This is a genomic window from Flavobacterium cellulosilyticum (assembly GCF_004349355.1).
Lineage (GTDB): Bacteria > Bacteroidota > Bacteroidia > Flavobacteriales > Flavobacteriaceae > Flavobacterium > Flavobacterium cellulosilyticum.
Genome location: NZ_SMFK01000003.1, coordinates 1 through 57,671, shown reverse-complemented (window position 1 = coordinate 57,671; position 57,671 = coordinate 1). Strand labels below are relative to the sequence as shown.

The following is a 57,671-nucleotide window of genomic DNA, read 5'->3' as shown; positions in this document are numbered from 1 at the left end:
ATTGGATAAAGGAGTTGAAAATGGATGATTTTGGTGGTGAAACCGGTTGGATTGGTTGGAAAAGTAAAGATTGGGATATTCGTTGGAATCGAGTAGTAACTAAAGTGAACGGAAATGAAGTGACTTTAAACGCACCTCTAACAATGGCTTTAGATGCCGTTTACGGTGAAACAAAAGTGACCGCTTATACTTGGTCAGGAAGAATCGAACAAATTGGAATCGAAAATTTGTTGATGAAATCGACTTATAATGTTTCTAATCTAAAAGACGAAGAACACAGATGGCTTGGAATCAGTATCGAAAATGCGAAAGATGTTTGGGTACGACAAGTTAATTTCAAGCATTTTGCAGGTGGTGCAATCTCAGTATTAAAGTCGGCTCAACAAATCACTGTTGAAGATTGTATGGCTACGGAACCTATTTCGGAAATAGCTTCTTTTAGAAGACATACTTTTTATACTGAAGGACAACAAACTTTATTTCAACGTTGTTATTCGGAATACGGATACCACGATTTTGCTGTTGGCGGATACGGAACTACAGGACCCAATGCTTTTGTACAATGTGAATCTTTTATGCCATACAGTAATAATGGTGCTATTGGAAGTTGGGCAACAGGTGTTTTATTTGATATTGCTTATGTTGACGGACAAGCGTTAAGTTATAACAACAGAGAACAAACAGGAAGAGGAGCAGGCTGGACGGCTGCAAATAGTGTGATTTGGGAAACATCGGCATCAAAAATAGAATGTTACAATCCGCCAACAGCTCAAAACTGGGCGTTTGGTACTTGGGGAGGAATTATGGCTGGAGATGGTCATTGGAAAGACGTAAACAATCACATTACACCTAGAAGTTTGTTCTACGCACAGTTGGGAAATCGATTCGAAAAATTGCCTTTAAATCCTTATATCTATGATTTGGGATCAGAACCTTCTTCGAGTCCTACGGTTGATGTAGCACAAGAATTAACAAAAAATGCAGTTGCTCCAAAAGAAAGTTTAGTAGAATGGATTACTGAGGTTTCAAAATTAAATCCAATAGATACAGATTCTAAAGGAATTAAAAGTGCGAATGATTTAAAAATCTTTGCAACTGAAAGCATTAATAATAAATCTAAAGTAACGACTAGGAACGGTTGGCTTACTTTTGATGGAAAATTAATTGCAGGAAAACAAACCAATGTAATGTGGTGGAGAGGAAGTCTTAGAGATAGTGATGTTTCTAAATCGTCGCCTCATCTGACACGATTTGTTCCTGGACAAAGAGGGACAGGCTTAACGGATAATATCAATGAAGTGGTTGATTATTTGAGTGCCAATAATACCATTGCATTAGAACATAATTATGGCTTATGGTACGAACGTCGCATGGACGATCACGAACGTGTACGCCGAATTGATGCCGATGTTTGGCCACCGTTTTACGAGCAACCTTTTGCGAGAAGCGGAAAAGAATTGGCTTGGGATCAATTGAGTAAATATGATTTGACCAAATTCAACGATTGGTACTGGGATCGTTTGGCTCGTTTTGCAACTTTGGCTGAGCCAAAGGGACAATTACTAATCAACCAGCAATATTTTCAACACAATATCATCGAAGCTGGAGCGCATTGGTCAAGTTCACCTTGGCGTTCAGCCAATAATATCAATACAACAGGTTTTCCTGAGCCGCCACCTTATGCTGGCGACAAACGTATTTTTATGGCAGAACAGTTTTATGACATTACGAATCCCGTTCGACGAAAATTACACCAAGGATTTATCCGTAAATCATTCGAAAATTTCCAAGACAACAGCAATGTCATTCAATTAACCAGTGCCGAATATACAGGTCCACTACATTTTACACAGTTTTGGTTAGACGAAGCGCAAAAATGGAAAGACGAAACTGGTAAAAAAAGTATTATCGGTTTGAGTGCGACCAAAGACGTTCAAGATGCAATTTTGAATGATGCAAAAAGGGCGAAAACAGTTGATGCTATTGATATTCGTTATTGGTATTACAAAGAGGATGGAACGGTTTATGCTCCTGAAGGCGGAAAAAATCTAGCACCCCGTCAGCATGCGCGTCAAATGAAAACGGGTAAAGAAACAGATGATCAAGTGTATCGTGCTGTTAGCGAATACCGGGAAAAATATCCAAACAAAGTAATCTTGTATTCTACCGATGGTTCCTCACGATTTGGATGGGCAGCTTTAATGGGTGGTGCTTCTTTACCAACTTTACCAAAAATCGAATTACCAACTTTCTACTCATCAATTCCGATGATGAAAACAGTTTCAGGGGCTAGCTTTTCTGATCCTGTTTGGAAGCTAGAAAATAAGGGAGAAAGCTATCTTTTTTATGTAAAAAACGCGCAAGAGATTTCAATTGACTTAACGAATTACAAAGGGAATTTTGAAATGTACTCCATTAATCCATCAACAGGGAATATAACGAAAAACACAAACATTAGTGGCGGCAAAAAAGTGGTAATTCCAGTTTCTGATGTAAAAGAAAAAGTACTATTGGTAGTAAAGAAAAATTAGCCACAGATTATACGGATTACACAGATTGAATTAAAGATTATAAAATCCGTTTAATCCGTTTAATCCGTGGCATAAAAAAACATAATTCAAATCAAACTAAAAATGAATCTGAAAATTAAATATCTATACGTTTTTTGTATCTGCTTTTTGATTGCAGCTCAAAACGGCTATTCTCAAACTTCTAAAAAAGACTTGCTAAAACTAGAAGTATCAAAGAACCATCATTATTTTGTTACCGAAAATGGGAAACCATTTTTTTGGTTAGGGGATACAGCTTGGTTAACTTTTGGGAGATTAGACCGTGAAGGTGTCGTTAAATATTTTCAAAATAGAAAAGAAAAAGGATTCAATGTTGTTCAGGTGATGGTCCTTCATACTTTAAATGTGACCAATGTGTATGGCGATATGGCTTTGGTTAATGAGGATGTGTCGCAACCGTTGACAACACCTGGGAATGATTTTAATAATCCAGAAGAATATGATTATTGGGATCATGTGGATTATATTTTGGATGTAGCACAACAAAACGGAATCTATGTAGGCATGGTACCCGTTTGGGGAACCAATGTAGCAAAAGGAGACAAAGTAAGTAAAGAACAAGCTCAAAAATATGCGCAGTTTTTAGCGAATCGATATAAAAACAGAACCAATATTATTTGGTTGAATGGTGGTGATACGCACGGAAATGAGTTTATGGATATTTGGAACACGATTGGAAGTACATTAAAAACTACTAACCCAAATCAATTGGTGACTTTTCATCCTTTTGGTAGAACGGACTCATCAGAAGATTATCATAAAGCGTCTTGGTTAGATTTTAATATGTTCCAATCGGGACATCGCAGATACGATCAAGACACATTGCCAAATTCATTTAAAGAGGACAATTACAAATTTGTACATCGGGATTTTGATTTAAAACCGACTAAACCAACACTGGACGGAGAACCATCTTACGAAGGAATACCACAAGGTTTGCACGACACTTTACAACCATTATGGAAAGATAATGATGTGAGACGTTACGGATATTGGTCTGTTTTTGCAGGTGCGGCAGGTTATACTTACGGTCATAATGCCGTAATGCAAATGTTTAGAAAAGGGGATAATCCAGCTTACGGAAACAAAGTGTTTTGGTATGATGCAATCGATGCGCCAGGTGCAGGACAAATGGTCTATATCAAGAAGTTGATGTTAGAATTCCCTTATTTTGATCGTGTTCCTGATCAATCTTTGGTAGCCAACTCTGGCGAGAAATACAATTACTTAGCAGCGACAAGAGGAAAAGATTACGCTTTGATTTACACGTATAATGGTAAAAAAATTGAAGTGAATATGGGTAAAATTAATGGTAAAAAAGTAAAAGCTTGTTGGTATAATCCACGTAACGGTAAAAAAACTAAAATTGGAACTTTTGATAATAAAGGAGTTCATGAATTTCTACCTATAGGACAAAATGTTGATGGAAATGATTGGGTTTTAATTTTAACTTCAAAATAATCACTTTTTTGTCATTTCGACTAAGGAGAAATCACATCCTTGCAATCCACAATTTTTGTAGATTTTAAGTTTGATCTATCCTTCGTTAATAAAGACAATAATAACATAAATAAATCTGCGTGAATCTGCTAGATCTACGTTTATAAAAATAATAAAGGAATAAAAAAAATCGGTGCTTATCTGTTTTATCTGTTAAATCTGTGGGCCAAAAAAAAGTTCAATATGAAAATTAAAAATATTATAATACTTCTCTGCTTTGTTACAGGATTTAACACAGCTTTCGCAAATGATGGCTGGTTGAATATCCTAAAGGAAGGTGGAAATAACAAAGGCGTTATTTGTACGCAAGCCATTCAAGGTGCCATCGAAAAAGCATCTAAAAACGGAGGAGGAACAATTTTTTTCCCTGCTGGCGAATATCTAACGGGAGCTTTGAAATTAAAAAGTAACATCACAATTTACTTGGATTCGGGAGCATTGTTGAAATTTTCAGAGAATTTTGATGATTATTTGCCTTTTGTTGAAATGCGTTACGAAGGAATTGTGATGCAAACTTTTTCACCATTATTCTATGCTAAAGATGCGGAAAATATTACCATCAAAGGTCGTGGTGTAATCGACGGACAAGGAAAAGCATGGTGGAATGAAGTTTACCGAATTGAAACGGCTAAGGGTCCAATTCCGGAAACGAAATATCAAAAAATGTGGGTGGAACAAAATAAAGGAATCGTTTACTCGGCTTATTATCAAAGAACAATTGATAAGCATTTTTTTAGACCTGCTTTCTTTCAAAGTTATAATTGCAAGAATATTTTAATCGAAGGTGTAACCTTTCAGAACTCTCCTTTTTGGACGATAAACCCCGTTTTTTGCGATAATGTAACGATTACTGGAATCACGATTTTTAATCCACATTCGCCAAATACGGACGGAATCAATCCTTCTTCCTGCAGGAACGTGCATATTTCTAATTGTCATATTAGTGTGGGAGATGATTGTATTACCATCAAATCAGGAAGAGATGAAGACGGTCGTAAATACGGAAGGCCAACGGAGAATGTTACGATTACCAATTGTACGATGTTGAGTGGTCACGGAGGCGTGGTTATTGGAAGTGAAATGTCGGGCGGGATTAAAAAAATCACGATTTCAAATTGTGTTTTTGACGGAACCGATAGAGGAATCCGAATCAAATCGGCTCGTGGCAGAGGTGGTGTGGTCGAAGAAATTCGGGTTGATAATATTGTAATGAAAGACATCAAAGAAGAAGCTATTGTACTGAATCTTTTTTATGATAAGGATACTAAAGCAGAACCTGTAACCGAGAAAACTCCGATTTTCAGAAACATTCACATGAGTAATATTACAGGTTCGAATGTCAACAAAGCGGGAATGATTTTGGGTATTAGTGAAATGCCTGTTCAAAATATTTCTTTTTCGAATATAAATATGGATGCCAAAGAAGGTTTTACTGTAAGTACCGCAACTGATGTCGAATTTCACGATGTAAAAGTAAATGCTTCAATGGGTTCTTCGTTTAAAATATCGGATGCTAAAAACATTATTTTGGATAATGTAGGTTCTTCAACTCCGATTAAAGGAATTCCAGTAATCAAATTAGATAATGTGTCGAACATGATGATTACTAATAATTTTCCATTTTATGCGACTGATGTTTTTATCGAAGCAGATGGAGCAGCAACAAAAGGAATCTATTTAAAAAATAATGTATTTAATAACGTTTCAACCGTAATTAAAAAAGGAAAAGACTTAGATAAAAATGCGATTGTAGAATAGTATTAGATTTTACATTCCTGCAAGGTTTCAAAAACCATGTAGGTATTAATTTTAAAATTAAATACCTACAAGGTCAAAAAAGACCTTGCAGGAATGAGAATAAAGTTTTTGAACAATGAAAAAAATAATCTTCCTTATCATACTTGCCTTTTGCGCTTTGAGTTGTTCCACTTCAAAGCCAATTTATTTGTTTACTTCATTTCGTGAACCCGCGACAGATGGTTTGCATTTGGCGTATAGCAAAGATGGCTATCATTGGGAAGGACTGGAAGGCTCGTTTTTGAAACCTGAAATTGGCGCCAGCAAAATCATGCGTGATCCGTCAATTGTAAAAGGAAAAGACGATGTGTATCACATGGTTTGGACAACTGATTGGAAAGGTGGAAATGGGTTTGGTTATGCCAATTCCAAAGATTTGATTCATTGGTCAACCCAAGAATACATTCCGGTGATGAAAAACGAGCCCGAAGTAGTGAACGTTTGGGCACCTGAAATTTTCTTTGATGACGAGCAAGACCAATATATTATCATTTGGGCTTCTACGATTCCGTTTCGATTTGAAAAAGGTATTGAAGAAGAGAAAAATAACCATCGGATGTATTATGTAACGACCAAAGATTTCAAAACTTTTTCGGATACCAAATTATTCTATGATCCTGGATTTAGTGTAATTGATTGCGTGATTGTAAAACGTGCCAAGGATGATTATATTTTGGTTTTAAAAGACAACACCCGACCGATGCGTAATATTAAAGTCGCTTTTGGAAAATCGCCTTTAGGGCCATTTGGAAAAAGTTCAGAACCTTTTACCGCTTATTTATCAGAAGGACCAACTGTTGAAAAAATCGATAACAACTGGTTGATTTATTATGATAATTATGGTGCCAAGAACTATAAAGCGGCAAAAACATCCGATTTTATACATTTTGAAGATGTCAGCTCAGCAATAAAATTGCCAGAAGGACACAAACACGGAACGATAACCACGATTTCAAAAAAAGTTTTGAAAGGATTAATGGAGAGAAAATAATTGATTACTAGCCCTGTCAGGGTTCAAAACCCTGACAGGGTTGATAAATCTAAAAATAAAGAATAATGATGATGGAATTAAAAAAAATAAAACACAACATCGCAACAGCAACAACGATTCTATTGACTTGTGGCGCTGTAAATTCTGCGGTAGCCCAACAAGATACCATCCGTTATGTAGGTAAAACACTTTCAAACGTGGATTACCATCACGGGCAATTGAGTCCTGCGGTAGGAGTACACGCCACACAGATTATGCGTGCCAGCAGAGAACATCCTGAAACAGCTGATGGTTTTGGTTGGACGTACAACCACCAACCCATGATGGCGTATTGGAACAATACTTTTTATTTGCATTATTTGAGCGATCCATCAGGGGAACATATTCCACCAGGTCAAACTTTTTATATGACTTCAAAAGATGGAGTTACGTGGACAAAACCCAAAGTTATTTTTCCTATCTATCATATTCCGGATGGATTTAAAAAGGAAGGTGTCGAAGGAGTATCTAAAAATTTAGATGCTGTAATGCACCAACGCATGGGATTTTATGTTTCATCAGATAACAGATTACTTTCTTTAGGGTATTACGGAGTGGCTTTGGATAAAAAAGACGATCCTAATGATGGTAAAGGTTTAGGTCGAGTGGTCAGAGAAATTTATAAAGACGGAAGCTTTGGTCCAATTTATTTTATTCGATATAATAAAAATGCGAATTCATTGGCAACAGTATTTCCTTTTTATAAAAAAAGCAAAGACAAGAAATTCATCAAAGCTTGCGACGAACTGCTTTCAAAACCTTTGATGATGCAACAATGGGTGGAAGAATCGGATAGAGACGACCCATTAATTCCGCTAAAAAAAGAATATAAAGCATTTTCTTATTACCATTTACCAAACGGAAATGTGATTGGTTTATGGAAACATGCCTTAACATCTATGAGTAAAGACGATGGAAAAACTTGGGAATATAATCCTATGAGAGCTCCAGGTTTTGTGAATAGCAATGCTAAGATTTGGGGGCAAAAAACTTCCGATAATCGCTATGCAACCGTTTATAATCCCTCGGAATACCGTTGGCCACTAGCCATTTCTACCAGTGATGATGGTTTGAATTATACGGACTTATTATTGGTTCATGGTGAGATATCACCAATGCGTTACGGAGGAAACTACAAATCGGCAGGACCACAATACGTTCGCGGAATTTTAGAAGGCAACGGAACGCCACCAGACGGTAAATTATGGGTAAGTTATAGTGTGAACAAAGAAGATATTTGGGTGGCCTCAGTTCCTGTTCCTGTTACAAGTGAAGTCAAAGAAGATGCCAATGATGTGTTTAATGACTTGCCAAATGGAGAAGAATTAAAACTATGGAATACCTATGATTTGTCTTGGGCTTCCGCCAAAATTGAGAAGAAAACAGATGGCAAAAAATGGTTGACATTACGTGATAAAGACGCCTTTGATTATGCGCGAGTCGAACGTGTACTTCCTTTTGCTCAAAAAATGGAAGCCACTTTTACCGTTATGCCAGAGCAAAATGACAAAGGGCTACTACAAGTAGAATTTTTAAATAAACAAGGATTGCCTTCGATTCGATTGGTATTCGATTCAGATGGGGTTTTGAAAGCTAAAAATGGCGCTCGTTACGGTGGAGTAACCAAATATGAAGCTGGAAATGAATATACAATCACGGTAAAATTAGATGTAACTTCTCGCTCGTACACTGTTCAAGTAAACGGCAGCAGGGAATCGAACAAAATATTTTACGCACCAGTTGATGGTATTTCACGCATTATGTTCCGTACGGGTGAACAACGTTATACGCCAAATGCAGATACTGAACCAGACACCCCTGATTTTGTAGATTTACCAGATACTGGAGTTTTAATCCCAGAAGCAGTATTTAATATTAAATCATTGGTTACGAGAAGATTATAAAAAAAAATATAACCGCAAATTTCACAAATTTCTAATTGAAAGAAAAAGAATAATTTGTGAAAATTTGTGCAATTTGTGGTAAAAAAAATAAAGCGTGAAGATTTTCAAAAACATAGTATTCCTTTTTTGTCTTCTAATTTCATTTATTTCTAATGGACAAGTTACGGTCGAGCATTTAACTTGCGAAATGGCCGAAAATCCTTTGGCAATTGTACAGACAAAACCTAGATTAAGTTGGCAATTGGTTTCCAATGAATCAAATGTTTCTCAAAAAGGATATCAAATTTTAGTAGCTTCTTCTGAGGCAAAACTTCAAACAAACGAAGCTGATATATGGGATTCTGGAAAAATAATGTCTAGCCAAAGTCAGTTGATTTCTTTTAATGGAAAAGAATTAAAAAACGAATCCAAATATTTCTGGAAAGTAAAGATTTGGAACCAAAAAAATAAAGTATCGAATTGGAGTCCAATCGCTTCTTTTAGAATTGCCGCTGCAAATTCTGACTTGAATCCAACATGGATTGGTGCTATTACCAAAGCCAACAGTCATTTGCCGGAAGGTAGAAATTACCATACAGCGACTTTTAACAGAGAAAAAAAAGAGGCATTGATTAATGCATCGGATTCGTTGTCAAGACGCAGTATTCAGCTCCGAAAATCATTTGAAGTTAAAAAAGAAATCAAAGCAGCGGTTGTTTCTATTTCCGGTTTAGGACATTATGAATTAACGATTAACGGAAAGAAAGTAGGCAATAGTGAGTTTGCCCCTTTGTGGACCGATTATGATAAATCAGTTAATTACAACACTTACGAATTAACGGCTGCCGCATTACAAAAAGGAGAAAATGTAATTGGCGTTTTGTTAGGTAACGGAATGTACAATACACTTGCGGAAAGATATTCAAAATTTTATGTAAGTTTTGGCCCGCCAACTTTGTTTTTCAAAATGAGAGTGGTTTATAAAGATGGTTCTGAGGAAATTATTAAATCAGATAAAAGTTGGAAATACAGCAAAAGCCCAATTACTTACAACAGTATTTTTGGAGGAGAAGATTACAATGCCAATCTAGAACAAAAAGGTTGGGATAGCAAAGGATTTGATGATTCTAATTGGTCAAAAGTTGTGGTTCAAGAAGCTCCAAAAGGAGTATTAAGGGCACAAACAGCACCACCAATTACGATTCAAAAACAATACGATATAAAGGATGCGAATGAAATTAAACCTAATTTCTATGTCTTTAATATGGGACAAAATCTTTCGGGTTTTCCAACGATTAAAGTACAAGGAAAAAAAGGACAAATGCTTCGGTTTTGGGTGGGCGAAGGGTTGAATGACGATGGAACTATTGGTCAAGGAAGATCAGGCAAACCTTATTATTTTCAATATACTTTAAAAGGAGATGGTGTTGAAGAATGGCAACCGAAATTCAGTTTTTATGGCTACCAATACATTCAAGTTGAAAATGTAAATTATATGGAAACAAAAAATAATCAGTTTCCGACAATTATAGATTTAAAATCGAATTTTATTTATAATTCAGCTGGTGAAGCAGGAACTTTTGAGTGTTCGAATGACATTTTCAATAAAGCACATGAATTGATAAATAATTCCATCAAAAGTAATTTTCAAAGTGTGATGACCGATTGTCCGCATCGTGAAAAATTAGGTTGGTTAGAAGAAATTCATTTGAATGGACCAGGATTGTTTTTCAATTATAACATGCAAAGTTATTTTCCTGCTATCATGCAAAATATTGCTGATGCGCAAAGGGATAATGGTTTAATTCCGACAATTGCTCCTGAATATGTGGTTTTTGGAGGTGATTTTACCGATTCTCCCGAATGGGGTGTAACGGGAATTATTTTACCTTGGATGTATTATGAACAATATGGCGATATTTCCTTATTGAAAAAATATTATCCGGTGATGAAAAGGTACGTCGATTATTTGACTTCTAGGTCTAAAAATAATATCGTATCTTATGGATTAGGGGATTGGTACGATTATGGAACACATGCTGCGGGTTATTCAAAAAATAGTCCAATTGCACTTTCGGCCACTTCTCATTATTATTATGGAACGCTTTTGTTTGTAAAAGCAGCCAGATTATTGAACAAAGGAGAGGATATTGCAAAATACGAAGCTTTGACTGAAGAGATAAAAAAAGCTTTCAATACCGAGTTTTTTAATGAAAAAACAAAACAATATGGAACGAACAGTCAATTCAGCAATGCAGTGCCCATTTTTATGGATATAGTGGAACCGCAATACAAATCGGCGGTGATGCAAAATTTATTGGACGACATAAAAGCAAAAGGCAATAGACTTTCAACAGGAGATGTCGGCAATCGTTATTTGTTCCAGGCTTTGGCTCGAAATGGCGAAAACGAAATGATGTATAAAATGAACAATCATTATGATGCACCTGGTTATGGTTTCCAAATAAAATTTGGATTGACCACCTTAACCGAGCAATGGGATCCAAGAAAGGGGAATTCATGGAATCATTTTATGATGGGACAAATTGAAGAATGGTTTTACCAAAGTTTGGCTGGAATTGTCCCTGATGAAGCTCATCCAGGATTCAAACATTTCTTTATTCAGCCAGAGATTGTAGGAGATATGACTTTTGTCAAAGCGACCTACGAATCGATTTATGGGAAAATTGCTTCGGCATGGGAGAAAAAAGACGGAAAGTTATTCCTGAAAATTGAAATACCAGCCAATACATCGGCAACGATAAAATTACCAGTTCCGGAAAATTCGGAAATAAAGGTAAATGGAAAAACGGTAGAGAAATTGAAATTAGAGGTGAGTTATGATGCCAATCAAAAAATATCTACTTTGGAATTGGGCTCTGGAATTTATGTTATTGAATGCAAATTATAAAGAATTAAAAAAATGATTAAAATTAAAAAAACACGATTTGCTTTATTGGTTTCAATTTTTGCATTGACACTTACAAATGGGCAAACGCAAACATCGGACGATAATTATAGAAAGCCAATTACGGAAACCTTACAAAAAATGGAATCGCTATTTCATATCAAAATTTCCGATGATAGAGGTTTGTTGAAGGACAAAGAATTGGATTACGCCGATTGGCGAATTCAACAGGATAATCTAGAAGTTTCTTTGGCAAATGTTCTAGCGCCTTTTGAGTTAATGTATTTCAAACAGCCAGACGGCAGTTATCAAATTCGAAAATACGAACATTACAAAACATCAATAGATAAAGCCACGGATAAGTTGCATTATTTGACCAATTTGTATCCAACTTTAACTGCTTGGCAAACAAGAAAAAAACTATTGCAAGACTGCATGCGAACTTCATTAGGTTTAGATAAAGCACTGCCAATGCCAAAGTCAAAACCTATTTTAACTCCAATTCGCAACTATAAAAATTATAGTGTAGAAAATATTGGATTAGAAATTCTTCCCGGTGTATATACAACAGGATCTATTTATAAACCATATCCTTTAAATAAAAAAGCCCCTATTATTATCACGCCAAATGGTCATTTTGGGGATGGTCGTTACCGTGCAGATGAGCAGAAAAGATGTGCTATTTTGGCCCAAATGGGAGCAATTGTTGTGAGTTATGATTTGTTTGCTTGGGGAGAATCATTGCTTCAATTTCCTTCTGAAACACACAGAAATAGTATTGCGGCTACGATTCAAGCTTTAAGTGGAATACGATTATTGGATTATATAGCTACAATTAAATATGCAGACGTTACTAGAGTGGGAGTCACTGGAGGTTCAGGAGGAGGTTCGCATACTATGTTTTTGGCCGCTTTAGATGATAGAATCACAGTATCAGTTCCTGTGGTAATGGTTTCGTCTCACTTTTCGGGTGGTTGTCCTTGCGAAAGTGGACGTGGTATTCATTTATGTGGCAACGGAACTAATAATGCTGAAATAGCAGCTATGGCTGCTCCAAAACCTCAGTTAGTAATTTCTGATGGAGGAGATTGGACTGCTTTTGTTCCTGAATTAGAGTTTCCTTTTATTCAAAAAACATATGATTTATATGGTAAAAAGAATTTAGTTGAAAACGCGCATTTCCCAAAAGAAGGACATGATTACGGTGTTTCTAAACGTTTGGCAATGTATCCTTTTATGGCAAAGTATTTAGGTTTGGATTTGAATAAAGTTAAAAATAAAAAAGGCGAAATCGATGAGTCAACTTGTGTGATTGAACCATATGAAAAAATGTTTGTTTTTGGTGATAAAGGGGAGAAATTGCCAGCCAATGCGTTAAAAGACATAGATAAATTATATGAAATGTTTGGAGAAAAAAATAATAAAGTATATGATGTTAAAAAATAAATTCAAGACGGTTTTTGTAGGTATTTCATTACTTGTTGCTAGCCATAATCTGCTGGCACAAAGTACAAGTGAATTAAAACTTTGGTACAATAAACCGGCAAGTATTTGGAACGAAGCTTTACCTTTAGGGAATGGCCGTTTAGGTGCAATGGTTTTTGGAGACCCTTCAGTTGAACGTTTGCAATTGAATGAAGAAACGATTTGGGCAGGTTCTCCTAATAGTAATGCACACAATAAATCATTAGAAGCACTTCCAAAAGTTCGTCAGTTAATTTTTGATGGAAAGTTTAAGAAAGCACAAGATTTAGCCACAAAAGACATTATGTCTCAGACCAATAATGGTATGCCGTATCAAACATTTGGTAGTGTGTTTATTTCGTTTTCCGGACATGCTAATTATACCAATTACTACCGAGATTTAAATATTGAAAACGCCACTGCAACTGTAAAATATGTAGTTGATGGTGTGGAATATAAAAGAGAAATTTTAACCTCATTTGACGACCAAGTAGTTGCTGTGAAATTGACAGCTAGTAAACCTGGAATGATTACTTGCAATCTGATGATGAATAGTCCTTTTGATAAAACATTTACGTATTCAGAAGGGAGTGATATCGTACTTTCTGGAGTTGGGGGGACTTATGAAGAGCAAAAAGGTAAAATAAAATTTCAAGGGAGAACGACCGTAAAAAATACGGGGGGAATGTTGAGTTCTAAAAACGGTATTATCAGTATTACTGGGGCAGATGAAGCGACGGTGTATATTTCAATCGCAACAAATTTTATTGATTACAAAACATTAGGTGAAGATCAGGAGCTAAAATGTAAAGATTATTTACAATCAGCTTTGAAGAAAAATTTTGACGATATAAAAAGAGCACATATTTCTTATTATCAAAAATTCTTCAATCGGGTGTCATTGGATTTGGGGACAACTCCTGCAATGAAAGAAACAACGGATGAGAGAATAAAAAATTTTTCGAAACAATTTGATCCACAATTGGCTGCTTTGTATTTTCAATTTGGACGTTATTTGTTAATTTCTTGTTCGCAACCTGGAGGGCAGCCCGCTAATTTACAAGGAATCTGGAACGATATGCTTTCACCTCCTTGGGAAAGTAAATACACCATGAACATTAATGGGGAAATGAATTATTGGCCAGCTGAGTTGACGAATCTTACTGAAATGCACGAACCGTTTATTCAGATGGCAAAAGATTTAAGCATTAGTGGTCAAGAAACTGCCAAAATGATGTATGGGGCAAAGGGATGGGTACTGCATCATAATACGGATATTTGGCGTATTACGGGTCCAGTAGATTATGCTGCTTCAGGAATGTGGCCTACTGGTGGAGCTTGGGTTTCACAAGATTTATGGGAACGCTATTTGTATACTGGAGATAAAAAGTATCTCTCTGAAATCTATCCTATAATGAAAGGAGCTGCGGAGTTCTTTTTAGATTTTATGATTACCGATCCAAATTCTGGTTATTTGGTAGTTGTTCCTTCCTGTTCTCCTGAAAACACACATGCAGGTGAAGATGGCAAATCAACTATAGCTTCTGGTACTACTATGGACAATCAATTGGTTTTTGATTTGTTTACACACGTAATTGAAGCCTCACTTTTGGTTTCTCCTGATAAAGATTTTACTAATAAATTAAGTGTAGCTTTAGCTAAAATGTCTCCTATGAGAATTGGAAAGCACAGTCAATTGCAGGAATGGCAAAATGATTGGGATGATCCAGAAGATCATCATAGACACGTTTCACATTTGTATGGATTGTTTCCAAGTAATCAAATTTCGCCAATCAAAACCCCTGAATTATTTGAAGCGGCTAAGAATTCTTTAAATTACAGAGGGGATGAATCAACAGGATGGTCTATGGGTTGGAAGGTAAATTTATGGGCACGATTGTTAGACGGAAATCACGCGTATAAATTATTAGAAGACCAATTGCATTTGGTAACTCCAGAACAAAGAAAAGGGGGCGGAACTTATCCGAATATGTTCGATGCGCACCAACCGTTTCAAATTGATGGGAATTTTGGTTGTACCGCAGGAATTGCTGAAATGCTAATGCAAAGTCAAGAAGGAGCGATTCATTTATTGCCTGCTTTACCGGGTGTTTGGAAAAACGGAAGCATCCAAGGTTTAGTGGCAAGAGGTGGCTTTGTTATTGATATGACATGGAAAAACAATAAAGTTTCAAACTTAAAAATTTATTCAAAAATAGGAGGAAACTGTCGATTAAAATTAGAAAACAGCTTAAAAGCAGCCAAAGGAATTACTCTTAAAAAAGCAAAAGGTAAAAACAGCAATCCTTTATTTTATGATGTTGAAGTGAAGAAACCGATTATTGCTAAAGAAGCAAACTTACCAAAGGTAAAATTGCCTAAATACAATGAATATGATGTCGAGATGAAAGCGGGACAGACTTATAGTTTTTCGGCGAAGTAATTATAAACCATATAAGTGATATAAGGAAATATAAGTTTAGCTTCAATGACCTTTTAAAGCTTACATGGTGAATTAAAAAATAAATCAAAATGTTTACAAATTTTAACTATAAAATAATAGCCTTTGCAATTGTATTTGCAGTAATAAGTAGTGGTTGTAAATCAACAGCGAATCAATCCAAAAAGGAAAATGCTGTGGTTTTACAAAAAGAAAACTTCAAACATTATGTGGATTATTTCAACACGATGGAAGAGGAAAATTTGAAATTTGCAATTCCAAATGACAGTGCTTGGACGTGGATGAAAAACAATATTCCATTGTTTGAATGTCCGCAACAAAATGTGGAAGAAATCTATTATTTCCGATGGTGGACAGCAAGAAAACATATAGTGAATACACCACAAGGATATGCCATTACCGAGTTTTTGGTGGATCGTTCGTATGCGGATCAATTCAACTTGATTAGTTGTGCATTGGGACATCACATCAATGAATTCCGCTGGTTACACGACCCAAAATATATTGAGCAAAATGTGCATGTTTGGTTTAGAGGCAATGAAGGCAAACCAATGAAAAAGTTACGAACCTTCAGCAGTTGGACAGCGGATGCTTTGTATAATCGTTACTTGGTTAACAAAGACGATAAATTCTTGTTGGATATATATCCTGATTTGGTTTCAGAATTTGCTGCTTGGGAAGGCGATAGAAAGCGAAAAGACGGTTTGTTCTGGCAATTTGACGTAAAAGATGGAATGGAAGAATCCTTGAGTGGAGCTAGAAAATTTAGAAATGCTAGACCAACAATAAATAGTTATATGTACGGAAACGCCAAAGCATTGGCAACTATTTCCAAAATGAAAGGCGCCACTAAACAAGCGGAATATTTTTCTGCCAAAGCAGATACGTTGAGAAATTTGGTGGAAACTAAATTATGGAATGCTAAAGACGAATTCTTCGAAACCTATACTGAGAAAGATACGTTAGCACAAGTTCGAGAAGCGATTGGATTTATTCCTTGGTATTTTAATTTACCCCAAAAAAATAAAGGTTTTGAAAAAGCTTGGGAACAAATTAAGGATGAAAAAGGGTTTTCGGCGCCTTTTGGTTTAACCACAGCGGAACGCAGAAGTCCTCGTTTTAGAAGTCATGGAAGTGGAACTTGCGAATGGGATGGTGCTATTTGGCCTTTTGCAACAGCACAAACCTTAACTGCAATGGCCAATGTGTTGAATAATTACGACCAAAAAGTAGTTGATAAAACTGATTATTTCAAGCAAATGGAATTGTATGTACAATCGCAATACTATCGTGGTCTACCGTATGTCGGCGAATATTTAGACGAAACCACGGGATATTGGTTAATGGGTGACAGAGAGCGTAGTCGTTATTACAATCACTCGACTTTCAATGATTTATTGATTACCGGTTTAGTAGGTTTACGTCCAAGAGCGGATGAAAAAATTGAAGTCAATCCTTTGATTCCACAAGAAAAATGGGATTGGTTTTGTTTGGATAATGTGTTGTATCACGGGAATATAATTACCATTCTTTGGGACAAAACAGGAGAGAAATACCATAAAGGAAAAGGATTTCGAATTTTCAAAAACGGAAAGGAAATTGCGGTTTCAGATAAATTGGAGAAATTAATATCGGAATAAAATTGGGACGCAGATGATGCGAATTAAAAAGGGTGAACGCAGATTTTTTTGTAATGAAATGGCACACTTGATGGAAATTGTTAATCAAAAAGAATCTGATCGATCTGCCAAATCTGCGTCAAAAAAATATAGCAAATCAGCTTAAAAACAAAACTATGAAAAAATCTTTTGTATACACATTTATCCTAATTGCATCGCTTTGTTTTTCTTTGGCGAATGCCCAAAACAAAATCAGCGTTACACATTTGCAATGCGAAATGCTCAATAATCCCGAAGGAATTGATGTGTTGCAACCGAGATTGAGTTGGCAAATACAATCTGATGTAAATGATGTACAACAAACGGCCTATCAAATTTTGGTGGCTTCCAGTTTAGAAAAATTGAATACCAACACAGCGGATTTATGGGATAGTGGTACAGTTGCAACGGATGTATCGGTTAATGTTTTTTATAATGGAAAACCATTAGAAAACAGAAAAGAAGCTTATTGGAAAGTTAAGGTTTGGACTAATAAAGGGGAAGCCAAAGCAGACGAAATAGCGCATTTCAGTATGGGAATTTTGACTTATGCTGATTGGAAATCGACCCGATGGATTGGGTATGATAAACCTTCAGAAAGAGATAGTATTTCGCAGTTTTCGAGATTGTCAGCTAGATATTTGCGAAAAGAAATCGATTTAAAAAAACAAATCAAGTCGGCTAAAGTGTATATCATGGGATTGGGCTTGTATGAATTGTACATCAATGGAAACAAAATTGGAGATCAAGTGTTAGCTCCCGTTCCAACAGACTATACCAAAAACGTAAAATACAATGTCTTCGATGTGAGTTCGCAATTGAAAGAAGGTAAAAATACTTTGGGAACGATTTTAGGAAACGGTCGTTTTTTTACGATGCGTCAAGATTACAAACCTTATAAGATAAAAACATTTGGGATGCCAAAAATGGCAATGATACTAGATGTAAAATACACTGATGGAACCACTGAAACCATTAAAACAGATGATACTTGGAAATTAACAACTGATGGTCCCATTTTGTCGAACAACGAATACGACGGCGAAGAATACGATGCCCGCAAGGAAATGAAAGGTTGGAGTAGCAATGGATTTAATGATGCTTCTTGGTTAAATGCTAGTTTGGTCCAAGAACCGGGTGGTTTTTTTGAAGCACAAATGACACCCAACATGAAAATAATGGGCGAGGTTAAACCGATTTCGATAAAAGCAACTTCAAGTGGAACTTATATTTTGGATATGGGTCAGAATATGGTAGGTTGGTTGCAACTTAAAGTAAAAGGAAATCGTGGTGATACAATCACAATGAAATTTGCTGAATCTTTACAAGAAGACGGTTCTTTATATATTGCCAATTTACGTGATGCCCAAACAACTGATCGATATACTTTAAATGGAGAAGGGGAAGAAGTTTGGGAACCTCGATTTGTTTTTCATGGTTTTCGATTTGTAGAAATTTCAGGTTTTAAACAAAAGCCTAACTTAGATAATTTCTTGGGGAAAGTTGTCTATGATGAGATGAAAACTACGGGAACTTTCGATTCGTCTAACGAAACGATGAACCAAATATTTAAGAATGCCTATTGGGGAATTCGTGGTAATTACAAAGGAATGCCAATAGACTGTCCGCAGCGTAACGAGCGCCAACCTTGGTTAGGTGATAGAACAACTGGTGCCTATGGGGAAAGCTTTATTTTTAACAATCAGACCTTGTATGCCAAATGGTTGGATGATATTAAAAATGCACAAACTCAAGATGGCGGAATTCCAGATGTAGCGCCTGCTTTTTGGCGCTACTATGGAGATGGCGTAACTTGGCCTGGAACTTACATTACTGTGGCCGATATGTTATACCAACAATTTGCAGATACCGAAGTGATAAAAAAACAGTATCCATCGATGAAAAAATGGATGACCTATATGGAAGCCAATTATTTGGTTGACGATTTAATGACGAAAGACAAATACGGAGATTGGTGTGTACCACCAGAATCTTTAGAATTAATTCGTTCCAAAGATCCTGCTCGTCTAACCGATGGAGAAGTATTATCTAGCGCTTTTTATTATAATTTATTGGGAATAATGAAAAAATTCGCAACTGTAATTGAGGCTGATAAAACAGATATCGCTCATTATGATGACGTAGCTAAACGAGTTAAAAAAGCATTCAATGATAAATATCTGAATGTTGCAACCAATAGCTATGCTAATAATACGGTAACTGCAAATGTATTGCCATTAGCATTTGACATGGTTCCTGAAAACTATAAAGAGAAAGTATTCCAGAATATGGTTCATGAAGTCGAGGTGACTAAAGAAGGACATATTAGCACAGGAGTTATTGGAACTCAATTTTTGATGCGAACTTTGACTGATTTTGGAAGAGGGGATTTAGCTTTTAAATTGGCATCCAATAAAACCTATCCAAGTTGGGGATATATGGTGGAAAATGGCGCGACTACTATTTGGGAATTATGGAATGGAAATACTGCAGACCCAACTATGAACTCGCAAAATCACGTGATGCTTTTAGGGGATTTGTTGATTTGGTATTACGAAAATATGGCGGGAATCAAGAGCAATCCTGAAACTCCAGGATTCAAACAAATAATTATGAAACCTGATTTTAATGCAGGTCTAACTTATGTGAATGCATCATATGAGTCCATACATGGAGTGATAAAAAGCAACTGGAAGAAAAACAAAAATGATTTGCAATGGGATATAACTATTCCAAGTAATACGTCTGCTCAAGTTTACTTACCAACTAAACAAATTTCTGAGGTACAAGTAAATAAGCAAAAATTAGTTAAATCTTCAAATATTTACAATAAAGTTAATGACTTTATTGTAGTAACATTACCATCTGGTAATTATAGAATTATAGTAAAATAGACCATTTTTATTAAAAAATCGGGACAGTACAGGATGCAATAATGCTTATGTAGTGTTATGTTTACACTTATAAAATTTTAATTAATCTAATAATTGTGATTTTAACTTCAAATAAGAAAACACAATTATAAAAGTAAACCAAAAAGTAATGAAGACATTTAAAGTAATACTATCCCTTTTTTGTATAATCATTTTAGGGAGTTGCAAGTCATCGTTAGAAAATAAAATAGCATTAAAAGATAAAACTTGGAAAGAGGGAATTCTTGTAGATGAATTTATTTTTGATCAAGCCCCTTATCCCTCTTGCCACGCTGCCACAATTGTAGAAACAACAAATGGAGATTTAATAGCCTCATGGTTTGGTGGTACTAATGAAAGAAATCCAGATGTTGGTATTTGGGTCAGCAAACGAAAAAATGGAAAATGGACTGAAGGAGTTGAGGTGGCCAATGGCGTGATGAAAGAAGGTCCAAGATTACCTACATGGAATCCTGTTTTGTACCAAATTCCGGGTGGTGATTTAATGCTTTTTTATAAAATAGGTCCAAGCCCTTCAACTTGGTGGGGAATGATTTTACGTTCTTCAGACGGTGGTGAAACTTGGTCTAAACCAGAAAAAATGCCTGATGGCTATTTAGGCCCCATTAAAAACAAACCGGTTTTATTAGCAAATGGAACTCTTTTGTGTCCATCGAGTATAGAAGGAGATGGCTGGCGTTTGCGCATGGAATACACACCTGATTTTGGAAAAACGTGGCACATGAGTGATACTGTGTCTAGAGGAAAGGATACAATTAATGCTATCCAACCTAGTATTCTTTTTCATAAAGGAAAAAAAATACAAGCCATTGGGCGAACCAGAAATAGACATTTATTCAGTACTTGGTCTAAAGATAACGGGATTACTTGGTCGGATTTAACCCTTTTGAATATGCCAAATAACAGCTCAGGAACTGATGCTGTTACGATGAAAAACGGGCAACACGCTTTAATTTACAACCATGTGTGGCCAGGTGAAGACCAAACAAAGGGAGTTAGGAGTCCACTAAATATTGCAGTTTCAAAAGACGGTGTCAATTGGGATGCTGCATTGGTATTAGAAGATTCAAAAATCAGTCAATATTCCTATCCCGCTATTATTCAAGGGTCTGACGGTATGTTGCATTGCGTCTATACTTGGAGAAGACAACGGATTAAATATGTAAAAATAGATCCATCAAAATTAGTGTCATTCCCTATTGTAAACGGTGTTTGGCCCGGTCCAAAAAATGACAGATATAAAGTAGCGGTATGTGATTGGATGATTTTAAAAAGACAAAAACTAAGCGCTTTCGATTTAGCCAAAGAAATAAAATCGGATGGAATTGAATTGGATATGGGAAGTTTAGGAGCTAGAGAAACATTTGAAAGCAAACTAGGTGATCCTGTTGAAAGACAGAAATTCTTGGATAAATCCAAAGAAACAAACGTTGAGATTAGCTCAATCGCTATGTCAGGTTTTTATGCACAATCTTTTGCGGAGCGCGAAACAGTAGAAAAAATGGTGAATGATTGTATTGAAACCATGAAAAACATGAATGTTCAAATAGCCTATTTACCTTTAGGTACAGAAGGTGATTTGGTTAAACATCCAGAGCTGCGTTCTAAAATTGTGGAAAGACTTCGTTGGGCAGGTGAACAAGTAAATAAAATTGGAGGTGTTATTGCTGTCGAAACTTCCCTAGATGCTGCTGGAGATAAAAAGCTTTTGGAGGAAATAGGAAATAGAAATATCAAAATCTCCTTCAATTTTGCCAATGCCGTTGATAATGGTAGAGATATTGCCAAAGAATTAAAAACATTAGGAAGAGATAATATCGCTCAAATTCATGCTTCAACTACTGATGGGGTATGGTTGCAAAACAACAAGTTGGTAAATCTTCCTGAAATTAAGAAAACGCTCGATAACATGCAATGGAGTGGTTGGTTAATCATCGAACGCTCTAGAGATGTCAATATGGTGCGTGATGTAAAAGGCAATTATGGTGCTAATGTGGCCTACTTGAAACAAATTTTTGATAATAAATAAAGATTACATGAGTTTGTAATCTGCAAAAATCTGCAGAATCTGCCGAATCTGCGTGAAAAATAATAGCACGCAGATTCGGCAGATTTTAAGAAAATGATTTAAATCTGTTAGAAACTGTGTAATCTGTGGTCAAAAAAAACAATTCCAGCTTTAGCTGGAGGAATAAAATAAAAATACAATGAAATACCTAAGCTTACTATTTATCATTTTTTATGTATCGTTTGCAACAGGGCAAACTGTCACGATTGTTCGCGATAGCAATGCACCAAGAGTGCTGTTTGGCGCCGAAAAATTATCTCAAACTTTAAAAGATAAAGGATATGAAGTTGCTTTTTTAGATAAATTACCAAAGAAAATCCGTCACTCAATTATTGTTATTGGAGCAATGGGAACGGATAATTGGAAACAAAATACTAAAAAGTATGCATTAGACGAAAGTAAATTAACTAAGAAAGAAGGTTTCCAAATTAGTACACAAAAGAACATTATTTTTATCGAAGGAATGGATGCTTCTGGAGCTTTATATGGAGCTTTAGAATTAGAAGAACGTATTAAAATCGGTGGGAAATTACCTGAAAATATCAATGTGCAACAAAATCCAGAAATGGTTTTGAGAGGAACTTGTATTGGGGTTCAAAAAATGAATTATTTACCCGGTAGAGAAGTTTATGAATATCCTTATACGCCAGAAACATTCCCATGGTTTTACAACAAAGCACTTTGGACAGAATACTTGGATATGATGGTTAATAACAGGCTTAATTCATTGTATTTGTGGAACGGGCATCCGTTTGCTTCTTTGGTTCGATTGAAAGACTACCCATTTGCCGTTGAGGTGAGTGATGAGGATTTCAAAAAAAATGAAGAAATCTTTAAATTCTTAACAGAGGAAGCTAACAAAAGAGGAATTTGGGTGATTCAAATGTTTTACAACATCATTGTTTCCAAACCTTTTGCGGAGCATTACAACATCAAAACCCAAGACAGACAACGTCCGATTACTCCTTTGATTGCTGATTATACTAAAAAATCAATTGCAGCATTTATCGAAAAATATCCTAATGTAGGTCTTTTAGTTGCCTTAGGGGAAGCCATGAATACGGTTGATGATGATGTAGAATGGTTTACCAAAACAATTATTCCAGGCGTTCAAGATGGTCTAAAAGCTTTAGGAACGACAGTTGAACCGCCAATTATCTTGCGTTCTCACGATACCGATGCCCCTCTGGTAATGGCAAAAGCCTTGCCTTTATACAAGAATTTATATACGATGAGTAAGTACAATGGAGAATCATTAACCACTTATCAACCTCGTGGGCCTTGGTCAGAAACTCACCGTCAATTGAGCGCGTTGGGTTCTATTCATATCTCTAACGTGCATATTTTGGCAAATTTAGAGCCTTTTAGATACGGATCGCCAGATTTTATTCAAAAAAGCATCCAAGCAATGCACAACATTCACGGGGCGAATGCTTTGCATTTATACCCACAAGCGTCTTACTGGGATTGGCCTTATACTGCGGATAAAACCGAACCAAGATTGTTAGAAATGGAACGCGATTGGATTTGGTACAAAGCTTGGGCACGTTATGCTTGGGAAAGTAATCGTGACAGAAAAGATGAAATTTCTTTTTGGAGTACACAGTTAGCAACCAAATTTGGAACAGACAAGGAGTCGGCGAGTCAGATTTTAAAAGCATATGAAGAAATTGGAGAAATTGCTCCAAAAACCTTGAGAAGATTCGGAATTACCGAAGGAAATCGCCAAACCTTATTGTTAGGAATGTTCGAAAGTCAGTTGGTCAATCCAGCCAAATGGCGTGTGTATCCAGGTTTTCATGAATCTTGTGGACCCATTGGCGAATTGCTTATCGATTATGCTCAAAAAGAATGGGACAAAATTCCGCATGTAGGTGAAACGCCAACTCAAATCATTAGCGAAATTACTAAACACGGAGAAATAGCAGTTAAAGCAATTGATTTGGCTGCTGCCAAAGTGACTCAGGACAAAGCCGAATTTGATCGTCTTAAAAACGATACTTATTGCTACAAAGCTTTCGCCGATTGTTTTTCCGAAAAAGTAAAAGCCGCGATTTTGGTATTGCGTTACAGCCATTCGAATGATATTGCCGATTTGGATAAAGCCGTACCGCATTTAGAAAAAAGTATCGAATATTACCAAGAATTGGTTAATTTGACTAAAGACACCTATTTGTATGCCAATAGTATGCAAACGGCGCAGCGACGCATTCCAATTGGAGGAGACGATGGTTTGCATAAAACTTGGATTGAAATGTTGCCTCATTACGAAAGAGAGTTGGTTAACTTAAAACGAAATATTGCGCTTTTAAAATCGTCAAAAGATGGTAAAATAGCTAAGGGAGAAGCTAAAGCTTGGCAAACAGCAGAAGTAAAAGTGTTGAATAAAAACACAACCACTTATGATGTGAAAAACGGAATCAAAGTATACGATACTCCAATTTCAGAAATCACAAAAGTTGCTCCCGAATTGCAAAATTTAAAAGGAATTTCATTCGAAGAGTTAGGTCAAAATGAAAAGGGTACCAAACTGAAATTCCAAAATAAGAAAGCAGTTAAAGTGGTTATTGGGTATTTCAATACGGATCAAAAAAGATTTTTATTGCCGCCAAGTTTGGAAACAGACGCAGCAGGAAATACTTACGGTCAAGCCGAAGTTATTTTGGCCAATGCTATGAATTTAAAGGAATTACCAAGAATTAATATTCATACTTATTTATTTCAACCAGGCGAAAACGAACTGGTTTTAGGAAAAGGAAAAGTATTGGTTTTAGGATTTATTGATGGCAATCAAGATATAAAATCTCGAGATGTAGGCTACATAGGAAAAGATGAAAAAGAAGCCGTTGATTGGTTGTTCTATTAAAAATACAGGATGAATTTAAGATTAATAGTTTGCTTTGCTTTAGTTGGTTATTTTGGCTGGGGCCAAAATGATAGGAAGGAAGCGAAACTTCGTAAAGAGGTTTCGCTAAATTCTGTTTGGACTACAACGATGCTAGACGAACCACTTACATCAGAATCCAACTTTGTACAAAATCCTAAAATTGATTCTCAATGGAAAAACGTCAATGTACCACACAACTGGGATCAATATTATGGTTTTCGAAGAACCAAACATGGTAATTTACACGGTACCGCTTGGTATCATAAATCCCTACAATTGGACAAATCCGATAAAGGGAAACGACATTTCCTTTTTTTTGAAGGAGTAAGTTCTTATGCTACAGTTTGGGTGAATGGTAAAAAAGTAGGAGAACACAAAGGCGGAAGAACGACTTTTACAATTGATATTACGGATGCAATTTCTTTTGACAGCGCAAATAATGTAATGGTCAAAGCAGCTCACCCTGCTTTCATTGCCGATTTACCTTGGGTTTGTGGAGGTTGTTCTGGCGAATGGGGTTTCTCTGAAGGTTCACAACCAATGGGAATTTTCAGACCAGTTACTTTGGTGGTGACAAATGATGTCCGCATTGAACCTTTTGGCGTTCATATTTGGAATGACAAAGCGACTTCGAAAGAGAAAGCCATTCTAAATACAACTACCGAAATCAAAAACTATGGAAAAACGAATCGTAACTTGACGATTGTGAACACGCTTTTTGATGCAACAGCAATAGAAGTAACAACTGCTAAAAGTGAAATTAACATACTTGTAGGCGAAACCAAAGAATTGCCGCATACGTTAACAGCAATTTCCCAACCTAAACTTTGGAGTCCTGAAAATCCCTATTTGTACCAATTAGTGACTTCAATTTATGAAAACGGAAAAAAAATAGATGAACTCAAAACGCCTTATGGTATCCGCTGGGTTTCTTGGCCGGTGGATAGAAACGGAAATGATAATCGATTTTTCATCAATGATAAACCAGTATTCATCAACGGAACTTGCGAATACGAGCATCTTATTGGCAAAAGCCATTCCTTTTCGAATGAAGAAATCACAGCCAGAATTGAACAAATCAAAGCCGCTGGTTTCAATGCTTTTCGCGAAGGACACCAACCACACAATTTAGAATATCAAAAAGAACTAGACGAAAATGGTATCTTATTTTGGAGTCAGTTTTCGGCTCACATTTGGTACGACACACCTGAATTCAAAGCCAATTTCAAAAACTTATTGCGAGAATGGATTAAAGAACGCCGCAACAATCCATCGGTAGTTTTGTGGGGATTGCAAAACGAAAGCACGATTCCAGCAGCGTTTGCCGAAGAATGTACTCAAATTATCCGTGAAATGGATCCAACAGCTGCTTTGCAACGCAAGGTAACTACTTGCAACGGAGGAGAAGGAACGGACTGGAATGTGGTGCAAAACTGGTCGGGAACCTATGGTGGCGATCCGTTTAATTATAATGTCGAGTTGAGTAAGCAGTTGTTAAATGGAGAATATGGTGCTTGGCGTTCCACTGATTTGCATACTGAAGGGGAATTTGACCAAAAAGGAATTTTGAGCGAAAACCGTTTCTCCCAATTAATGGAAATCAAAGTTCGTGAAGCCGAATCGGTGAAAGATAAAGTCGTTGGACAATTTAATTGGTTGTTTGCGTCTCATGAGAACCCAGGTCGTGAACAAAATGGTGAAGGATTTAGAGATATTGATAGAGTAGGGCCAGTGAATTACAAGGGACTTTTTAGTATTTGGGGCGAACCTTTGGATGCCTATTATATGTACCGAGCGAATTATGTGTCGAACAAAACCAATCCTATGGTCTATATCGTTTCGCACACTTGGCCGAGTCGATGGGAAACCACAGGAATCAAAAACGGAATCGATGTGTATTCGAATTGTGACGAAGTCGAATTATTCAATGATGTGAATAATGCTTCGTTAGGGAAACTGAAAAATCAAGGCATTGGACAGCATTTTCAATGGAATAATGCCAACATTCAATACAATGTGTTGTATGCGGTAGGTTACGTGAATGGTGTGGCTGTTGCCAAAGATTATATTGTATTAAATTCTTTGCCGAAAGCACCCAATTTAAAAACATTAGAAACAAAGAAAGAAACGCTTCTACAGCCTATAAAAGGTTATAATTATATTTATAGAGTCAATAGTGGTGGTCCAGAAATCACGGATTCTCTTGGAAACAGTTGGCAAGCCGATGTTCATAAAAGCGGAACGAATACTTGGGGTTCATTGTCATGGACAGATGATTTTAATAAACTACCTGATTTTTATGCCAGTCAGCGTAAAACTTTTGATCCAATTTCAGGAACGAACGAAGATGAATTATTTCAGAATTTCAGATACGGAGCTGATAAATTACGATATGAATTTCCCGCTCCCGATGGCGAATATCTAGTCGAATTATATTTCACTGAGCCTTGGTACGGAACAGGTGGCGGAATGGATTGCCAAGGATGGCGTTTATTTGATGTTGCGATCAATGATAATGTGGTGTTGAAAGATTTAGATATTTGGTCGGAAGTTGGGCATGATACTGCATTGAAAAAATCGTTTGTTGTAAAAAGTAAAAACGGAAAAATTACTATTTCGTTTCCAAATGCCAAAGCAGGACAAGCTATTATCTCTGCAATTGCGATTGCAACTAAAGATAAAACTTTGAAAGGAGCTGCTGCTTCGCCAAGAAACATTCAAAATGTATCGATTAATTCTCCAACAAAAATAGGTTCTTGGTTGGATATTAACTCCAAACAATATTCCGATTCGGATGTGATTTTTACAAAATTGCCTTCTGAAATTTTTGGTGCAGATTATTTGCTATTATCCAATCATTCGAAAGTTTCAGGTTCTTTTACAACCAATGAAGATTCGGAAGTGTATTTAATGAGTACGACAAAAGATTCAATTTCAGGTTACAAAAAGTTAGATGATACCGCTAAAAATTCCGCTGGAATTGATTTTTTTGTTCATCATAAAATAGTTAAAAAGGGAGAAAAAGTGATTTTTGATTCGGCGATAAATCCGACTATTGCAGTCGTGCCAACATATGAAATGAACGAAAAAGACAATTCGCGTCCGATAGCTGTTTTCGAAGCGGAAAAAGGCAAAGTAACAGGAAACGGAATTGAAAAAGGAAACTTCAAAAAAGCCGATTATATTGAGTTTACTCAAAAGACCAAAAACAGTATTCAGTTTGAAGTAAAACCGGGTGTCGCAAGAATTTATTTGATGCGTTTTCGTTTTATGAATCGAAATGAAACACCAATTAAAGTGCGTTTCAAGATGCAAGATGCCTACGGAATTATGATGCGAAATGATGAAATTGAATTTCCTTCCGCAACAGAAAAATGGAAAATTTTAAACACCACTTCGGGTGGTTATATCAATGCTGGAACGTATACCATTACTTTAGAATCAGAAGACATGAAAGGATTGCTATTGGATTCATTTGAGTTTCAGTAAACGTCATTGCGAGGAACGAAGCAATCACAGCAATTGCTTTCGTTATGTTATTACCTCGTTCCTCGCAATGACATACAGCATAAAAAAAATAAAATTATGAAGTTACATAAAAACGTCCTGCATAAAGTCGGAAGTGCAATCCTATTGTTATTTTTAATCTCTTGTGCAACATTAGAAAAGAAAATAAGAATTATTGAAGATTTCAATGAAAACTGGAATTTTAAATTAGGAGATTATCCAAACGCAATCCATTCTGACTTAAATACATCAGATTGGAGAATATTACAATTGCCACACGATTGGAGTATTGAAGCTGCGTTTAATAAAGAGAATCCAACCAAACAAGCACAAGCTTTTTTGCCAGCAGGAATGGGATGGTATCGCAAAACGTTTACGCTACCCGAAAATTGGGCAACAAAGACAGTTTCTATAGAATTTGATGGTGTTTTTAAAAACAGCGAAGTATTTATAAACGGACATTCATTGGGCATTCGCCCAAACGGATATATTTCATTTGGTTATGAGCTATCACAATATTTGAATTTTGGTAAGGAAAATGTAATTGCCGTAAAAGTCGATAATGATGCACAACCCAATTCAAGATGGTATACGGGTTCTGGAATTTATAGAAATGTACGATTGGTTGCTAGTGAAAAACTCCACGTTGCAAAATGGGGAACCTTTGTGACTACTCCAGAAGTTTCGGCAGCAAAAGCTTCGGTGCATTTTGAAGTGACTATCGAAAATAAAAATGAAGTTCCTAAAGAATTCAAGTTAAAGACTTCTATTTTGGATGCCAATAATCAGGAAGTTGCCAATGTTGTTACAACAGAAAAAATTGGTGCAAATACAAATTCGACGAAAATTCATAATTTGGTTGTAAACCAGCCTAAGTTATGGGATACTGAAAATCCAAATCTATACAAAATTGTCACTACAATTTATGAAAATTCAAAAACAGTAGATAATTATGAAACGCCTCTAGGAATTCGTTCTTTCAATTTTGATGCTGAAAAAGGGTTTTCATTGAATGGAGTTCCAACGAAAATTTTAGGTGTTTGTCTGCATCATGATAACGGAGCATTAGGAGCTGTTGCGAATAAAGCGGCTATCAAACGCAAATTGACAATATTAAAAGAAATGGGAACAAATGCCATCCGCATGGCACACAATCCAGCCTCTTTAGAGATGATGCAATTGTGTGACGAAATGGGATTTATTGTTCAGGATGAATTTACCGATGTTTGGAAAAAGAAAAAAGTTACCAACGATTACCATAAAGATTGGGATGCTTGGCATAAACAAGATTTGGAAGATTTTATCAAAAGAGATCGCAATTATCCGTCAGTGATGATGTGGAGTATTGGTAACGAAATCAGGGAACAATTTGATAGCACGGGAATTGCCATTACCAGAGAATTGGCTCAAATCGTAAAATCTTTGGACACGACCCGTCCCGTTACGAGTGCTTTGACAGAGAATGTTATAGCGAAAAATTTCATTTATCAATCAGGGGCATTGGATTTATTAGGATTTAATTACAAACACGAAGATTACAAGGATTTCCCGACTCGTTTTAAAGGGCAAAAAATACTCGCTTCCGAAAGTGTTTCGGCACTCGAAACCCGCGGTCATTATGATTTTCCTTCGGATGGGATTAAGGCTTGGCCACCAAAATATGGTGCAGGATTTGATGGCAATGCAGATTGGACCGTTTCTGCTTATGACCAGGTACAATCCTATTGGGGCACCACGCATGAAGCCAATTGGAAAACCATCAAAAAACAGGATTTTATGGCGGGAACGTTTATCTGGACAGGATTCGATTATTTGGGCGAACCCGATCCGTATCCATATCCAGCGAGAAGTTCTTATTTTGGGATTGTGGACTTAGCGGGTTTGCCAAAGGACGTGTATTATATGTACCAAAGTGAATGGACAACGAAACCCGTTTTACATATTTTTCCGCATTGGAACTGGACTTCGGGGCAGGAAGTTGATGTTTGGGCCTATTACAACAATGCCGATCAAGTGGAATTATTCTTAAACGGGAAATCTCTTGGAGTAAAATCAAAACAAAACGATGATTTGCATATTTCTTGGCGTGTAAAATTCGAACCAGGAATTATAAAAGCGATTTCTAGAAAGAAGGGAGTAGTAGTTTTAGAGAAAGTGATTCATACTGCTGGAGCTGCTTCAAAAATTGCTTTAATAGCGGATAAAACTACCATCAAAAATGACACTTACGATTTGGTTTACGTTACCGTTTCGATTACAGATGCTGATGGAAATTTAGTGCCAAATGCGAATGATTTAATTCAATTTGAAGTGACTGGTGGAGGAAAATTGGTTGGTGTTGACAACGGTTATCAAGCGGGATTAGATTCGTTTAAAGCCAATTCTTGCAAAGTATATAACGGAAAATGTATTGCCATCATTCAGTCGAATGGAAAGAAAGAAAAAATTCAGTTGAAAGCTTCAACAGGGAATGGAATTAATGCTGCAACAATTGAAGTAGGAGTACAGTAATTAAAAGAAATAATAATAGAAAAGCCATGGAAAGAGTTTTTGCTGAATATCTTATTGAAACCCCTTATGAGGTGGAACAGGCTGCGGCAGTTTTAGCTGGAGAACAATCATCTGGGACTTTTGTGTCAGTTCCAGGTGAAACAGAGGAATTGAAAAAACGTTTTGCTGCTCGAGTGGAGGACATTCAATTGCTAGATGTAGCTGATGAACCTTCCATTCCTGGAGGAAGTATTCCGGGAAAGAAGTACCAAAAAGCAAGAGTAAAAGTAAGTTGGTCGATTGAGAATTTCGGCTATAATTTACCTGTGTTAATCAGTACTTTACAAGGGAATTTATACGAAATCACTCAATTTACAGGTTTGAAATTGATGGATTTTGAATTGCCAGATTCATTTAAAAATCATTTCAAAGGATCGAAATTTGGTATTCAAGGATCTAAATTATCTTGTGGTGTAGCCGATAGACCGATGATTGGTACGATTATCAAGCCAAGTATCGGGATGAGTATTGCCGAAACAACGGCTTTGGTCAAAAACTTAATCGATGCCGGAATTGACTTTATCAAGGACGATGAATTGATGGGTTCTGCGGCAAATTCTCCTTTTGATGATAGAGTAAAATCGATTATGAAAGTCATTCGTGACAACGAACAAAAAACAGGAAAGAAAGTAATGTATGCCTTCAATATCAGCGATGAAATTGATGCGATGCAACGAAAATACGATTTGATTAGAAAGGAAAAAGGAAGCTGTGCTATGATTAGTATTAACAGTGTTGGCTTGGCTGGTACAAAAAAAATTTGTGATCAAGGTGAACTAGTTATTCACGGCCATAGAAATGGCTGGGGAATGTTGAACAGACATCCTTTGTTGGGAATTGAATTTCCAGCCTATCAAAAAATACAGCGTTTGGCAGGAGTCGATCAATTGCATGTAAATGGCATTCAGAATAAGTTTTGGGAGTCGGATGATTCTGTGGTGACTTCAATACAATCGTGTTTAAAACCTTTTTTGGGGGGATATGAAATTTTGCCTGTTGTGTCTTCGGGACAATGGGGCGGACAAGCGGTAGAAACCTATCGTAGAACCCAAACCACCGATTTGTTATACATGGCAGGTGGTGGAATTTTGGCGCATCCAATGGGACCAAAAGCAGGGGTCAACGCTTTGCAACAAGCTTGGACGGGAGCAGTTGAAGGTTTGTCAGTAGAAGAAACAGCCTTGAAATATCCGGAATTTGCAGCATCTGTAAAGAAATTTTCTAAATAATGAAACAGAAAGAAAAAGTATTATTAGCCTATTATGGAGATGATTTCACAGGATCTACGGATGCTTTGGAGTTTTTGACTTTGGCTGGAGTAAAAACCGTTCTTTTTCTTCGAAAACCACAACAAAAAGATTTGGAGCGTTTCCCAGGAATTCAAGCGATTGGTTTGGCTGGAAAAAGTAGGTCTTTATCGCCTTTGGATATGGAAACAGAACTTTTTCCTGCTTTCGAAAACCTAAAGAGTTTTGAACCTGCACATGTTCATTATAAGGTCTGTTCTACTTTCGATTCGGCACCGCATGTTGGTAATATTGGCAAAGCAATCGAAATTGGAAGCGAAGTTTTCAATCAAAAAACCGTATTGGTTTCGCCTTCTGCGCCACATTTGGGGAGATTTTGTGTTTTCGGAAATCTATTTGCCCGAATGGGAACGACTGGAAATGGAGAAATTTACCGCATTGACCGTCATCCTTCAATGAGAAAGCATCCCGTTACACCTGCTTTGGAAGGAGATTTGAGGTTGCATTTAGCAAAACAAACTTCAAAATCTATAGGTTTGGTAAATCTTACTACCATAGAAAAAGGAACAGATGCGGTTTTAGAAGCCGTTGCTAATAATCAGGCGGAAATTCTGTTTTTTGACGGTGTAAATGAAGGACATTTAAGCACTATTGGAAATGTTTTTAACCAGTTGGCCACAGCCAAAACAGTGTTTTCAGTTGGTTCCTCAGGAATCGAAATGGCTTTGGGATTGGCTTGGAAAAAAGAAAAAATCATAGGAAATAAAATAGCATTTGAACCTGCTGGTGAAGCAGCTCCTTTGTTAGTTTTATCTGGTAGTTGTTCGCCAGTGACTTCGGATCAAATTGAATATGCCTTGAAAAACGGATTTGAAGGAATCGCATTAGATAGTAAGGCGGTAGATTCAGACTATCAAGAAGCGATTATTAAAAGTACTGCAGCTCAAATTGTTGCGAATTTCAATAAACGAAAAAGTACTGTTTTACACACCAGTACAGGTGCGGATGATCCTAGAATTGCGGCAACAGAATTATTTTTTAAGTCAAAAGGAATAGCTGAAAATGATATTCAACAACAATGCAGTAGTATTTATGGGAAAGTTTTAGGACAGATTACCAAAGAAGTGTTAGCACAAGTAAAAATAAAAAGAATCCTTTTTGCTGGTGGCGATACCTCTAGTTATGCTGCTTCTGAATTGGATATTCTAGCCTTAGAAATGATTGCACCATTGGCACCGGGAGCCCCACTTTGCAAAGCAATTTCGGATGATACCTTAGTCAATGGATTAGAATTAAATTTTAAAGGAGGTCAAGTAGGTACCCCCGATTATTTTATAAAAGTAGTAAAAGGAGAGAAATTATGAGCGCAAAAGTATTAGGTTTTGTACATACATCGGCAACATTAGTGCCTTTGTTTCAACAGTTGACAAATGAATTTTTAAGTGGGGTGGAAACCTTCAATATTGTCGATGACAGCTTGATTAAAGACGTTATCAAAAAAGGGAAATTAATGCCCAATACTGCGGCTAGAGTGGTGAGTCATATCCAAGCTGCAGAAGCTGCAGGAGCCGATGTGATTTTGGTGACTTGTTCTTCTATTGGTGTGGCGATTGAAACAGCAGCGACTTTGAGTAGTGTGCCCGTTATTCGTGTAGACCAAGCGATGGCTGATGAAGCAGTGCAGATTAGCAATAAAATCGGTGTGATCGCTACTTTACCTACTACTTTGGAACCAACAAGTGATTTGGTACGAAGAAGAGCCCAATTGGCGGGCAAAAACGTAACGATTTCATCCAAATTATGTGAAGGTGCTTTTGAAGCGTTGATGAGTGGCGATGCCGCAAAACATGATGAAATGGTTGCCAAAGCTTTGAAAGAATTAATGAAAGAAGTAGATGTAATTGTTTTGGCTCAAGCGTCAATGGCGCGTGTGGTGGATAATTTAAGTGCTGAAGAAAAAATTGTTCCTATTTTGGCTAGTCCCGCTATTGCAATGAAAAAATTAGCAGAGCTTTATTTTTAATAAACATATAAGTCCTATAAGGTTTGATTTTTTGATTTTAATTGAAATGATCTTATAAAGTTTAGTTCATTTAAATTTAGCCTTTTACTTTTAAGTTTAAATGACCTTAATAAGACTTATATGGTTAAGTAATTATAACATTTTTTAATATATTGTATGCGTAAATATTTTCTTTGGATTGCCTTAATACTTTTCATTGCAGCTGCAATTGGCGGTTTGCAACAGCTGGATTTAGTATGGAAATTGGGACTAGTTTTGGGATTTTCAAGTGTTTCTATTGGGGTAGGGTATCTGAAAGTACTAAGCGGTTATCAATATACTTTTTGGATCATTACAGCGGTTTGTGCTGGTTTGATTTATCCTGATTTTTTCTTGCATGTTGGAGGTTTTGATATGCGTAACAAATGGCTGATTTTAATTATCATTCAATTAGTGATGTTCGGAATGGGAACTCAAATGAGTATCAAAGATTTTACTGGGATTCGGCATTCGGGTAGAGGAGTACTTATCGGCTTGCTAGGGCATTTTACTATTATGCCTCTAACTGGTTTTTTTATCGCTACTACCTTTGGTTTTGAACCTGAAATTGCGGCAGGAATCATTTTGATAGGTTCTTGTAGTAGTGGTTTGGCTTCCAATGTGATGACTTATATTGCCAAAGGAGATTTGGTTTTATCAGTGACTGTAACGGCTATTTCAACCTTGGCAGCACCGATTATGACGCCATTTTTGATGAAAATATTTGCAGGAACTTTAGTTGAAGTCCATTTTTTTAATATGATGATGGAGATTGTTAAAATTGTGATAGTCCCTTTGACAGCGGCAATGATTCACGATATTTTAAAAACGTATGGAGCTAGTGCACAAAGAAATGTAAAAATATTGACAGTTATAGCTACAATTTGGTTGGCTATTGTTTTTATATTTTGGGAATCATTTGGAATTGCCCCCGACAGTACGTCAGCATCGCTGTTTGAAATTTTGAACTTTTTATGTGGTGCTTTTATTGTAGGCTATTTGTATCATTTGGTCTATAAAAGCTATGCTAAAATAGATGTTATGATGCCTTATTTTTCTATGTTTGGAATTATCTACTTTACTTTGGTAACAACCGCAGCAGGAAGAGATAATTTAATTCAAATTGGATTCTTATTGTTTTTGGCTTCGATATTACACAATGGAGCGGGCTACTTTTTTGGTTATTGGCTGAGTAGGGCAAGTGGCTTGGATAAGAGAAAAAGCCAAACCATTGCTTTTGAAGTAGGCTTGCAAAACGGCGGAATGGCATCAGGATTGGCTGGCTCTATGGGAAAATTAGCGACCTTAGGATTGGCTTCAGCGGTATTTAGTCCGTGGATGAATGTTTCGGGTTCATTATTAGCAAATTATTGGCGCAAAAAAGGCGATAGGGAGAAAGTCGTTTCAAAGTAAAATTAATTACAAAAATGTAGCTTAACTTAAAGTGTGATTTTTATTTTTATACCTTGATTGGTCTTGAAGTAAATCCAGAGAGGGATGAATATTATATAAATGAAAGAACGATAATAATTCAAAAGCGACTGGCTATTTAATTTGTAACTTTAAATTCAAATAACAAACTTTTAAAATAACAACTAAATTATAAAACATGTTTTCATTACAAAATAAAAAAGCTGTAGTAACAGGCGGAGGCAGTGGAATAGGAAGAGCTATTGCCACTTTGTTTGCAAAAAAAGGGGCGGAATTACATATTATAGATTTATCCATTGAAAGCGCACAGGAAACTGTAGATGAAATTCAAAAAACTGGAGGAAAAGTGTTTTCTTATGCGTGTGATGTGGCCAATCAAAAAGAGGTAATTGCAACATTTGAAAAAATTGGTAACATACATATTCTTGTCAACAATGCAGGAATTGCTCATGTGGGTAATGTGGAGAATACAATGGAAGCTGACTTCGATCGTGTTATGAATATCAATGTAAAAGGAGTTTATAATTGTTTGCATGCAGCAATCCCAAAACTGCGTCATGCTGAGGGTGGAGTTATTGTGAACATGGCATCTATTGCGGCTTGGGTTGGTATTCCGGATCGATTTGCCTATTCAACAGCAAAAGGTGCTGTAATGGCAATGACCTTATCAGTTGCCAAAGATTTTATGTCTGAAAATATTCGTTGTAATTCAATTTCTCCTGCTAGAGTTCATACCCCTTTTGTGGACGGATTTATAACTAAAAATTATCCGGGGAAAGAAGCCGAAATGTTTGAAAAGTTATCGAAGTCACAACCTATTGGTCGAATGGGGAAACCGGACGAAGTAGCTGCTTTGGCTTTATATTTATGTAGCGACGAAGCTGGATTTATTACGGGTTGCGATTATCCTATTGATGGGGGATTTATTAAATTAAACAACTAAAGTCCTCTTAATCATATTTGAAATATTATTTAAAAAAACAACAAACTAAAAAATAAAGAAATGAAATTAATACGTTTTGGAGAAGCCAGTAAAGAAAAACCAGGTATTTTAATTGGAGATAAAAGATATGATGTTTCCTCTATTGTTTCAGATTATAATGAAGCATTTTTTGAAGGAAATGGACTTGAATCATTAGAAGTAGCATTAAAAAATAATCCTACTTTGCCCGAAGTAGATGCTTCAGTACGATTGGGGTCTCCTGTTGCAAGGCCTTCTAAAATAATTTGCATAGGATTAAACTATGTGGACCACTGTAAAGAAACGAATGCTCCAATACCAGTAGAGCCAATTATATTTTTTAAGTCGACTACCGCCTTATGTGGTCCTAATGATGATGTAATAATTCCTAAGAACAGCAATAAAACGGATTGGGAAATTGAATTGGTATTTATAATAGGAAAAAAAGCCAGTTATGTTGAAGAAGCAGAGGCTATGGATTATGTAGCAGGATATTGTTTGCATAACGATTACAGTGAAAGAGCCTTTCAATTGGAACTTGGAGGACAATGGTGTAAAGGAAAAGGATGTGATACATTTGCACCACTTGGTCCCTTTATGGCTACAAAAGATGAAATTGCAGATGTAGATAATTTATCAATGTGGTTGACCGTAAACGGAATAAAATACCAAAATAGTAATACGTCTAATTTAGTATTCAAAATTCCTTTCTTAGTTCATTACCTAAGTCAATTTATGACCTTACTTCCTGGTGATATTATCAGTACTGGGACACCTCCTGGAGTTGGTTTAGGAATTAAACCAGACCCTATTTATCTTAAAGCGGGAGATGTGGTTGAACTAGGAATGGAAGGATTAGGGACAAGTAAACAAGTGGCTGTGGCATATAGCAAATAATAAAAAAAAATGATGAAATATATAGTTTGCGAAAAACCCCATGAGTTTATATTGAAAGAAAAACCTATGCCATCGCGTAAAAAAGGGGAAGTGTTATTAAAGATTAGGAAGATTGGCGTTTGTGGCACAGACATTCATGCCTTTGGAGGAACACAACCCTATTTTGAATATCCACGTATTTTAGGTCACGAACTCGCTGCTGAATATATTGAAGGCGAAGCGGAAGGATACAAACCTGGTGACAAGGTCACTTTTATACCTTACTTTCATTGTGGGGAATGTGTGGCTTGTAGAAATGGACTAACCAATTGCTGTGCAAAAATTAAAGTTTTTGGAGTTCATATCGATGGGGGAATGGCTGAATACATCACCATCCCAGAACAATATTTACTTCACGGTCAGGGATTGGATTATGATCAATTGGCTTTAGTGGAACCTTTAGCTATAGCGGCTCACGGTGTTAGAAGGGCAGCTGTAAATGCAAATGATACTGTACTTGTAATGGGGGCAGGACCAATAGGAGTGGGACTGATGCAATTTGCAAAAATAGCTGGAGCAAAAGTAATCGCTTTGGATATAAATGAATACAGACTTAATTTTTGTAAAACAGAACTTAATGTAGATGCAACCATAAATCCAACATTGGAAGATGTGACTTCAAGACTTATTGAAATCACGAACGGAGACATGCCAACAGTTGTTATAGATGCAACGGGTAATCGTAACGTTATGAACAGTGCTTTTAATTATATTGCTCATGGAGGTAGATTTGTGTTAGTTGGGCTGCAAAAAGGGGAACTCAGCTTTAGTCATCCTGATTTTCACAAACGGGAATCAACTCTAATGAGTAGCAGAAATGCAACTATTGATGATTTTACATATGTCATTGATTGTCTTAAAAAAGGTAAAATAGATCCTAAAAAATACATTACACATCGAGCAAAATTTTCAGAGATGATTAATGAATTCGAAAAATGGATTGATCCCAAAAATAATGTCATCAAAGCGTTGATAGAATTAGACTAATTTTAATTACTTTAAAAAATGGATTTAAGATTAAAAGATAAAATAATTGTTATTTCAGGATCCGCAGGTAAACCAGGAAGCATTGGAGAAACTATTGTAAAAAGATTGGCCGATGAAGGCGCAATACCTGTACTTGTTGACCGAAATGATAGAGGTTATCATTATGTGGAAGCACTCCAGAAAATAGGAGTGGACTCCTTGTTTGCACAAACAGATGTAACAGATCCAGTTCAAATGGAATCTGCCATAAAAAAAATTATTGATAAATACGGACGAATAGATGCTGTTATTAATAACGTTGGGGTAAATGATGGAGCGGGATTGGATGCCAGTTATGAAGAGTTCATGAACTCATTAAAACTAAATGTGGTTAGCTATTTTTTACTAACCAAGTTTGCGCTTCCGTACCTCAAGGAATCAAAAGGAAATATTCTCAATATTGGATCTAAAGTTGCCTTAACAGGGCAAGGAGGAACTTCTGGCTATGCCGCTGCAAAAGGGGGAGTGTTAGGTCTAACGCGAGAATGGGCTGTTGATTTAATTCAATATGGCATACGCTCGAATGCTCTAATTATTGCAGAATGTTATACACCTGCCTATGAAGATTGGATAAATACACTTCCTGATGGTGAAATGGTGTTGAAAAAAATCAATAAGACAATTCCTTTTGAGTCAAGAATGACTAGTACTGAAGAAATTGCTGATGCGGCACTTTTTATTATTTCGGAACGTTCTTCACATACTACAGGGCAATTCGTTTTTATTGATGGTGGTTATGTACATCTAGATCGTGCATTAATAAATGATATAAATTAATAATAAATTGATGCATAAACGAATCGATTCCCACCAACATTTTTGGAAATTCGATCCTATCAGAGACAATTGGATAGACGAATCGATGCAGAAAATTCAAAAAGATTTTCTGCCTGAAGATCTTTTGCCAATACTCAACGAAAATGGTTTTTCTGACTGTGTAGCGGTTCAAGCAAGTCAATCCGAAATAGAAACTGATTTCTTACTAGATTTAGCGTCTAAAAATGATTTCATCAAAGGTGTGGTAGGTTGGGTTGATTTACTGGATAAAAATAGTGCTAAAAGGCTAGAATTATTTTCAACCCAAAAAAAGCTGAAAGGATTTAGACATGTCGTACAAGGAGAATCCGATGATTTTATGTTTAGGAAAGATTTTCGAAACGGCATTAACGAATTAAAACAGCATAATTATACCTATGATATTCTCATTTTTCATCGTCAATTGCCGGCAGCCATAAATTTAGTTAATTCTTTTCCAAATCAGGCGTTTGTAATTGACCATATTGCAAAACCAGATATAAAATCCGGTGCTATTCTTTCATGGAAAGAGGACATCAAGGAACTGGCACAAGCTGAAAACGTCATGTGCAAAATTTCAGGAATGGTTACCGAAGCGAACTGGAATAAATGGAAACCCGATGACCTAAGACCGTATCTCGATGTGATTTTTGAAAATTTCACAACAAAAAAATTAATGTTCGGATCTGATTGGCCGGTATGTAATTTGGCAGCAAATTATACAATTGTTGTAAAAATAATGGAGGAATATATTTCACAATTACCCTTGTTAGAACAGGATCTGATTTGGTATGGCAATGCCAACACTTTTTATAATCTATAAAGGGAGAATGATTTTTTAATGATTAGTTTATAATCATTTAACTAGAGTAGTTCTTCCTGAATTTACACCCTTATTCATCAGTTTTAGATCTTCAGATTCCTTTTACAATTCAAGTATAAAATTAAGAGGAAAATAAGAAGTCGGAATTGTAGACCATCAAATTTAAAAAACAGTACAAATTTTATATAGTCTCTCAACGGCCACATTCTACAAGCATGTAAATCGTTGAGCAGGGAAAATAAATATACACAAAAAAATAAAAAAATAAAAATGTCAGCACAAACAATAAATACAATTTTTAGTGGAATTATTCCACCAATGGTAACTCCTTTATTATCGGATAATCTAACATTAGACGTAAATGGAGCGAAAAATCTCGTAGAACATTTAATTGCAGGAGGTGTTCACGGGATATTCATTCTAGGGACAACAGGGGAATCAACGAGTTTGAGTTATAAAACTAGGGAACAACTCATCGTAGAAAGTTGCAAAGCAGTTAATGGAAGAGTTCCTGTATTTGTGGGAATTACAGATACTTCAATCGAGGAAAGCATTCATCTGGCAATAATTGCCAAAAAAGCTGGAGCTGCTGCGGTTGTAGCTGCCCCACCTTATTATTATGGTTTGGGACAAGAGGAATTATACAAGTATTACTGGAGTCTTGCAGATCAATTGACCTTACCACTTTTCTTATACAACATGCCTTCACATACGAAAATTAATATTGATGTTAAAACAGTGGTTCGTTTGTCTGAACACTCCAATATAATTGGTTTAAAAGACAGTTCAGCGAATGCGGTTTATTTCCAATCCTTGGTTTATTTATTGAAAGCCAAAGAAAATTTCAGTCTTCTTGTTGGTCCTGAAGAAATTACTGCTGAAACTGTTTTGATGGGTGGAAATGGTGGTGTTAATGGCGGTGCCAATCTTTTTCCAAAGTTATACGTTGCCTTATATCATGCTGCAATAGCCAAAGATTTTGAACGAATAGAGGAATTGCAAACCCTAGTAATGGAAATTAGTACTAAAATTTACACTGTGGGATCTTATGGATCCAGTTATTTGAAAGGGTTAAAAGGTGCTTTGGCCGCATTGGGAATTATCAATGCAAATATAGCTGCTCCTTTTACCACTTTTGACGAAAAAGAAATGGTAAAGGTAATTGCAAATATTAAAGAAATAGAAATCAAGGTTAACAGCGCTTTGTAATAAAAAAACGAATTCGAATACAAATACAACATACTATTTCTAACCAAATTAACCACTTATGAATACCATTGATCTTATCGTTTTCTTTGTTTACATATTGGGAATTGCTCTTTTTGGGGGTTCCTTTTTTAAAAAAAATAGAACGTCAGAAGCCTATACCTTAGGCGATAAAACGATTCCAAGTTGGGTGGTTACCATGTCCATTTTCGCCACTTTTGTCAGCAGTATTAGTTATTTGGCTTTGCCTGGAAATGCGTTCCAGTCGAATTGGAATGCCTTGGCATTTAGTTTGTCATTGCCTATTTCCACTTTAATTGCCGTTAAATACTTCGTTCCTTTATACAGAAAAATTAATAGTCCATCTGCCTATACGTATATGGAATTGCGATTTGGTCCTTGGGCAAGGATTTATGTTTCTCTTTGTTATTTATTGACACAGTTGATGCGTATTGGGACCATTTTGTATTTATTGGCTTTAACCTTAAATGCTATTATAGGATGGGATATTGCTACCATCATTATTTTTACCGGCTTAATCGTCGCCGTTTATTCGATGTTGGGAGGGATTTCAGCAGTGCTTTGGACCGATGCAATACAAGGAATTATCTTGATTGTCGGAGCAGTTGCTTGTATTGTTTTTATGCTTTATGCAATGCCAGAAGGACCAGGCCAAATATTTAGCATAGCCGCAGCCAATGATAAATTCAGTTTAGGAAGTTTTGATTTGGATTTAACTCAACCTACATTTTGGGTGGTTTTGATTTATGGTGTATTTATTAATTTGCAGAATTATGGGATTGATCAAAATTATGTGCAACGCTACATGATATCGAAATCTGATAAAGAAGCCCAAAAATCAGCCTTAATAGGAGGTTTAATTTATTTGCCTATTTCTGCTCTTTTTCTATTTATTGGTACAGCACTTTTTGCCTATTATCATTCGGCAACAACACTTCCTATAGAATTGCAAGATGCGGCAAAAAGCGACCGTGTATTTCCTTATTTCATTGTTCACGCACTTCCTCCTGGACTTACGGGTTTAATGATTGCCTCTATTTTTGCAGCAGGAATGAGTACGATTTCGACTAGTTTTAATAGTTCGGCAACGGTTTTCTTGACGGATTACTACGATAAATATTTCAAAAAAACAGCTTCAGATAAACAACGCATGCGAGTGCTGTATATTTCATCTGCCATAATCAGTATTATCGGGATTGGGATTGGAATTGCTATGATTAATGTAAAAAGTGCCTTGGATGCTTGGTGGAAATTATCCTCAATTTTTAGTGGTGGAATGTTGGGATTGTTTCTCTTGGGATTATTCTCCCATCACAAAAATGTAAAAGGAGCCATCATTGGTGTAATTGCGGGAATATTAGTTATCCTTTGGATGAGTACAGCCAATATCTTTTTAGGTGAAGATACAGTTGGAACTTCTTTTCATACCTATTTGACCATTGTATTTGGAACCATTGCCATTTTTCTGGTTGGTTTTTTAGCTTCAATTTTCATGAAACCTAAAGAGGAATAACACGAATTTTATAAATTTACAAAGCCAGCTTGAAATTTTAAGCTGGCTTTTTTTGATGTAGCAATGATTTAGAAAAATGAATTAATGTTTGCATCACAAACTTTTTATAAATAAGAATGAGGAATCTTTTCAAGCTATTTTATAAAATGGAAATTATTGAAACTTAGATTTAAGTTTATATAAATCAGGAAATCTGTTTTAGAATTTCTCTTTCGGAATGGCTCACACAGGCTTTGAATTTTTCATACCATTGTTTCCAATCTGTCGTACCCATTTCTTTTTCAAGTCCTTTTTCAAATTCGGCGAGCGAGGCATAAGAAGATTCAAAAATCAGTCGATAGCTTTTGCCTGTAAAGTCAGTTAAAAATCGGTTACCACTTGTTTGGGGCATCAATCCGCCTTTTGAGGCTTCATCTAGCAAAACTTTAGCCTGTTTATAACGGCCAAATTGCAAATAAAATATTTCACGAACGATATACATGATTACACTATTTAAGAATTAAACAAATAATTTTAACAGTATAAAGATATGAAATAATACAATTGAAAGTAAAGTTAAAGTATTGAAAAACAGTTAATTATATTTGATTATTTGTTGTTTCTAGTTTTGGTTTAAATATTTATGTCTTCTTTTTTGGTGTTTTTATACTAATTACACAAATCCATAATTATTATACTAGTGTCAATTTATTTCGCTGTTTTCTCAGCTTCTTTTTTTGCTTTTAAATCATCCGTGAAAGTCTTATACATTTGTCTCCAATTGCGACCATTACTGTTGAGATACTGCTCTGATTTTGTTTTGTAAATTTCGAAAATCGCCGATATTTGTTTCATACTCTTATAATCGACAGCCTGTTCACGAGCTTGTTTCAAATAGTTGAGAATGGTTTCTTCTTCTTGTAGGGTCATGTTTGGTACAATAGCCTTATAAACGGGCATCGTAAATTGTACTTTTCCAATAGTATATTTGTCCAAAATAAGTTCTACTTGTTCCTCGGTGAGTTCTTTGCGAAGGCCCGTCATCAGATTGTCATGAACTGTTTTTGGCATAGCCGATTGGGCGATAATTTGCCGATCCAAATCACTCAATTTTTGTCCAGTGGCTGGATTAATTCCTGCTGGTACCATTGTCCCAGGATGATCGTTATTCCAGTCGCGAACCGTTTTCAAATGGGTCGCAATTATGGTTTGGAGTCGGAGTTCTTTTGCGCTGTCATTCAAATTTAAAGAAGTCACCCATTCAGCTGCTTTATTTTCTTGTTCTTGTGCGAAGGTTGTGTTTGAAAGGAATAGTGCGAATAGTATTGCTATTATGAGAATTTTGTTTTTCATGGGATTTGTTTTTATTGATTTGTTGTTTGAATTAACTTTTGTAAAATAATTTGCCCTTCTTCCCAAAATTCTAATTTAGATTCAGCGTTTACATGTCCTTTGAGACCGATATTTATAAAATCACTCCCCCATTTTTCTGCGAAATATTGGGCTCGTTCAAGACTAACATAATCATCATTTTCACTTGCAACTACAATTGAAGGAAAAGGAAGTTTAGAAGTTGGCATCTTTGCAAAACCTCTAAGAATTTCAGGCGTATGAATTGGAGAATCGACATCTGCAGGAGCGACTAATAAAGCGCCTTTGATGTTAGAATTACTATGTATTTCTGTCCAATGCAATACTAAGGAAACAGCCAAACTATGTGCCACGAGAATTATTGGACAATTTAGTTTTACAATCGTGTTATTAAGTTCCATTAACCAATTTTCCAGATTGGGTTGGTTCCAATCCTCTTGATTGATTCTTGTAACGTTCTCATATTTATTTGACCAAAAGGACTGCCAATGATTCTCTCCCGAGCCACCAAGTCCAGGGATGATGAGTAGTTGTGTCGTATTGTTATTCATTAATTGATCTTTTTCGTTTTTCAAAACCATTTGTTTTTGGACTATTGTAAAGAATTTACAATGTTAAGTGTTTATTTGTCATTCCGAAGGAATCTCTGATTGTAGGTCTTAATTGTTGAGATTAGTACGGAATGAAAAAGGAAGTCGATTTTTTTGCTAAATAGTTGTTATTAGACACTCCAAAATACGCTAAAACTTTCTTATTTGTATCAATATTTATATGATTATTTCCATTCGTATTAGCTATCAATAGAAACTCCTACTTGTTTATTGTTTTCAAAATGCACATTAAAAAAGTAGTTTTGTCCTTCTTTTTCTTGAAATGACATTTCGAAACCTTTTTCTTGAATTGAAATTGCTTTTGGTTCAAAATGTTTATCAATTGATATAAAATCCATTTCGGCATTTTCAAATTGTTCTCTAAGTGCTTTTTCCGATTCAGTTTTAATTTCTGATTCGTCATTCAATGCGCCGAGAATGATTTTTCTTTGATTTTCGGAAATTCCGTCTTTGTTGCCAACAATTAAGATTTCTATAGCAGAATCCATAAATATTTTCTTTATTTTCCAACCTACATTGTTTCCTTTTTTAAAAAAGCTTTCAATTTCTCCAAATACTGAGTCGGTTGTTTTTAGTTTATTACTGCCAAATAGTTTTTTAAATATTCGCATTAATTTTCTTTTTAGTTTTATTAAAATAACGTTAACTCACAGATTAATCATTACAAATTAAATAAAACTAAATATTTTCGTTTTGACAAATAGGAGTGTATTTCTTATCAAATATGTTTATTTTTTCTTACAAAACAAAAAGGCTAGTTCAATAGCTCAAACTAGCCTTTTGGACATTTATTGGCAAATATTTTTTAGAGTTAAAGTCCTAAATTTTTCTTTAGAACTGACAAGTCAACGGTATTGTAGTCGCCTTTGTTGTATATCAGAGCAAAAAGAACCAATTTATTGTTTACCGCTATAATGGTTTCGCAGGTTATAATTCTGCCGCCACCGCTAGAACCTTTACCTTTTGATTTGATATTGATTCTAATTTTTCTTGAATCCTTCGCCTAAATCATCCGCTAGGGCTAGTTCTTTTTCGATATTGTCAATAATGTTTTGAAAATCGTTTTTTAAAGATGGAAATTTTTTGCTTAATTTTTTAATCTCCCTATCAAAGTCATCAGTTGTTTGGAGATTATAGTTCATTCATCAATTTATCTAAAGAATTTCCTTGACGAGTTCCTGCACCAATTTCTCGAGCGTGTTTTGCTGAACGCCTTACTTTTTTTAAGAATTCATCGGTTTTATTTTTTTCTTCTTTTACCGCTGGTTCATTTTGATCCATTTCGATAATAACTCCTTTGTTTGTAGCCGAAAGCATTTTGGCAAGTTCCAATAATGTTTTGCCTGCTTTGGTACGTTCGTTTATGGTTATCGTTGTCATAATGATTGCTTTTCACAAAGATATAAAAAAATCCAGTTGATGTAGCTAGATTTTTTGTGAGATAATGCCATCTTACTAGTTTTATGATTTCGGAAAAATGTTTTTAAATACTTGAAATTCAAATCCTTTTTAATAAACAGAAAAGACTAGTTCGATAGTTCAAACTAGCCTTTTGTATCTTTATGAGTGAATTTTTCTGGGGTTTGCGTTAGGGATGGGAGCGGCATCTCCCGATTTAGAAAAACAAGGCTTTTTTGCCGTATTTTTTTTTAATCGGGAATACAGCGAACAGCCCGACCCTTGTGGTAACGCCCAAAAAAAACAATAAGGATTGCAGATTTTTGACTAACGATTCTTGATTTCAGATTTGGTGTTGATAAATACAACATTGTCTGTTATTATAGTAGGTAAAAACTTCTGAAATCTGAAATCGTTAGCCGAGAGCTTGTTCGAACTGGCGAAGCAATCTACAATTAAAAATCACCTTATTTTATTCATACAACGCCTTGTAAGTTGCACACGCTCTATAATCGGAGGATTCGGGATCCATGCCAAAAGATGCCCAAGCGCTTGGTCTGAAAATTTGGTCTTCGGGAACATTATGCATGTTTACTGGGATTCGGAGCATCGAGGCCAAAGTGATTAAATCAGCACCAATGTGTCCGTAAGTAAAGGCGCCGTGATTGGCTCCCCAGTTCGACATCACGCTATACACATCCTTGAACGGTCCTTTGCCTGTAAGATTCGGTACAAACCAAGTAGTAGGCCAAGTGGGATTGGTTCTTTCGTTGATGGTGTTGTGCACTTCTTCGGGAAGGGCGATAGTTTTGCCTTCTGCGATTTGCAATACGGGGCCAATGCCTTTTACGATGTTGATGCGGCACATAGTAACCGGCATTTCGCCTTGTGTTTTGAAAGTCGAGGAGTAGCCGCCACCTCTAAAATACTCCAACATTCCGGGTCCCCAAGTGGTGTTTTCGAGGCATTTTTCGACTTCGGCTTCGGTGATATTCCACCAGGGTTTCATGGCTGGTTTGCCATCGATGGTTTGCTCTCCCGTACCATCTAATGCCGATGCACCAGAATTAATCAGGTGAATGAATCCGTTGGCAGCATCGCCTTTGAGTTCGTGGCCGGTTACTCTTTTGACTGCTTCTGGACTCCAATAGGTTCTTACATCACTAAATATTTGGGCTGCGCCAGTTAGTAAATGACCGAAGAGCATTGAAACGCCATTTAAACTATCATTTTCCGTAGCCAACATAAACGGTTGGCGGATGCCGTTCCAATCAAAAGAGGAGGTGAGGATGGCTTCCATAAAATCGCCATTCGGCAAATGATCTGTCCATTGTCGTTGTCCTTGGAAACCAGCAGAAATAGCGTTTCTTCCTAAGGCTTCTTCACCATAACCTAAGGCTTTTAGTTTTGGATTTCCTATCATTAAGTCACGACCAATCAATGCCATTTTTACAACAAACTCCCAATCTTTATCGAGTTCTTTTCTCGATTTTTGTCGGTCTATTGGATTGTAATCTTTGCCTTCTTTGCATTTTGCTTTGGTCCAAGCCAAGGCTTTTTGGTATTCGTCTTTGTCGTAGATTTCGTGATCGATTCGTCGAGAGAATTCGCTCATGTCGATGTTTTCGCAACGCATTCCCAAATAGCTTTCGAAGAAGTTTGGATCAATAATAGACCCCGCAATTCCCATGGAAACGGCACCCATTGACAAATAGGATTTGCCTTTCATGGTGGCTACAGCCAAACCAGCTTTCGCAAAAAGTAATAGTTTTCGTTGCACATCATCTGGAATACTGGTATCATCACTGTCTTGTACATCGCGACCGTAAATACCAAAAGCAGGAATTCCTTTTTGGTTGTGACCCGCCAAGGCTGCCGCCAAATATACCGCTCCCGGGCGTTCAGTTCCGTTGAAACCCCAAATAGCTTTAGGGATTGTTGCATCCATATCGATAGTTTCGCTGCCATAGCACCAACATGGGGTTACCGTCAAACTCAATCCTACACCTTCTCTCGAAAATTTGTCCGCAGAAGCTGCAGCTTCGGCTACGCCTCCAATACAAGTATCGGAAATTACACATTCTACGGGGCTGCCATCAGCATGGCGAAGATTTTTCTCTAAGAAATCGGCGGCAATTCTCGCCATATTCATTGTCGATTCTTCAAGAGATTCTCTAACGCCGTCCAATCTACCATCGATTACAGGTCTGATTCCTATTTTTGGTAATTGTCCAATTAAGTTTTTATAATTCATTTTTATTTCTTTTATGATTACTAGTTTCTAGTTTGTTTGTTATTCAATTTGTAGACTTGAAACGGCTTGTTTTACTTTATGTCCAAATACTCCAAAATAAAGAATTACTAAGAAGCATACTAATGGAATAATATAGCCTGCTTGTATGTCATCGTGTTTTATATCGATTAATGTTCCCATTCCATAAGGAAGAATTGCACCACCAACAATGGACATTACTAACCAAGAAGAACCGGTTTCGGTATTCGATTTTAAATCAACTATTCCCAATGCAAAAATTGTTGGAAACATAATAGACATAAAAAAACCTAATCCTCCTAAGGCATAAATGACATAGATTCCAGTGCCGTAAATGGCAACTAGGCAAAGGAAAGCACTTATTATACAATAGATAGAAAGCAAAATATAGTCTTTTACAAATCGTAGAAAGAAGGTTCCAATAAAACGTCCTGCCATAAACAGAAAGCCATAAATACCAAGATAATAAGCAGCCGTTTTTTCATCTAAACCAGCACCTTGAATGGCGATTCTAATAAAAAAACTCGTAACACAAACTTGAGCACCTACATAAAAAAATTGTGCTACAACAGCCCAACTTAAATGGGAGTATTTTAAAACGGAGAAAAATCCAGGTTTTACTTCTACTTCAGTGTGTTGCGGTTTCATGGAAGGCAAATGCATAAAATAAAATAAAATTGCAACCAAAACTAAGATTGTTCCTAAGATAATATAAGGCATTTTTACAGCAGCGGCTTCTTCCATCAAGTAAGCTGCTCTTGTAGTGTCTGGCATAGCATCCATTTGATCAGGAGTATAGTTTTTTCCTGATAGGATAAACAATGAACCAACCACTGGCGCAACCATAGCGGCTAAACCGTTAAAAGAGGCAGCCAAATTCAATCGTTTTGAGGAGGATTCAGGAGGTCCTAAAATGGCAGCATAAGGATTAGCACTCGTTTCAAGAATTGTTAAACCACATCCAATAATAAATAATGCAAACAAGAATAATTCATACGTTCTGGTATTTGCTGCGGGAACGAACAAAAAAGCTCCAATTGCAAAAACCAACAGACCAATAATAATACTGTTTTTATAGCCAAATCGTTTGATTAACATTCCAGCGGGGATTGCCATAATAAAATAAGCAAAAAATACTGCTGCATCAATCAATGTCGATTGACGGTTGTTTAATTCACAGGCTTTTTTAAGATGCGGAATTAAAATAGAATCCAGATTGTGTGCCATTCCCCAAAGGAAAAATAAGCTGGTAATTAAGATAAAAGGAATTAGGTATTTTTTTCCCGCTCCCTTTTCTGTTGGCACTTCGTGTTGATCGCCAATTTGGTTTGTAATTTGCATAGTGGATTTTGTGGTTATAAGGTTATTTCTTTTTTACTAATAATAAATGGTCGCATACTAATACCACTTCACCTCTTTGGTTAATGATTTCAACATGTTCTGTTACAGTACCCATTTCGGGTCTTTTGGCTTCTCCTTTTTCAGCAATGGTAATTTCAGAATGAATAGTGTCACCAATGTGTACCGGTTTTACAAATCGCATTCGGTCGTAACCTTTAGAAAAAGCTTCAGGATTGATTTCGGATGCGGTCAAACCGATGCCAATACTGAAAATCATGGTGCCATGAGCAATACGCTGGCCAAAGGGTTGTGTCTTGCACCATTCTTCATCCATATGATGCGGAAAGAAATCGCCTGTATGTCCTGCATGGACTACAAAATCAGTTTCGGTAATCGTTCTACCTAAGGTTACTCTTTTTTCATTGAGTTGGTAATCTTCGAAAAAGGTGGATTTGAAATACATATATTTTAAGTTTAAAAGTTGTAAAGTCTTAAAGTCGAATGTCAAAAGCAAAAGTGTCAACGAAAAACGCTTTAAAGACTTTATGACCTTTGACTTTCGACTTGATTATAATTCATCTAAGGGAATCCCTCCGTTTTTATTGCTTATGTAGCAAGCTTCTACCACTTTCATCGTTCCAAGAACATTTTTAACGCTAGCAAACAATTCCTTGTCCGAACCCTCTTTATAGCGCATCAAATTTGACATTGTTCCAACAAATGCTTCTGGAAACCAGGAACCTTCAAGCTGAACTTTTGTCCATTCGTATTTGCCTGATTCATTTTGCACCGAATATTCAAAAACATCTTCTAAACCTGCGGGATAGTTCATCAACAAGCCCATCTTGGCTTTGACTGCTCCTTTGGTTCCTTCCCATTTAATGTAGCTTTCTTCATGTTCAGGGCCAAAATGATGATCGTGATTGGTATTAATCACCGCTCGCATGGTATCGCCATAATCCAAAATTATAGTCGAACGCGAAGAAGATAAATCCTTCAAGGGATGCTTCCAAGTTTTGGCCAAAACACTTTTGGGATCACCAACAAATGAACGAATACAATCTACATAATGTACACTGTGAAATAAAATCTCTAATCTTGGATGTACTTTAATCAACGGAAACAATTCCCAAGGCGTATTCACAGTAACTTTGAATTCCATATCATACAATTCACCAATGATTCCTTCTTTAATCAAATAGCGCGCTGCTGCTACAAATGGGGCAAATCGAAGTTGAAAATTGATTGAGCCCACTAATTTTTTTCTCTCGCAAACTTCTAGGATTCCTTTGGCTTCAGCCAAATCATTCCCCATTGGTTTCTGAATTAAAACGGCAGCACCATCAGGCAATTGTTCTAAAATTTCAATGTATTGTTCTGGTAAAACCGTGATGTCATAAACAGCGTTTGATGGCGCATTTTTAACAGCATCTGCTACGGTTTCAAAAGCATGTGGAATTCCAAATTCGGCAGCCATTGCTTGAGCTTTCGCAAAAGTTCTATTGGTAATCCCAAAAACGGTAAAACCAGCCATTTTGTAGGCAGGCAAATGGGCATCTTTTACAATTCCACTGGCACCAATAATAATAATGGGTTGGTTCGTTTCTGGCAATAACGGTTTATAAGCGATATTCATAATAATAGGATTTTTTAATTCAATTCATTTTTTCAAAGTGTTCCTTTTCGAAAACGGTTAGTTAATTATTTTTAGAATATTATTTTGTGTTTCTTCTAGTAATTTTGAAGAAGGAACATCGTTTTCTATCGCTTTCAATACCATTTGATCTATTAATTCGGCAACTTTGGGCCAAATAGGTATTTGCGGTAAGGTTAATGCTGTTTGGTGAAGCATACCTAATTTATGATAAAACGGGATGGTTTTATTGATTTCTGGGTCATTCCAAGTTGATTTTCTACATCCAATACCGCCTTCTTTGGTCAATAATTTGTCGCTTTCGGCTGTGGTGGCAAAACGGAGAAAATCATAGGCTAGTTGTTGATGCTTACTTCCTGCGCCAATGGTGTACAACCAGTATACATTCAATGAAGCCGTTTGGTGATTTTTATGGTGTGGCAATTCAGCAATATCCACTTTGCCTTTTATTTTGGAATCTTCAATGACTTCGCACATGGAGGCGAATCCAAACCAATTAATAGCCATAGCCGCTTCTCCTTTGGCGAAAGCCATACCCGCTTCAACCGAACCAAATTCCTTTGATTTGGGATGCACCGCATTTTTGTTGTTAACAATTTGTCTATAAAAATCCAATGCTTCAATTGCTGCGGTATGGTTAATATCAATTTGATTTTTAGAATCTAATAAAGATCCTCCTCGGGTCCACAATTGCAAACAAAAGTCAAAAACCATGTTGTGACCATCAGGATAATTGGCAAAAACAGCACCATGTAAATTATCTTCAGATCTATTAAAAAACGTAGCTATTTCAATAAATTCTTCCCAAGTTTTTGGAGGATGCAATTCATAACCGTATTGCTTTTTGAAATTTTCTTTTTCTATTGGATTTTCAAACAAATCTTTTCTATATATCAAACATTCTGGGCCATCGTGAAAGGGTAGTCCATACGTTCCATTATTGATTTGTTGCAAGTGGAGTAGGGATTGATGCCAACCATGGGGATAATCTTGTGGAGGATTCTGACTGATTAATGGGTTTAAATCGAGAACTGCTTTTTCATTGGCAGCATCAAAAATCCAATCGGTATTAAGGTGCGCAATATCCCAAATCCCCTTTTTTAGACCACTTTGAGTTATGGTTTGTTCGTACAAATCGTGCAATTCCAGCGGAATCATTTCAGCTTCCACATTGATGTTTTTTTCAATGCAAAACAGATCCCAAAGCTTTTGTAAAGTACTTTCGAAAGGGTCGAATTTTCTAACTGCGATTCTTATTTTAGTCATTAGCACTCAATAAATTCTTTAATAATTCGTTCATTATCTTGTCCTAATTTAGGAGATCCCTTTGTTGAAGTAAAATATTCTCCATCGATTTTGATTGGACATCGTGTGGTTTGATACGAATAACCATCTAGCATTTCAACTTGCTGTGTAAACTCTAATACTTTAAAACCATCTTCGGCAAAAAGTTCTTGGTAGTTCAAAACTTTGGCACACCAAATATCAGCAGGCTCCAAAATATTCAACCAATATTCTGTGTTTTTGGTACGAAAATGAGTGGCAAGAATATTCTTGATATCGTCTCGTAATTCAAATTTATTTTCAGGAAAATGCAAAAGGGCATCGCATTGTAACAAAGAAGATAAAACAGGAATCGATCCCATTGCCAGTGCCAAAAAACCGTTTTTGGTTTTGTAAATTCCATAAGGCGCACCTAAGTAGGCGTGTGCATTGTTGCTTTTGGTTCGAACAGGCAATTCCCCTCCATCATTAAAATAAGTGGTGATGGTTTCAAACTGAAAGTCAAAAGCCGATTCCAGCATGCTTACCTGTACTAATGCACCGATGTTATGAGTGACTTTTCGATACAAGGAGGCTAAAATTCCTTGCGCCAAGTGCGCTCCTGCAAGCATATCTACAATAGACAAGCCCATAGGAACAGGGCCATCGTCTTGATTGCCACTCAACCAAGTCAAAGCCGTCAAGGATTGTAATAATAAATCTTGTCCTGGCAAGTCTTTTAATTCTGATTTTGTACCGTAGCCCGAAATTTCGGCATAGATAACCTTTGGATTTATTTTTTGAACGTCTTCATAGCTCAAACCTACACGTTCCATAACTCCAGGTCTGAAGTTGTGCATCACAACATCGGCTTTTGCTAATAATTTTTTTAATTTTTCAAGTTCTGCCTCTTGTTTAAAATCGATAGCAAAGGATTCTTTGTTTCGGTTGATGGTATGAAAGATGGAAGATTCCCCATTCATAATCAAATCCGAAGTGTATAACGTTCGGCAGATGTCTCCAGTCCCTGGTTTCTCAATTTTTATTACGCGTGCACCCAAATCTGCCAATCTCAAACTAGCCGATGGACCGGAAAGAAACTGGCTAAAATCTACTATTAAATAATCTTCTAATGGTTTCATCTACTCTTTATAAATTGTTCATGAATGCTTGAGTTGTCTTCTCCAACTTTAGGAGCTGCTTTCGAACTTGTTAAAATTGTACCATCCAATTGTATTGGGCATCTGGTGGTAACCAATGTTTTTCCAGATTTATTTTTTACGGTTTGTTTCAAGTTTAAATCTTTTACAAAAGATTGATCGTTTAGGTCGTTGTAATCCAATACTTTTCCGCACCAAACGCCTTGTTTTTGCAATAAATCAAGCCAATAATCAGCAGTTTGAGTCAGCAGTTTTTCGCTTAAGATATTTCGAATTTCATCTCTTTGTGAAAACCACAACTGTTTGTCTGCGTAGTTTTTTAAATCAAGACCTAAATGGTTTCCAATGAAAAGTAAGTCGCCCATCGCTAAAGAAATATAGCCATCTTGAGTCTGATAAACCCCATAAGGAGCACTCAAAAATGCGTGTGCACTTCCTTTGACATCGCCTCTTTCAGGCAATTGTCCTCCGTCATTTAAAAAGGAAGTAATCGCTTCGAATTGAATATCTAAAACGGATTCCAGCAAACTCACCTCTACTTGAACTCCTTTCCCTGTTTTTGCTCTTTTGAGTAATGCCGCTAAAATTCCTTGAACAAAATGATTGCCACACGTTAAATCGGCTACAGCCAAACCAAAAGGGACGGGTTCTTGGCTTTTTCGACCACTGAGCCAACTTAATCCTGAAAGTGATTGTAATAATAAATCTTGTCCAGGTTTTTTAGCCCAAGGCCCTTTTTCGCCATAACCCGTAATGGTGCCGTAGATGATTTTGGAGTTAATCGTCAAAACATCCGCAAAGGTGAGTCCGATTTTATCCATTACACCGGGACGGAAATTATGCGTCATAATATCTGCCTTGGCGATTAATTTCTTTACTAAAATTAAATCTTCAGCATTTTTAAGGTCGGCAGCAAAGGATTCTTTATTTCTATTAATTGTATGAAAAAGCAAACTGCTATCATCTACAAAAAGGTCTTTGATGCTGAGTTGTCGACACGCTTCTCCTTTTATGGGACGTTCGATTTTGATGACTCTCGCTCCTAAATCGGCCAATTTTAATCCCGCAGAAGGGCCTGCCAAAAACTGGCAAAATTCTAAAACAACTAATCCTTCTAATGGTTTCATTTGGTTTCTAAATTTAAAGATTTCACATAAAGTGAATCTAATTCTGACAACACAGCTTCTTCATCACCGCCATTCATCAAATATTCACGTACTACATGGCCCGCATTATCTTGAAAATGCATGTGTCCTGCATATCTAGGACGCAAGAAAGCACGTTCTAAAGCGGGTAAAGTATTTTTAAAATAATCATGTGTCAGTAGATTGATTCTTTCGCTTTTCCAAGCTTGAAGGTGACCCGGTTGTCCACCATTGTCAGCAAAAATAGTTTGTTGAATTGGAGACGAACCTGTAAATTCAGCATATTGTATCGCTTCTGGGATGTGTTGACTAAAAGAAGAAACCGCTAAGCCAGTTCCACCCAAAGAGCTAATCATGGGTTGGTCATTCAATCGAACCAAATCATAGAAATGAAGCAAATTTTGGCTGTAGCCAATACGAGAATAGTTAGAATATCCATAAGCAAAAGGGCAATAGGCAATTTCGTCAGAATTTACCATTGCTTCAAAAACCTGAATTGGATTTCTATTGAAATGGGCAGGATCAATTAGTTGTGCTAGTTCACGAAATAATTGCAAGGCTTTCGTACCTGTTTCCACAGAAATTACTTTTTCTTGAGATTGAAACGGAGCCTCACCTAGACTACAACAATACATATAAAAACTCATCAATACATCAACAGGAATCCCAGCAAAAGCGACTAGTCCTTTTTTTGCCAAAGCCAATAAATCATCATAGGTTTGAGGTACTTTATAGCCTTGTCTTTCTAAAATATCCAATCGGGCAGAAGCCACCGGAGTTGCAGCATCTATCGGTAGTGCCCATAGTTTGTCACTAAAAATGTAACTTTCAAAAGAACGACCAACGGTATTTGTTTTTTGGTCTTTAATATAGGGAGCAGAAAAATAGTCTGATAACGGAAGGATTGTATTTGTTTGAGCACCAAAACCTGTCCAAGGATGGTCAATGACTAAGAGATCAAATCTCTTTGCTAAATCTTCAATAGAAGCATCAGCAAATTCTTGTAGACTTCTTTTTTCCCAGCTAATTTCAATTTCGGGATGCAGTTCAGAAAAACGTTGAGCTGTTGCAACCATTGGTAATAGGCCTCTTGTATGGTTCCAGGTTATTCCTTTTAATCGTATCATGTATTTTTTGTAATTAATTTTTATCTTGTCGGTTAATTCTTTATCCTCTCAGTTACCTAGCGGAAAAAAGAAAATCATCATTTAAATTTTTTAATTCAATTAGTAATTTTAAATAGATCAAATTCTATTTTTATAATGTGAAAAATGTTAAGTCTTATAAATTTTATTACTCATATAGATATAACTACTAAATCAATTTTCACTGTCAATTGTCTATTATTAGTTAGTTTCTTTTACGACTAATCCAATAGTACAACCTCCATTTTATACCATTTCATCTTTCGATTTAGAGTATTAAACAGAATTATTGGAAGGCTCTAATGGTTCTGAAAAATAAAAAATAGTACATTTATATTATAAACCAGAAGAAATATTAAGTCATCTTGATGGTAAAGATGACGAGTCTTTTCTTTCTGCGAAATGAGTCACGGCAATTGCTAAAATTGTAGCTGTAGAATTGAAAAACTAAACTTGGTGTAGTAATTAAATTACATTAATGGTTCATTTTGAGTATTTTTTATTATAGACGACACCTAATTATATTTTTTGTGCAGGCTCATTTTATGATTAATATTTTGTTTTAATGTTCAATCGGTTTTTATATTTCTGAAATTGGACTATTGTCTATTCCTTTTTTGGTTGTCGCATCGTACATGCTAATCTATTATAGGTTGTTAACTGGGTTTGTATTAATAGATTCGAAATTTATGTTTATGTTGCATCCCTTTTCTTAATTATTTAATTATTGAAAAAAGAGAGCAATCTTCAATAGATATTCTTTTTGGCCATGACTTATTTAAGGAGATCCAAAAATTAAAGGAGATTAAATTGAATCTCTATCAATAAAATTAAAAGGGATTTTGACTTCTCCTTTTTCATTATTGAGTATCATGCTAGCAGCTGTAGCTCCCATTTTATTAAAGTCAGTTGATATAACAGTAATTCCCAGAAGTTCTTTTAGGGGTGTATCGTTGTAAGATATTATTCCGATGTCTTTACCTAAAACATATTCTTCATCTCTAATTTGTTTGACCAGATTAACCAAATCAGACTCTTCAATGGTGATAAATAAGTCTCCTTTTTTGATAATCATGTCATCGTAAACTTCATCTAGTATTTCAAAGTTGATTTTAT

39 protein-coding genes and 1 pseudogene (1 of these 40 running past the window's edge) are annotated in these 57,671 nt (G+C 36.2%); 25 read left to right on the top strand and 15 right to left on the bottom strand.

Annotation, left to right across the window (positions count from 1 at the left end; all coding sequences use genetic code 11):
- The 25 genes from E0F76_RS06780 to E0F76_RS06660 all read left to right on the top strand — a co-directional run.
- Positions 1-2,531 carry the 3' portion of a DUF6298 domain-containing protein gene (locus E0F76_RS06780; protein ID WP_246021999.1) on the top strand. 631 nt of this gene lie to the left of the window's left edge, so only the last 2,531 of its 3,162 coding nucleotides appear in the window; the start codon falls outside the window, past its left edge; it ends in the stop codon at positions 2,529-2,531.
- Between the two features lie 102 nt (positions 2,532-2,633).
- Positions 2,634-4,031, top strand: coding sequence for a glycoside hydrolase family 140 protein (locus E0F76_RS06775; RefSeq protein ID WP_132003263.1), 1,398 nt, complete (start codon positions 2,634-2,636; stop codon positions 4,029-4,031).
- Positions 4,032-4,253: 222 nt separating this feature from the next.
- Complete coding sequence (locus E0F76_RS06770; protein WP_132003260.1) at positions 4,254-5,828, top strand: glycoside hydrolase family 28 protein; 1,575 nt, start codon at positions 4,254-4,256, stop codon at positions 5,826-5,828.
- A gap of 115 nt (positions 5,829-5,943) precedes the next feature.
- Complete coding sequence (locus E0F76_RS06765) at positions 5,944-6,858, top strand: glycoside hydrolase family 43 protein (RefSeq protein ID WP_132003257.1); 915 nt, start codon at positions 5,944-5,946, stop codon at positions 6,856-6,858.
- A 65-nt stretch (positions 6,859-6,923) separates the two neighbouring features.
- A complete protein-coding gene (locus tag E0F76_RS06760) occupies positions 6,924-8,801 on the top strand; it encodes an exo-alpha-sialidase (protein ID WP_246021998.1) in 1,878 nt (625 codons plus the stop codon).
- 94 nt (positions 8,802-8,895) lie between these two features.
- Positions 8,896-11,691, top strand: coding sequence for a glycoside hydrolase family 78 protein (locus E0F76_RS06755; protein ID WP_132003254.1), 2,796 nt, complete (start codon positions 8,896-8,898; stop codon positions 11,689-11,691).
- Positions 11,692-11,703: 12 nt separating this feature from the next.
- On the top strand, positions 11,704-13,134 hold the full coding sequence (locus tag E0F76_RS06750; RefSeq protein ID WP_246021997.1) for an acetylxylan esterase: 1,431 nt from the start codon (positions 11,704-11,706) through the stop codon (positions 13,132-13,134).
- A complete protein-coding gene (locus tag E0F76_RS06745; protein ID WP_132003251.1) occupies positions 13,118-15,595 on the top strand; it encodes a glycoside hydrolase family 95 protein in 2,478 nt (825 codons plus the stop codon). Before E0F76_RS06750 ends, E0F76_RS06745 begins: the two co-directional genes overlap by 17 nt.
- Before the next feature lie 89 nt (positions 15,596-15,684).
- Positions 15,685-17,253: an MGH1-like glycoside hydrolase domain-containing protein gene (locus tag E0F76_RS06740; RefSeq protein WP_132003248.1), complete on the top strand. Its 1,569-nt coding sequence runs from the start codon at positions 15,685-15,687 to the stop codon at positions 17,251-17,253.
- Between the two features lie 155 nt (positions 17,254-17,408).
- Positions 17,409-20,165, top strand: coding sequence for an alpha-L-rhamnosidase (locus E0F76_RS06735; RefSeq protein ID WP_132003246.1), 2,757 nt, complete (start codon positions 17,409-17,411; stop codon positions 20,163-20,165).
- A gap of 148 nt (positions 20,166-20,313) precedes the next feature.
- On the top strand, positions 20,314-22,233 hold the full coding sequence (locus E0F76_RS19585) for an exo-alpha-sialidase (RefSeq protein WP_246021996.1): 1,920 nt from the start codon (positions 20,314-20,316) through the stop codon (positions 22,231-22,233).
- 178 nt (positions 22,234-22,411) lie between these two features.
- Positions 22,412-25,138 carry an alpha-d-galacturonidase gene (locus E0F76_RS06725; RefSeq protein WP_132003243.1) on the top strand — a complete coding sequence of 909 codons (2,727 nt, stop codon included), beginning with the start codon at positions 22,412-22,414 and terminating at the stop codon, positions 25,136-25,138.
- Between the two features lie 9 nt (positions 25,139-25,147).
- A complete protein-coding gene (locus tag E0F76_RS06720; RefSeq protein WP_132003240.1) occupies positions 25,148-28,648 on the top strand; it encodes a malectin domain-containing carbohydrate-binding protein in 3,501 nt (1,166 codons plus the stop codon).
- A gap of 96 nt (positions 28,649-28,744) precedes the next feature.
- Positions 28,745-31,177, top strand: a complete 2,433-nt coding sequence (locus E0F76_RS06715) for a sugar-binding domain-containing protein (protein ID WP_132003237.1) — start codon at positions 28,745-28,747, stop codon at positions 31,175-31,177.
- Positions 31,178-31,203: 26 nt separating this feature from the next.
- Positions 31,204-32,445, top strand: coding sequence for a ribulose-bisphosphate carboxylase large subunit family protein (locus E0F76_RS06710; protein WP_132003233.1), 1,242 nt, complete (start codon positions 31,204-31,206; stop codon positions 32,443-32,445).
- Positions 32,445-33,827 (top strand): four-carbon acid sugar kinase family protein, encoded by a 1,383-nt coding sequence (locus E0F76_RS06705; RefSeq protein ID WP_132003230.1) that lies wholly within the window; start codon positions 32,445-32,447, stop codon positions 33,825-33,827. The genes E0F76_RS06710 and E0F76_RS06705 overlap by 1 nt, the downstream gene beginning before the upstream one ends.
- On the top strand, positions 33,824-34,486 hold the full coding sequence (locus E0F76_RS06700; RefSeq protein ID WP_132003227.1) for an aspartate/glutamate racemase family protein: 663 nt from the start codon (positions 33,824-33,826) through the stop codon (positions 34,484-34,486). The genes E0F76_RS06705 and E0F76_RS06700 overlap by 4 nt, the downstream gene beginning before the upstream one ends.
- Before the next feature lie 156 nt (positions 34,487-34,642).
- A complete protein-coding gene (locus E0F76_RS06695) occupies positions 34,643-35,917 on the top strand; it encodes a bile acid:sodium symporter family protein (protein ID WP_165932650.1) in 1,275 nt (424 codons plus the stop codon).
- Between the two features lie 196 nt (positions 35,918-36,113).
- Positions 36,114-36,878 carry an SDR family NAD(P)-dependent oxidoreductase gene (locus E0F76_RS06690; RefSeq protein WP_132003221.1) on the top strand — a complete coding sequence of 255 codons (765 nt, stop codon included), beginning with the start codon at positions 36,114-36,116 and terminating at the stop codon, positions 36,876-36,878.
- A gap of 60 nt (positions 36,879-36,938) precedes the next feature.
- Positions 36,939-37,793, top strand: a complete 855-nt coding sequence (locus tag E0F76_RS06685; RefSeq protein ID WP_132003218.1) for a fumarylacetoacetate hydrolase family protein — start codon at positions 36,939-36,941, stop codon at positions 37,791-37,793.
- A 12-nt stretch (positions 37,794-37,805) separates the two neighbouring features.
- Positions 37,806-38,819: a zinc-binding alcohol dehydrogenase family protein gene (locus E0F76_RS06680; protein ID WP_132003995.1), complete on the top strand. Its 1,014-nt coding sequence runs from the start codon at positions 37,806-37,808 to the stop codon at positions 38,817-38,819.
- Positions 38,820-38,837: 18 nt separating this feature from the next.
- Positions 38,838-39,635, top strand: coding sequence for an SDR family oxidoreductase (locus tag E0F76_RS06675; RefSeq protein ID WP_132003215.1), 798 nt, complete (start codon positions 38,838-38,840; stop codon positions 39,633-39,635).
- Positions 39,636-39,645: 10 nt separating this feature from the next.
- Positions 39,646-40,476, top strand: a complete 831-nt coding sequence (locus tag E0F76_RS06670) for an amidohydrolase family protein (RefSeq protein ID WP_132003212.1) — start codon at positions 39,646-39,648, stop codon at positions 40,474-40,476.
- A gap of 270 nt (positions 40,477-40,746) precedes the next feature.
- A complete protein-coding gene (locus E0F76_RS06665) occupies positions 40,747-41,685 on the top strand; it encodes a dihydrodipicolinate synthase family protein (RefSeq protein WP_132003209.1) in 939 nt (312 codons plus the stop codon).
- 58 nt (positions 41,686-41,743) lie between these two features.
- Complete coding sequence (locus tag E0F76_RS06660) at positions 41,744-43,216, top strand: sodium:solute symporter (protein ID WP_132003206.1); 1,473 nt, start codon at positions 41,744-41,746, stop codon at positions 43,214-43,216.
- Positions 43,217-43,400: 184 nt separating this feature from the next.
- Here E0F76_RS06660 and E0F76_RS06655 read toward each other — a convergent pair whose 3' ends face one another.
- From E0F76_RS06655 to E0F76_RS06585, 15 genes and pseudogenes are all read right to left on the bottom strand, one after another.
- Positions 43,401-43,697: a hypothetical protein gene (locus tag E0F76_RS06655; protein WP_132003203.1), complete on the bottom strand. Its 297-nt coding sequence runs from the start codon at positions 43,695-43,697 to the stop codon at positions 43,401-43,403.
- Positions 43,698-43,903: 206 nt separating this feature from the next.
- Positions 43,904-44,548 carry a DUF3826 domain-containing protein gene (locus tag E0F76_RS06650; protein WP_132003200.1) on the bottom strand — a complete coding sequence of 215 codons (645 nt, stop codon included), beginning with the start codon at positions 44,546-44,548 and terminating at the stop codon, positions 43,904-43,906.
- An 11-nt stretch (positions 44,549-44,559) separates the two neighbouring features.
- Positions 44,560-45,141 carry an RBBP9/YdeN family alpha/beta hydrolase gene (locus E0F76_RS06645; protein ID WP_342773062.1) on the bottom strand — a complete coding sequence of 194 codons (582 nt, stop codon included), beginning with the start codon at positions 45,139-45,141 and terminating at the stop codon, positions 44,560-44,562.
- A gap of 215 nt (positions 45,142-45,356) precedes the next feature.
- Positions 45,357-45,788: a hypothetical protein gene (locus tag E0F76_RS06640; RefSeq protein WP_132003197.1), complete on the bottom strand. Its 432-nt coding sequence runs from the start codon at positions 45,786-45,788 to the stop codon at positions 45,357-45,359.
- A 369-nt stretch (positions 45,789-46,157) separates the two neighbouring features.
- Complete coding sequence (locus tag E0F76_RS19580) at positions 46,158-46,319, bottom strand: hypothetical protein (RefSeq protein WP_246021995.1); 162 nt, start codon at positions 46,317-46,319, stop codon at positions 46,158-46,160.
- Positions 46,309-46,557 (bottom strand): hypothetical protein, encoded by a 249-nt coding sequence (locus E0F76_RS06630; RefSeq protein ID WP_132003195.1) that lies wholly within the window; start codon positions 46,555-46,557, stop codon positions 46,309-46,311. Before E0F76_RS06630 ends, E0F76_RS19580 begins: the two co-directional genes overlap by 11 nt.
- A gap of 490 nt (positions 46,558-47,047) precedes the next feature.
- A complete protein-coding gene (locus E0F76_RS06625; RefSeq protein ID WP_132003191.1) occupies positions 47,048-48,829 on the bottom strand; it encodes an L-fucose isomerase in 1,782 nt (593 codons plus the stop codon).
- Positions 48,830-48,868: 39 nt separating this feature from the next.
- Positions 48,869-50,188, bottom strand: coding sequence for an L-fucose:H+ symporter permease (fucP, locus tag E0F76_RS06620; RefSeq protein ID WP_132003188.1), 1,320 nt, complete (start codon positions 50,186-50,188; stop codon positions 48,869-48,871).
- A gap of 22 nt (positions 50,189-50,210) precedes the next feature.
- Positions 50,211-50,651: a MaoC/PaaZ C-terminal domain-containing protein gene (locus E0F76_RS06615; protein ID WP_132003185.1), complete on the bottom strand. Its 441-nt coding sequence runs from the start codon at positions 50,649-50,651 to the stop codon at positions 50,211-50,213.
- Between the two features lie 105 nt (positions 50,652-50,756).
- Positions 50,757-51,824 (bottom strand): Gfo/Idh/MocA family protein, encoded by a 1,068-nt coding sequence (locus E0F76_RS06610; RefSeq protein ID WP_132003182.1) that lies wholly within the window; start codon positions 51,822-51,824, stop codon positions 50,757-50,759.
- Between the two features lie 57 nt (positions 51,825-51,881).
- Positions 51,882-53,108 carry an ABC transporter substrate-binding protein gene (locus E0F76_RS06605; protein ID WP_132003179.1) on the bottom strand — a complete coding sequence of 409 codons (1,227 nt, stop codon included), beginning with the start codon at positions 53,106-53,108 and terminating at the stop codon, positions 51,882-51,884.
- Positions 53,108-54,247 carry a CaiB/BaiF CoA transferase family protein gene (locus tag E0F76_RS06600; RefSeq protein ID WP_132003176.1) on the bottom strand — a complete coding sequence of 380 codons (1,140 nt, stop codon included), beginning with the start codon at positions 54,245-54,247 and terminating at the stop codon, positions 53,108-53,110. The genes E0F76_RS06605 and E0F76_RS06600 overlap by 1 nt, the downstream gene beginning before the upstream one ends.
- Entirely contained in the window at positions 54,244-55,392 is a 1,149-nt protein-coding gene (locus E0F76_RS06595) for a CaiB/BaiF CoA transferase family protein (RefSeq protein ID WP_132003173.1), read from the bottom strand. The genes E0F76_RS06600 and E0F76_RS06595 overlap by 4 nt, the downstream gene beginning before the upstream one ends.
- A complete protein-coding gene (locus E0F76_RS06590; RefSeq protein WP_132003170.1) occupies positions 55,389-56,537 on the bottom strand; it encodes an ABC transporter substrate-binding protein in 1,149 nt (382 codons plus the stop codon). Before E0F76_RS06590 ends, E0F76_RS06595 begins: the two co-directional genes overlap by 4 nt.
- An 823-nt stretch (positions 56,538-57,360) precedes the next feature.
- A pseudogene (locus E0F76_RS06585) lies at positions 57,361-57,671 on the bottom strand (transcriptional regulator); the annotation flags it as partial.

Bases quoted from the DNA above. Each gene is read 5' to 3' on its own strand.
- E0F76_RS06775 (WP_132003263.1), top strand. From the start codon at position 2,634: ATGAATCTGAAAATTAAATATCTATACGTTTTTTGTATCTGCTTTTTG.
- E0F76_RS06770 (WP_132003260.1), top strand. From the start codon at position 4,254: ATGAAAATTAAAAATATTATAATACTTCTCTGCTTTGTTACAGGATTT.
- E0F76_RS06765 (WP_132003257.1), top strand. From the start codon at position 5,944: ATGAAAAAAATAATCTTCCTTATCATACTTGCCTTTTGCGCTTTGAGT.
- E0F76_RS06760 (WP_246021998.1), top strand. From the start codon at position 6,924: ATGATGATGGAATTAAAAAAAATAAAACACAACATCGCAACAGCAACA.
- E0F76_RS06750 (WP_246021997.1), top strand. From the start codon at position 11,704: ATGATTAAAATTAAAAAAACACGATTTGCTTTATTGGTTTCAATTTTT.
- E0F76_RS06745 (WP_132003251.1), top strand. From the start codon at position 13,118: ATGATGTTAAAAAATAAATTCAAGACGGTTTTTGTAGGTATTTCATTA.
- E0F76_RS06740 (WP_132003248.1), top strand. From the start codon at position 15,685: ATGTTTACAAATTTTAACTATAAAATAATAGCCTTTGCAATTGTATTT.
- E0F76_RS06735 (WP_132003246.1), top strand. From the start codon at position 17,409: ATGAAAAAATCTTTTGTATACACATTTATCCTAATTGCATCGCTTTGT.
- E0F76_RS19585 (WP_246021996.1), top strand. From the start codon at position 20,314: ATGAAGACATTTAAAGTAATACTATCCCTTTTTTGTATAATCATTTTA.
- E0F76_RS06725 (WP_132003243.1), top strand. From the start codon at position 22,412: ATGAAATACCTAAGCTTACTATTTATCATTTTTTATGTATCGTTTGCA.
- E0F76_RS06720 (WP_132003240.1), top strand. From the start codon at position 25,148: ATGAATTTAAGATTAATAGTTTGCTTTGCTTTAGTTGGTTATTTTGGC.
- E0F76_RS06715 (WP_132003237.1), top strand. From the start codon at position 28,745: ATGAAGTTACATAAAAACGTCCTGCATAAAGTCGGAAGTGCAATCCTA.
- E0F76_RS06710 (WP_132003233.1), top strand. From the start codon at position 31,204: ATGGAAAGAGTTTTTGCTGAATATCTTATTGAAACCCCTTATGAGGTG.
- E0F76_RS06705 (WP_132003230.1), top strand. From the start codon at position 32,445: ATGAAACAGAAAGAAAAAGTATTATTAGCCTATTATGGAGATGATTTC.
- E0F76_RS06700 (WP_132003227.1), top strand. From the start codon at position 33,824: ATGAGCGCAAAAGTATTAGGTTTTGTACATACATCGGCAACATTAGTG.
- E0F76_RS06695 (WP_165932650.1), top strand. From the start codon at position 34,643: ATGCGTAAATATTTTCTTTGGATTGCCTTAATACTTTTCATTGCAGCT.
- E0F76_RS06690 (WP_132003221.1), top strand. From the start codon at position 36,114: ATGTTTTCATTACAAAATAAAAAAGCTGTAGTAACAGGCGGAGGCAGT.
- E0F76_RS06685 (WP_132003218.1), top strand. From the start codon at position 36,939: ATGAAATTAATACGTTTTGGAGAAGCCAGTAAAGAAAAACCAGGTATT.
- E0F76_RS06680 (WP_132003995.1), top strand. From the start codon at position 37,806: ATGAAATATATAGTTTGCGAAAAACCCCATGAGTTTATATTGAAAGAA.
- E0F76_RS06675 (WP_132003215.1), top strand. From the start codon at position 38,838: ATGGATTTAAGATTAAAAGATAAAATAATTGTTATTTCAGGATCCGCA.
- E0F76_RS06670 (WP_132003212.1), top strand. From the start codon at position 39,646: ATGCATAAACGAATCGATTCCCACCAACATTTTTGGAAATTCGATCCT.
- E0F76_RS06665 (WP_132003209.1), top strand. From the start codon at position 40,747: ATGTCAGCACAAACAATAAATACAATTTTTAGTGGAATTATTCCACCA.
- E0F76_RS06660 (WP_132003206.1), top strand. From the start codon at position 41,744: ATGAATACCATTGATCTTATCGTTTTCTTTGTTTACATATTGGGAATT.
- E0F76_RS06655 (WP_132003203.1), bottom strand. From the start codon at position 43,697: ATGTATATCGTTCGTGAAATATTTTATTTGCAATTTGGCCGTTATAAA.
- E0F76_RS06650 (WP_132003200.1), bottom strand. From the start codon at position 44,548: ATGAAAAACAAAATTCTCATAATAGCAATACTATTCGCACTATTCCTT.
- E0F76_RS06640 (WP_132003197.1), bottom strand. From the start codon at position 45,788: ATGCGAATATTTAAAAAACTATTTGGCAGTAATAAACTAAAAACAACC.
- E0F76_RS19580 (WP_246021995.1), bottom strand. From the start codon at position 46,319: ATGAACTATAATCTCCAAACAACTGATGACTTTGATAGGGAGATTAAA.
- E0F76_RS06630 (WP_132003195.1), bottom strand. From the start codon at position 46,557: ATGACAACGATAACCATAAACGAACGTACCAAAGCAGGCAAAACATTA.
- E0F76_RS06625 (WP_132003191.1), bottom strand. From the start codon at position 48,829: ATGAATTATAAAAACTTAATTGGACAATTACCAAAAATAGGAATCAGA.
- fucP (WP_132003188.1), bottom strand. From the start codon at position 50,188: ATGCAAATTACAAACCAAATTGGCGATCAACACGAAGTGCCAACAGAA.
- E0F76_RS06615 (WP_132003185.1), bottom strand. From the start codon at position 50,651: ATGTATTTCAAATCCACCTTTTTCGAAGATTACCAACTCAATGAAAAA.
- E0F76_RS06610 (WP_132003182.1), bottom strand. From the start codon at position 51,824: ATGAATATCGCTTATAAACCGTTATTGCCAGAAACGAACCAACCCATT.
- E0F76_RS06605 (WP_132003179.1), bottom strand. From the start codon at position 53,108: ATGACTAAAATAAGAATCGCAGTTAGAAAATTCGACCCTTTCGAAAGT.
- E0F76_RS06600 (WP_132003176.1), bottom strand. From the start codon at position 54,247: ATGAAACCATTAGAAGATTATTTAATAGTAGATTTTAGCCAGTTTCTT.
- E0F76_RS06595 (WP_132003173.1), bottom strand. From the start codon at position 55,392: ATGAAACCATTAGAAGGATTAGTTGTTTTAGAATTTTGCCAGTTTTTG.
- E0F76_RS06590 (WP_132003170.1), bottom strand. From the start codon at position 56,537: ATGATACGATTAAAAGGAATAACCTGGAACCATACAAGAGGCCTATTA.